The organism is Clostridium sp. CTA-6, from assembly GCF_054768115.1.
Window position 1 is genome coordinate 1 of sequence record NZ_BAAAAU010000017.1, and the last position, 44,520, is coordinate 44,520.

General features: G+C 27.4%; 46 protein-coding genes and 2 tRNA genes. 11 read left to right on the forward strand and 37 right to left on the reverse strand.

What is annotated here, in order from left to right:
* Window positions 1–67: 67 nt before the first annotated feature.
* The 4 genes from ACYUDJ_RS20365 to ACYUDJ_RS20380 all read right to left on the reverse strand — a co-directional run bounded on the left by ACYUDJ_RS20365 (window position 68) and on the right by ACYUDJ_RS20380 (window position 1,605).
* Window positions 68–143 (reverse strand) — tRNA-Val (locus ACYUDJ_RS20365).
* 17 nt (window positions 144–160) lie between these two features.
* A tRNA-Glu gene (locus tag ACYUDJ_RS20370) sits at window positions 161–235 on the reverse strand.
* Window positions 236–408: 173 nt separating this feature from the next.
* Window positions 409–1,218 carry a pyruvate, water dikinase regulatory protein gene (locus ACYUDJ_RS20375; protein ID WP_003488093.1) on the reverse strand — a complete coding sequence of 270 codons (810 nt, stop codon included), beginning with the start codon at window positions 1,216–1,218 and terminating at the stop codon, window positions 409–411.
* Window positions 1,219–1,230: 12 nt separating this feature from the next.
* Complete coding sequence (locus ACYUDJ_RS20380; RefSeq protein ID WP_003488092.1) at window positions 1,231–1,605, reverse strand: CoA-binding protein; 375 nt, start codon at window positions 1,603–1,605, stop codon at window positions 1,231–1,233.
* Between the two features lie 180 nt (window positions 1,606–1,785).
* Between ACYUDJ_RS20380 and ACYUDJ_RS20385 the strand changes: the two genes are divergently transcribed.
* Window positions 1,786–3,015, forward strand: a complete 1,230-nt coding sequence (locus ACYUDJ_RS20385) for a BaiN/RdsA family NAD(P)/FAD-dependent oxidoreductase (RefSeq protein ID WP_043032640.1) — start codon at window positions 1,786–1,788, stop codon at window positions 3,013–3,015.
* A 99-nt stretch (window positions 3,016–3,114) separates the two neighbouring features.
* On the opposite strand, the gene ACYUDJ_RS20390 is transcribed toward ACYUDJ_RS20385, so the two are convergent.
* From ACYUDJ_RS20390 to ACYUDJ_RS20485, 20 genes are all read right to left on the reverse strand, one after another.
* Window positions 3,115–3,864: an acyl-[acyl-carrier-protein] thioesterase gene (locus tag ACYUDJ_RS20390; RefSeq protein ID WP_003488090.1), complete on the reverse strand. Its 750-nt coding sequence runs from the start codon at window positions 3,862–3,864 to the stop codon at window positions 3,115–3,117.
* Window positions 3,865–3,967: 103 nt separating this feature from the next.
* Window positions 3,968–4,153 carry a DUF1858 domain-containing protein gene (locus ACYUDJ_RS20395; protein ID WP_003359346.1) on the reverse strand — a complete coding sequence of 62 codons (186 nt, stop codon included), beginning with the start codon at window positions 4,151–4,153 and terminating at the stop codon, window positions 3,968–3,970.
* Between the two features lie 124 nt (window positions 4,154–4,277).
* The gene (locus tag ACYUDJ_RS20400) at window positions 4,278–5,564 is read right to left on the reverse strand and encodes an adenylosuccinate synthase (RefSeq protein WP_003488089.1); all 1,287 of its coding nucleotides are present in this window, start codon (window positions 5,562–5,564) and stop codon (window positions 4,278–4,280) included.
* Window positions 5,565–5,796: 232 nt separating this feature from the next.
* On the reverse strand, window positions 5,797–7,182 hold the full coding sequence (locus tag ACYUDJ_RS20405; RefSeq protein ID WP_003488088.1) for an NAD(P)/FAD-dependent oxidoreductase: 1,386 nt from the start codon (window positions 7,180–7,182) through the stop codon (window positions 5,797–5,799).
* A 169-nt stretch (window positions 7,183–7,351) separates the two neighbouring features.
* Window positions 7,352–7,567: a DUF3006 domain-containing protein gene (locus ACYUDJ_RS20410; protein ID WP_003488087.1), complete on the reverse strand. Its 216-nt coding sequence runs from the start codon at window positions 7,565–7,567 to the stop codon at window positions 7,352–7,354.
* A 194-nt stretch (window positions 7,568–7,761) separates the two neighbouring features.
* Window positions 7,762–9,483: a phospho-sugar mutase gene (locus tag ACYUDJ_RS20415; RefSeq protein WP_003488086.1), complete on the reverse strand. Its 1,722-nt coding sequence runs from the start codon at window positions 9,481–9,483 to the stop codon at window positions 7,762–7,764.
* Window positions 9,484–9,774: 291 nt separating this feature from the next.
* Entirely contained in the window at window positions 9,775–11,109 is a 1,335-nt protein-coding gene (locus ACYUDJ_RS20420) for a replicative DNA helicase (RefSeq protein ID WP_003361806.1), read from the reverse strand.
* 30 nt (window positions 11,110–11,139) lie between these two features.
* The gene (gene lonC, locus ACYUDJ_RS20425) at window positions 11,140–13,059 is read right to left on the reverse strand and encodes a Lon family ATP-dependent protease (protein WP_003488085.1); all 1,920 of its coding nucleotides are present in this window, start codon (window positions 13,057–13,059) and stop codon (window positions 11,140–11,142) included.
* Between the two features lie 10 nt (window positions 13,060–13,069).
* Window positions 13,070–13,513, reverse strand: a complete 444-nt coding sequence (rplI, locus tag ACYUDJ_RS20430; RefSeq protein ID WP_003359455.1) for a 50S ribosomal protein L9 — start codon at window positions 13,511–13,513, stop codon at window positions 13,070–13,072.
* Window positions 13,513–15,498 carry a DHH family phosphoesterase gene (locus ACYUDJ_RS20435; protein WP_003488084.1) on the reverse strand — a complete coding sequence of 662 codons (1,986 nt, stop codon included), beginning with the start codon at window positions 15,496–15,498 and terminating at the stop codon, window positions 13,513–13,515. The genes rplI and ACYUDJ_RS20435 overlap by 1 nt, the downstream gene beginning before the upstream one ends.
* Entirely contained in the window at window positions 15,499–16,506 is a 1,008-nt protein-coding gene (locus ACYUDJ_RS20440) for a YybS family protein (RefSeq protein ID WP_042386006.1), read from the reverse strand.
* 11 nt (window positions 16,507–16,517) lie between these two features.
* Window positions 16,518–16,835 (reverse strand): MazG-like family protein, encoded by a 318-nt coding sequence (locus ACYUDJ_RS20445; protein ID WP_003488082.1) that lies wholly within the window; start codon window positions 16,833–16,835, stop codon window positions 16,518–16,520.
* A 148-nt stretch (window positions 16,836–16,983) separates the two neighbouring features.
* A complete protein-coding gene (rpsR, locus tag ACYUDJ_RS20450; RefSeq protein WP_003488080.1) occupies window positions 16,984–17,226 on the reverse strand; it encodes a 30S ribosomal protein S18 in 243 nt (80 codons plus the stop codon).
* Window positions 17,227–17,244: 18 nt separating this feature from the next.
* The gene (locus ACYUDJ_RS20455) at window positions 17,245–17,691 is read right to left on the reverse strand and encodes a single-stranded DNA-binding protein (protein ID WP_003359348.1); all 447 of its coding nucleotides are present in this window, start codon (window positions 17,689–17,691) and stop codon (window positions 17,245–17,247) included.
* 15 nt (window positions 17,692–17,706) lie between these two features.
* Window positions 17,707–17,991: a 30S ribosomal protein S6 gene (gene rpsF, locus ACYUDJ_RS20460; RefSeq protein ID WP_003488078.1), complete on the reverse strand. Its 285-nt coding sequence runs from the start codon at window positions 17,989–17,991 to the stop codon at window positions 17,707–17,709.
* 105 nt (window positions 17,992–18,096) lie between these two features.
* On the reverse strand, window positions 18,097–19,245 hold the full coding sequence (locus tag ACYUDJ_RS20465; RefSeq protein ID WP_003488076.1) for a double-cubane-cluster-containing anaerobic reductase: 1,149 nt from the start codon (window positions 19,243–19,245) through the stop codon (window positions 18,097–18,099).
* 36 nt (window positions 19,246–19,281) lie between these two features.
* Entirely contained in the window at window positions 19,282–20,430 is a 1,149-nt protein-coding gene (locus tag ACYUDJ_RS20470; protein ID WP_460290015.1) for a double-cubane-cluster-containing anaerobic reductase, read from the reverse strand.
* Between the two features lie 321 nt (window positions 20,431–20,751).
* Complete coding sequence (locus ACYUDJ_RS20475; RefSeq protein WP_003397342.1) at window positions 20,752–20,949, reverse strand: DUF951 domain-containing protein; 198 nt, start codon at window positions 20,947–20,949, stop codon at window positions 20,752–20,754.
* A 15-nt stretch (window positions 20,950–20,964) separates the two neighbouring features.
* Window positions 20,965–21,834: a mechanosensitive ion channel family protein gene (locus ACYUDJ_RS20480; protein ID WP_043032642.1), complete on the reverse strand. Its 870-nt coding sequence runs from the start codon at window positions 21,832–21,834 to the stop codon at window positions 20,965–20,967.
* A gap of 6 nt (window positions 21,835–21,840) precedes the next feature.
* Window positions 21,841–22,086 (reverse strand): DUF3343 domain-containing protein, encoded by a 246-nt coding sequence (locus ACYUDJ_RS20485; RefSeq protein ID WP_003495576.1) that lies wholly within the window; start codon window positions 22,084–22,086, stop codon window positions 21,841–21,843.
* Window positions 22,087–22,276: 190 nt separating this feature from the next.
* Between ACYUDJ_RS20485 and ACYUDJ_RS20490 the strand changes: the two genes are divergently transcribed.
* The 3 genes from ACYUDJ_RS20490 to yyaC are packed head-to-tail and all read left to right on the forward strand — an operon-like array spanning window position 22,277 to window position 25,139.
* Window positions 22,277–23,431, forward strand: a complete 1,155-nt coding sequence (locus tag ACYUDJ_RS20490; RefSeq protein WP_003488070.1) for an aminotransferase class V-fold PLP-dependent enzyme — start codon at window positions 22,277–22,279, stop codon at window positions 23,429–23,431.
* Window positions 23,432–23,444: 13 nt separating this feature from the next.
* On the forward strand, window positions 23,445–24,500 hold the full coding sequence (gene ytvI, locus ACYUDJ_RS20495) for a sporulation integral membrane protein YtvI (RefSeq protein WP_003488069.1): 1,056 nt from the start codon (window positions 23,445–23,447) through the stop codon (window positions 24,498–24,500).
* Window positions 24,501–24,557: 57 nt separating this feature from the next.
* On the forward strand, window positions 24,558–25,139 hold the full coding sequence (gene yyaC, locus ACYUDJ_RS20500; RefSeq protein ID WP_003488067.1) for a spore protease YyaC: 582 nt from the start codon (window positions 24,558–24,560) through the stop codon (window positions 25,137–25,139).
* Window position 25,140: 1 nt separating this feature from the next.
* On the opposite strand, the gene ACYUDJ_RS20505 is transcribed toward yyaC, so the two are convergent.
* From ACYUDJ_RS20505 to rpmH, 13 genes are all read right to left on the reverse strand, one after another.
* The gene (locus tag ACYUDJ_RS20505; protein WP_003488065.1) at window positions 25,141–25,386 is read right to left on the reverse strand and encodes a YkuS family protein; all 246 of its coding nucleotides are present in this window, start codon (window positions 25,384–25,386) and stop codon (window positions 25,141–25,143) included.
* 52 nt (window positions 25,387–25,438) lie between these two features.
* Entirely contained in the window at window positions 25,439–25,948 is a 510-nt protein-coding gene (locus ACYUDJ_RS20510) for a DUF4446 family protein (protein ID WP_003488064.1), read from the reverse strand.
* Window positions 25,949–25,985: 37 nt separating this feature from the next.
* Window positions 25,986–26,834 carry a ParB/RepB/Spo0J family partition protein gene (locus ACYUDJ_RS20515; protein WP_003488062.1) on the reverse strand — a complete coding sequence of 283 codons (849 nt, stop codon included), beginning with the start codon at window positions 26,832–26,834 and terminating at the stop codon, window positions 25,986–25,988.
* Between the two features lie 15 nt (window positions 26,835–26,849).
* A complete protein-coding gene (locus tag ACYUDJ_RS20520; protein WP_003488060.1) occupies window positions 26,850–27,614 on the reverse strand; it encodes a ParA family protein in 765 nt (254 codons plus the stop codon).
* 122 nt (window positions 27,615–27,736) lie between these two features.
* Window positions 27,737–28,516 carry a nucleoid occlusion protein gene (gene noc, locus ACYUDJ_RS20525; protein WP_003488058.1) on the reverse strand — a complete coding sequence of 260 codons (780 nt, stop codon included), beginning with the start codon at window positions 28,514–28,516 and terminating at the stop codon, window positions 27,737–27,739.
* Between the two features lie 99 nt (window positions 28,517–28,615).
* Window positions 28,616–29,335, reverse strand: coding sequence for a 16S rRNA (guanine(527)-N(7))-methyltransferase RsmG (gene rsmG, locus ACYUDJ_RS20530; RefSeq protein ID WP_003488057.1), 720 nt, complete (start codon window positions 29,333–29,335; stop codon window positions 28,616–28,618).
* Between the two features lie 23 nt (window positions 29,336–29,358).
* Window positions 29,359–31,236, reverse strand: a complete 1,878-nt coding sequence (mnmG, locus tag ACYUDJ_RS20535) for a tRNA uridine-5-carboxymethylaminomethyl(34) synthesis enzyme MnmG (RefSeq protein ID WP_045517086.1) — start codon at window positions 31,234–31,236, stop codon at window positions 29,359–29,361.
* A gap of 8 nt (window positions 31,237–31,244) precedes the next feature.
* On the reverse strand, window positions 31,245–32,630 hold the full coding sequence (gene mnmE, locus ACYUDJ_RS20540; protein WP_043032644.1) for a tRNA uridine-5-carboxymethylaminomethyl(34) synthesis GTPase MnmE: 1,386 nt from the start codon (window positions 32,628–32,630) through the stop codon (window positions 31,245–31,247).
* A gap of 47 nt (window positions 32,631–32,677) precedes the next feature.
* Complete coding sequence (gene jag / locus ACYUDJ_RS20545; RefSeq protein ID WP_042385997.1) at window positions 32,678–33,304, reverse strand: RNA-binding cell elongation regulator Jag/EloR; 627 nt, start codon at window positions 33,302–33,304, stop codon at window positions 32,678–32,680.
* A gap of 17 nt (window positions 33,305–33,321) precedes the next feature.
* On the reverse strand, window positions 33,322–33,975 hold the full coding sequence (locus ACYUDJ_RS20550; protein ID WP_003488047.1) for a membrane protein insertase YidC: 654 nt from the start codon (window positions 33,973–33,975) through the stop codon (window positions 33,322–33,324).
* Between the two features lie 25 nt (window positions 33,976–34,000).
* Window positions 34,001–34,210: a membrane protein insertion efficiency factor YidD gene (gene yidD / locus ACYUDJ_RS20555; RefSeq protein WP_042385993.1), complete on the reverse strand. Its 210-nt coding sequence runs from the start codon at window positions 34,208–34,210 to the stop codon at window positions 34,001–34,003.
* Window positions 34,207–34,542 (reverse strand): ribonuclease P protein component, encoded by a 336-nt coding sequence (gene rnpA / locus ACYUDJ_RS20560; protein WP_003488046.1) that lies wholly within the window; start codon window positions 34,540–34,542, stop codon window positions 34,207–34,209. The genes yidD and rnpA overlap by 4 nt, the downstream gene beginning before the upstream one ends.
* A gap of 54 nt (window positions 34,543–34,596) precedes the next feature.
* Window positions 34,597–34,731: a 50S ribosomal protein L34 gene (gene rpmH / locus ACYUDJ_RS20565; RefSeq protein WP_003359452.1), complete on the reverse strand. Its 135-nt coding sequence runs from the start codon at window positions 34,729–34,731 to the stop codon at window positions 34,597–34,599.
* A gap of 554 nt (window positions 34,732–35,285) precedes the next feature.
* Between rpmH and dnaA the strand changes: the two genes are divergently transcribed.
* The 7 genes from dnaA to gyrA all read left to right on the forward strand — a co-directional run bounded on the left by dnaA (window position 35,286) and on the right by gyrA (window position 44,161).
* Window positions 35,286–36,632 (forward strand): chromosomal replication initiator protein DnaA, encoded by a 1,347-nt coding sequence (gene dnaA / locus ACYUDJ_RS20570; RefSeq protein WP_003488043.1) that lies wholly within the window; start codon window positions 35,286–35,288, stop codon window positions 36,630–36,632.
* Window positions 36,633–36,888: 256 nt separating this feature from the next.
* Window positions 36,889–37,992 (forward strand): DNA polymerase III subunit beta, encoded by a 1,104-nt coding sequence (gene dnaN / locus ACYUDJ_RS20575; RefSeq protein WP_003488041.1) that lies wholly within the window; start codon window positions 36,889–36,891, stop codon window positions 37,990–37,992.
* An 18-nt stretch (window positions 37,993–38,010) separates the two neighbouring features.
* On the forward strand, window positions 38,011–38,217 hold the full coding sequence (gene yaaA, locus ACYUDJ_RS20580; RefSeq protein ID WP_003488039.1) for a S4 domain-containing protein YaaA: 207 nt from the start codon (window positions 38,011–38,013) through the stop codon (window positions 38,215–38,217).
* Between the two features lie 68 nt (window positions 38,218–38,285).
* On the forward strand, window positions 38,286–39,380 hold the full coding sequence (gene recF, locus ACYUDJ_RS20585) for a DNA replication/repair protein RecF (protein ID WP_003488036.1): 1,095 nt from the start codon (window positions 38,286–38,288) through the stop codon (window positions 39,378–39,380).
* A 20-nt stretch (window positions 39,381–39,400) separates the two neighbouring features.
* A complete protein-coding gene (remB, locus tag ACYUDJ_RS20590) occupies window positions 39,401–39,664 on the forward strand; it encodes an extracellular matrix regulator RemB (RefSeq protein ID WP_003359336.1) in 264 nt (87 codons plus the stop codon).
* A 17-nt stretch (window positions 39,665–39,681) separates the two neighbouring features.
* Window positions 39,682–41,595, forward strand: coding sequence for a DNA topoisomerase (ATP-hydrolyzing) subunit B (gyrB, locus tag ACYUDJ_RS20595; RefSeq protein WP_003488033.1), 1,914 nt, complete (start codon window positions 39,682–39,684; stop codon window positions 41,593–41,595).
* A gap of 25 nt (window positions 41,596–41,620) precedes the next feature.
* Complete coding sequence (gene gyrA, locus ACYUDJ_RS20600; protein ID WP_003488031.1) at window positions 41,621–44,161, forward strand: DNA gyrase subunit A; 2,541 nt, start codon at window positions 41,621–41,623, stop codon at window positions 44,159–44,161.
* Window positions 44,162–44,520 lie beyond the last annotated feature (359 nt).

The following is a 44,520-nucleotide window of genomic DNA, read 5'->3' on the forward strand; positions in this document are numbered from 1 at the left end:
CGAACCCTCGACCTCCGGCGTGACAGGCCGGCACTCTAACCAACTGAGCCACTGGGCCATATATTAATGGTGGGCACAACAGGGCTCGAACCTGTGACCCCCTGCTTGTAAGGCAGATGCTCTCCCAGCTGAGCTATGCGCCCATTAATATAATAATAAATGGTGACCCCTAGGGGAATCGAACCCCTGTTACCACCGTGAAAGGGTGGTGTCTTGACCGCTTGACCAAGGGGCCTAGGTTTCTTTTGTTGTTCCGCTCTCGCGACCTAACAAAGAATATGATACATGAAAATCTTAAAAGTGTCAACAGTTTTTTAATTTTTTTTTATAGTATTTTTATCTTTACTATAAAATATATAGAAAAAGCCCTATATATATTTTTTATATTTATCTTTTTATTATCATTTTCTATATTATCCTATCAGAAAAAACACTTTCCATTATAATTAATGCTGTATCTTCTATAGCTCTTTTGGTAACGTCTATAATTTTACATTTTAATTTTCTCATAATCTTGTCTGCAAATTCTAATTCATCTAAAACTCTTTCCGCATTAGCATATTTAAGCTCTGTAGGAATTTTCATCATATTATCTACTCTGTGTCTTCTTATTTCAATTAAATGCATAGGATCTATGGTAAGCCCTATTATTTTCTTTCTATCAATTTCAAATAACTCTTCTGGCACAGGCACCTCTGGCATTAATGGTATATTTAAAGCTTTTATACCCTTGTTAGCTAAATATATACTTAGTGGTGTTTTTGATGTTCTAGATAAGCCTATTAAAACAATATCTGCATGCTTTATACCTGAATGATCTTTACTGTCATCATATCTTATAGCAAACTCCATTGCTTCTATTTTTTTGTAGTATTTTTTATCCATATCCCAAACAGCACCAGGTTTATATTCTGGTGTTTTATTTAATATAGTTGACACTAAACTTATGCAAGGACCTAATACATTAGATATATGGATGCCAGATTCTACACATCTTTGGACTAAAAACTCCCTTATGTCTACTAAAACAATAGTGGATATAATCATAGCTTCATTTGGATTTTTTATTATACTTATAAGATTATTAACATCTTCAAAAGTCTTTACATAAGGCACTCTTTCTACTTTTACAGAACTACCAAATTGGTATGCTGTAGCATTAGCTACTTGTTCTGCAGTTTCACCAATAGAATCTGACACAGCATATATCTTAAACATAATCTCTCTCCTCTACACTAATTTTGATAACTCTACTAAAGCACAACCTTCTATAGCATTAATATTATTTTCTCTACAAAAATTTATTATTTCATTACTTTCTGCTCCTGGTTGGATTAGTATTTTATTTATTCCTAGTTTTGCTGCTTCTTTTACTATATCTAAACCTTTTATTGGATTAATACATAAATCTAATACATCTATATTATAAGGTATGTCTCTAATATTATTAAATACATCTCTTTGTTCCACACCAGGTTTTATTCCTACTACATTATATCCTTTCTCTTTTAATCTATTAAATATTTTATATGCATATTTATCCTCACTAAGTACACTACCTGCCACAGCCCAATTTTTATAGTTTAGAAAATCATAAGCTTTCAAATGTATACCTCCCTTTATTTATAATAAATATTATAATATTTATTATAAACATTAAAATTTTATAAATTCATATAAACTATTTTGTTATACTTATATATAATTATAACATTTTCACAATACTAATTATATTGATTAATTGAAAGTTTACTAAATTATCTAAAAATTAAGGAGAGATTTATTGTGTATCATGAAATAATAATTTTAGGTGGGGGTGCCTCTGGAATTGCAGCCTCCATAATATCAAAAGACATGGGATCAGATGTAGCCATATTAGAAAGTAATGATAGAATCGGAAAAAAAATTTTAACCACTGGTAATGGTAGATGTAATATAACTAATGAAAATATATATACTTGTAAATATTACAGTAATAATAATAATTTTTATAAATTTATTTTGTCACAATTTACTCTAGAGGATACAAAAAATTTTTTTAATAGCTTAGGACTTCCATTAATTACCCTTAATGAAGGTAAAATATATCCTATGTCTCTACAAGCTTCTTCTGTCTTAGACATACTAAGATTAGCTATAGAAGATAGACAAATCCCTATTTATTTTAATAATAAGGTTAAAAATATAAAAAAATCTAATAAAGGATTTGTAATCACTACTGAAAATGAAATTTTTCAATGCAAAAAATTAATACTAGCTTCTGGTGGAATGTCAGCTCCTAATACTGGTTCTGATGGCTCAGGATTTAAACTTGCAAAAAATTTAGGTCATAATATTATTGATCCAGTGCCTGGATTAGTTCAACTAAAATTAGATTTTCCTTATTTAAAAGCTTTATCTGGAATTAAATTTGATGGGAATGTAAAACTTGCACTAGATAATAAAACTTTAAGAGAGGAATTTGGAGAAATACTATTTACTGATTATGGCATATCCGGCCCTCCAATTCTACAATTAAGTAGTTTAGCCTCTAGACTTTTATATAATAATAAAAAAGTTTATTTGCAAATTGACCTTCTTCCTAATATGAGTAAAGAAGATCTAATAAACTTATTAGAAAATCATTGGGGAACTTTTTACTACAGAACTATTCATGACTCCTTTATTGGAATAATAAATAAAAAGTTAATACCTACTCTTTTAAAATATTGTGGTATAAAAAATATTCATATGCCTTGTCAGGATATAGCTTGGCAAGAAAAAGAAAAAATATTTCATACATTAAAAAATTGGACTTTTACAATAACAGGAACTAACTCCTTTAAAAATTCTCAAGTAACCTGTGGCGGTGTAGACACTTCTCAAATTTCAAATAAAAGTTTAGAATCTTTAAAGGTTAAGGATCTTTATTTTTGTGGAGAAATCTTAGATGTAAATGGGGACTGTGGAGGCTTTAACTTACAGTGGGCTTGGTCTTCTGGGTATATAGCTGGGAAAAATGCTTCTTCAAAATAAAAAAATAAATTGCTAGAAATACTTCTAATTAACTTTTCAATTAGCAAGCACTTTCTAGCAATTTATAAATATCTAATTTATTTTTTATTATAAAAATATTTATTTAACCCAGGTACTTTCTGCTGAGGTAACTCTTTTTCCCTCTTCATTTTCTACCTTATGTACGAAAACTATTTCATTGTTATCCTTATGTACAATTTCTGAATATACACTTATATTATTCCCATATTTCACCTCTTTTTCATAGGTTATAACAAACTTCTTTAAAGTATAATTTAGTACTATATCAAATGGTATAGTCTCTATGGCCCATGATATATATTTTACATTATTTACATGTAAATTTGTATCTATATCGCTATATCTTACCTTAAACTTATTGTTATAATGGAATTCCTCAGGGAATTTTATTTTATCTATTTTAAAAGGTTCTTCTTTAGTTTCACTTAATCCGTAAGCCTTTTGCATATCTTCAGTAACTTTTATAGGTCTTCTCTTATTTATATCTATCAAAAACCATATACTATCTCCTGTTATTATTACCTTCCCTGTTTTATCTATTATTTGAAATCTTCTATAGGCATAAAATTTTCTACAAGATAATGGTATAGTTCTAACTATTATTTTTTCTCCAAATTCAGGATATCTATCAATAGTTACATCCCATTTATATAATACCCACGCCTGATCATTATCTTTTAAATATTGTAATCCTACGCCTAACTTTTCAGATTGTTCTGTAGAAGCATCTTCAAAATAGTTCATTATAGTAGTAAATAATGCTCTTTTTCTAAAGTCTATCTCATGATAATTTATTTCAAAATTTTTATCTGTTATTACTGGCTGCATTTTATCCCCCCTATTGTGAAATATAGTTTAATAATAACAAATTTCTTAGTAAATATAAACTTAATTAAAAAAACTCCATGTTAAAACATAGAGTTTTTTTATTTTACTTATTTAATGCTTCTAATAATGCGTCTAATTCCATTCCATGAACCATTGCAGCTTCAGCTAAAGTTTCGCTTTGTGCAGATGGGCATCCTACACAACCCATTCCAAAACTCATTAATACTTCAGCAGCACCTTCATGGTTTCTTACTATTTCACCTATTGTCATATCTTTAGTTATTTTCATAACATAATACCTCTCTTTTCCTAAATTTTATTATTATTATATCAATAAATTAGTCTTCTTTAAAGATATTATATTTATTTTTTATATATATTATATTGTTTATTACTATACCATATAATATACATTAAATTTCTGATATCATCATAGTTTGATCTCTTTTTGGTCCTACTGAAACTATAGATACCTTTGTTTCTGTGAAATCTTCTATTTTCTTTAAATATTTTACAGCATTTTCAGGTAAATCTTCATAACATCTAGCATTAGCTATACTATCATCCCAACCTTCAAATTCTTCATATATTGGTTCACATTTTGCTAAATCTTCTAAACTAGCAGGAACATAATCTATGATTTCTCCATTTAGTATATATCCTGTACATACTTTTAATGTGTCTAATCCTGCTAATGTATCTATTTTTGTTACTGCAAAGCTTGTAAGACCAGATACTCTAGCTGAAGTTTTTAATATAACTAAATCTAGCCATCCACATCTTCTTGCTCTTCCTGTAGTAACTCCAAACTCGTGTCCCTTTTCTCTTATCCAGTCTCCAGTCTTATCTAAAAGCTCTGTAGGGAAAGGACCCTTTCCTACTCTTGTTGTATAAGCTTTTGCTATACCAACTGCATTAGTTATAGCTGTTGGTCCTACACCGGCTCCTATGCAAACTCCTCCAGCTATTGTGCTTGAAGATGTTACATAAGGATATGTTCCATAATCTATATCAAGTAATGTTCCTTGAGCTCCTTCAAATAGTACTTCCTTGCCCTCTTTTATTTTTTTGTTAACTATAACAGATATATCTTTTACAAAAGGTCTTAATTTTTCCGCATATCCTAAATATTCATTATAAATTTCATTATAGTCTAATGCTTCTCCACCAAATACTTCTGTTATTATTTTATTTTTTATTTCTAAAGTATGTTTTAAATTTTCTTCAAAAACTTCTTTATGTATAAGATCACATACTCTTATACCACTTCTCTCCATCTTATCTGTATAGGTTGGTCCTATACCTTTTCCTGTAGTTCCTATATCTTTATTTCCTCTAACTCTTTCTTTTATTCCATCTAATACTCTATGATATGGCATTATTACATGAGCTCTATCACTTATTATTAATCTATCTGGTGTTATGTCTACTCCTAAAGATTCTAAATAGCTTATTTCTTCAAATAAAGCCTTTGGATCTAGAACTACTCCATTTCCTATTACATTTAGCTTATCATTATAAAGTATACCTGAAGGTATTAAGTGTAATTTATATTCCTTTTCTCCTACAACTACTGTATGGCCTGCATTATTACCACCTTGAAATCTTACAACTACATCTGCATTTTCAGCTAAATAATCCGTCATTTTTCCTTTACCTTCATCGCCCCATTGAGCACCTAATACTATAAAAGCTGACATATTATTTTCCTCACTTTCATTTTAAGAAAATTATTATATTTAAATATAATTTATATGCTATGTATTTTTAGTTTTAAATAACATACTTCTACAATATATAATATTAACAAAACAATTATAAAATATCAATAAAAAAAGCGAATGCTATATATTAAAATTTAATTATCGTTCGCTTATTATTCTTAAAAATAAAATATTGCAGCCAAATTATAACTGCAATATCTTTATTCCTTTATATATTAACATTATGTTTTTTCATTAATATTCTTGCTGCATATACTCCACTGGCTGATGCTTGTGATAATGAATGAGTCACTCCTGAACTATCCCCTAAAATATATAATCCTTTTATTTGAGTTTCTAGATTAGAACTTAATTCTACATTAGAATTGTAGAATTTAACTTCTACTCCATATAAAAGAGTATCCTCATTTGCTGTACCTGGTGCTATATTATCTAAAGCATATATCATTTCTATAATACCATCTAACTGTCTTTTAGGGATTACTAAACTTAAATCTCCTGGTGTAGCTTTTAGTGTAGGTCTTGTGAAACTTTTTGCCATTCTCTTTTCATTAGTTCTTCTTCCTTTTATTAAGTCTCCAAATCTTTGTACCAATACTCCTCCACCTAACATATTGCTTAGCTTTGCTATAGATTCACCATATTCATTACTCTCTTTGAAAGGTTCAGTAAATCTGTTGGAAACTAATAAAGCAAAATTAGTATTTTCTGTATGAAGATCTGGATTTGCATAACTATGACCGTTAACTGTAACTATTCCGTTGGTATTTTCACTTACTACCTCCCCATAAGGATTCATACAGAAAGTTCTAACCAAATCCCCATATTTCTTTGTTCTATATACTATTTTACTTTCATAAACCTCATCCGTTATATGGGAAAATACTTGAGCTGGCAGTTCAACTCTAACCCCTATATCTACTCTATTGCTTTCTGTTTTTATACCAAGTTTTTTACATATGTTAGAAATCCATTTTGAACCTGACCTTCCTGTAGCTAAAATTAAATCTTCACTAGAAAATTCTCCATTTTTAGTATCTACAACAAATTGGCCTTCTATTTTATTTATATCCAAAACTTCACATTCAAATTTCATTTCTATCTTGTCTTTTAAATATTCATATATATTAGATAATATATTGATATTTCTATCTGTTCCTAAATGCCTTACCTTTGCATCTAAAAGATGTAAATCATTTTGAAGAGCTTTTCTCTTTAAATCTGAATTAGATGTTGAATATAGTTTTGCATCTTTTCCTCCCATTTCACATAAGACCTCATCAACATAATTCATTAAATCTAAAGCTTCTTTTCTACCAACATATTTATATAAATCTCCACCAAAATTATTAGTAATATTATATTTGCCATCAGATAATGTGCCTGCTCCGCCATATCCATTCATTATATTACACACATTACATTGTATACATGATTTTATATTCTTGCCATCTATAGGACATTTTCTTTTTTTTAAGTCATGACCCTTTTCAATCATTAGTATATTTAGTTTATTATTGTTTTTACACATTTCATAAGCAGCAAATATGCCACTAGCTCCAGCACCAACAATAATAACATCATATTTTTTCATAAATTATCCCCTCCAGCTATATAATGATAACAAAGGTTTAAAATATTTTCAATAGATTTTACGAATATTTTTATTATATTTATAGTTATTATTCGTATTTTTCTTTTATATCTTTAATTTATGAATATATTCTAAAAAATAGTTAGTATTTCATTGTTCTATTTTACTATTATTCTTTCCACATATCTTCAGTTAACTCATCTATTTCTTTTTTTAATCTTTCACTTTCTTTTTCATTTAAAGTTATAATATCTCCCTCTATATTTATAACATCTCCCTCTTTAGCTTTTTTAGGAATTATATTCTTATCTATATTTATTATTCTTTTATCCTCTAACTCTACTATAGCAAAATTTTCTTCAAATCTATCTATTATTCCCTTCATATTAAATCCACCCTTTAAATTAATATTTACTTATATTACATATTATCTAAAATAGCCTACCACAGACTTTGAAAACTTGTAGTAGGCTAAATGTTATTTCTATAAAATAATCTTTTCTTTATTTTTAATTAAAAATACATCTTATAATGTTAAAATATTTTCTATTATATAAAAGTTTATTAAACTAAAATAATCTATTTTACTGAATTAAGTTTATCTAAAACTTCCTTTTCTATAGCTTTTATTTTTTCTTCCGCAGCTTTAATGCTTTCGCCTTTTGTATATACATATAATTTTATTTTAGGCTCTGTTCCTGATGGTCTCACTGCGTACCAACTTCCATCATCTAAGAAGAACCTTAATACATTTGATCTAGGTATTCTACATGGTTTTCTATCATTTTTTATAATATCGTATTCTATTCTATCCTGATAATCTATATAAGTTAAAAGCTTTGCTCCTGCTATTTCTTTTGGGAAACTCTTCCTATATGACTCCATCATTCTGTCTATTCTTTTTTTACCTTCTATACCTTCTAATATTAATGATATTTGCTTTTCTCTATAATATCCATGCTTTTCATATATTTCATTAAGTACATCTATTAATGTTTTACCCTTGGTTTTATAATAAGCCGCCGCCTCACATAAAAGCATGCTTGAACTTACTCCATCTTTATCTCTAACAAATGTACCTGTAACATATCCTATACTTTCTTCATATCCAAATATGAATTCTTTACCTTCTTCTTTTAAATTTGGTATTTTACCACATATGTTTTTAAATCCAGTTAATGCTTCATAGGTTTCTACTCCATATTCTTCCCCAATAACTTTACCTAAATCCCCGGTAACTATGGACTTAACTATAGCAGCACCCTTAGGTAATTTACCCATTTCTTTCATATTTGATACTATATAATTTATAAGAATAGCTCCTGTTTGATTGCCATTAAAGGCTAAATACTCACCATTTTTATCTTTAACCTCTATAGCTAATCTATCACAATCAGGATCCGTTGCTATAAGCAATTCTGCACCTACTTCTTTTCCTAAGTTTTCTGCATATTTAAATGCTTTCGTATCCTCTGGATTTGGATATCCTACTGTTGTAAAGTCTGGATCAGGGTTTTCCTGCTCTGGAACTACTATAATATTAGTAAATCCTCTTTCCTTTAAAACACGTCTAACAGGAATATTCCCGGTTCCATTTAAAGGTGTATAAATAACTTTTATATCCTTATCTATATCTTCTCTTATACTTAAAGATTTAACCTTTTCTATATATTCAAAATCTATATCTTCTCCTAATATATTTAATAACCCACTTTTTAAAGCTTCTTCCTCACTTATAGTTTTTATATCACTAAATTTACCAATGGATTTTATTTTTTCAGTAATACCATTTGCTATTTGAGATAAAACCTGAGCCCCATCTTCCCAATATACTTTATAACCATTATAATCTTTTGGATTATGACTAGCAGTTATAACTATACCTGCCGCCGTATTTAATTTTCTAACTGCAAAAGATAATTCTGGGGTTGGTCTTAAATCTTCAAATAAATAACTCTTTATTCCATTTCCAGCTAAAACTAAGGCCGCAGTTTTAGCAAATTCTTTTGAATAATGTCTGCAATCAAAAGCTATAGCAACACCTCTATTTGTATACTCTTCACCTTTTTCTTTTATATAGTTCGCTAAGCCCTGAGTAACCTTAGATATATTGTATATATTCATTCTATTTGTACCTGCTCCAATTTTCCCTCTAAGACCTGCAGTTCCAAATTCTAATTCTTTATAAAATCTGTCCTCTATTTCTTTTTCATTATTTATTATTTCTTTTAATTCTTTTTTTGTATCTTCATCAATATAATCATTATCTAACCATTCTTTATATACTTTTTTGTAATCCATATATTATCTCTCCTCTTAGCTGAAAGCTTTTATTCCATTAGTTATTAATTTCAATATTTTTTATGTATTTCCTTCTTAAATAATATTATTTTATATACTATAGTTAAAAATACATTAATAAAACAATACTATAAATAAAAATCCTATTATAATTTAATATAAGTATAATTTTGATATAAATCAAGTCATAAAAAATATAAATAAAAAAACAACTGTGAAATTTTCACAATTGTTTTTTACCATCTTATATAAAATATCCTTTTTCTTACCTATACAAAAGTGTTATATATTTTATTCTTGATGTATTACATCTAAATTACCAAATTTACTGTATTGTCCAAGCCATGCCAATTTAACTGTACCTGTAGGACCATTTCTTTGCTTGGCTATAATGCATTCTGCCATGTTTTTATCTTCCGTTTCTTTATCGTAATATTCATCTCTATATAAAAACATAACTACGTCAGCATCCTGTTCTATAGATCCGGATTCTCTAAGATCTGAAAGCATTGGTCTGTGATCTGATCTAGCTTCCGGAGCACGGGATAATTGTGATAGGGCTATAACTGGACAATCCATTTCTTTTGCTAAGGCTTTTATAGATCTAGATATTTCTGAAACTTCTTGTTGTCTGCTTTCAGAGCCTTTTCCTCCGCTCATAAGCTGAAGATAATCTATTAAAACCATATCTATTCCATGTTCTATCTTTAATCTTCTACATTTAGAACGCATTTCCATTACAGACATACCTGCAGTATCATCTATAAATATCTTCGCTGCTGCTAAGGGTCCTGAAACCCTAGCTATGTTCTCCCAATCTTTATCCTCTAAGTTACCAGTTCTAAGTCTTAACATATCAATATTAGCTTGTGAACAAAGCAATTTATAAGAAAGTTGCTCTTTTGACATTTCCAGGGAAAATATTGCTACACTCTTTCCCTCTCTAAGAGCTGCATATTCTGCTATGTTTAAAGCAAATGTAGTTTTACCCATTGATGGTCTTGCTGCTATTAATATCATATCAGATTTTTGAAAACCTGATGTTTTAGCATCTAACTCTCTAAAACCAGAAGCAACTCCAGTAGTTTCTCCTTTATTTTTAAATAAGTTTTCAATTTGAATAAATCCTCTTTCCAAAACATTACTTAATGGCTCGAAATCAGTTGTAGTATTTTGGTTAGATATATGAAATATTTTTTTCTCTGCAGAATCTATTATTTCTTCTACATTATCTTGTCTGTTATAACAGTTCTCTATTATTTCAGTAGATGACTTTATAAGTCTTCTTAGTGTAGATTTATCCTTTATTATATCTATATAAGATTGAATATTAGCTGTAGAAACTATGGAGTTACAAAGCTCTGTTATATAAGTAACTCCACCTACTGCCTCTAGCTTATCTCGTGATTTAAGATTTTCTGTAAGAGTCAGCATATCTACTGCTATATCCTTTTGATAAAGTTCTATAATTCCACTAAATATAATTTTATGGGAATCTTTATAAAAATCTTCACTTTTTAAAACTTCCACAGCCTCTGCTATGGAAGTTTTATCTATAATCATTGCCCCTAATACATTTTGTTCTGCATCTATACTCTGTGGCATACTTTTTATGGGTGCATCCATATAAACATCTCTCCTTAAGTACTCCTTAATCTAAAATACTATATTTATAAGCTCTTCTATAGTATCTATACATATTATCTCTATATCTTTTATATCTGAAGGAGCATCTTTCATATTGTCCTTAGGTATTATTACCTTTTTTATACCTTTTCTTCTTGCACCATATATTTTCTCAAATATGCCTCCAACAGGTTTTACCTTCCCTTTAAGAGATATTTCTCCTGTTATGGCTATATCCTGTTTTATGGGCTTATTTAATAAAGCACTAATAATACATATTGTTATAGCTGCTCCTGCAGATGGTCCATCTATTTTTCCACCACCTATAGCATTAACATGTACATCATAATCCTTTATATCTTCTTTTGTTATTTTTCTTATGACAGAAGCGGCATTAAATACTGAATCCTTTGCCATACTTCCTGCTGTATCATTAAATCTAACAAAACCTTTGCCTTTGTCTTTAGCATTAAATACAGTAGCTTCTATTTCTATAGTAGAACCTATATATCCACTTACACCTAATCCATATACATGTCCTACTTCTAAATTTTCTTTATTTTCTATTCTATCGTATGGAATTAATCTACTTATAGATATAACTTGTTCTAAGTCATTCATAGTTATATTAAGTTTTGTTCCTTCTTTATATTCTTTATTTTTATATAAAGCATATCCATAGACATCTGACAATATATTAACTGCTTTTCTTCCTTCTATGGTATATCTACTTATAGTTTGAGCTACTCCATCCTCTAATATTATATTTAACTTATCTGCGGCATTTATTACTATTTTTTCAATATCTTTAGATGATAATGGCTCAAAAAATACTTCCGCACATCTAGATCTTAGTGCTGGATTTATTTCTGAAGGTTCCCTAGTAGTAGCCCCTATAAGAACAAAATCAGCTGGTGCTCCATTTTCAAATAAGTGTTTTATATACTTAGGAGTATTTTCATCATCTGGATCATAATAAGAAGATGAAAATTCTACTCTTTTATCCTCTAAAACCTTCAAAAGTTTATTTTGAAGCATGTCATCTAACTCACCTATTTCATCTATAAAAAGTACTCCTCCGTGAGCTTCTGTAACTAGGCCTAGCTTAGGCTCTGGTATACCAGTTTCTGCTAAATCCCTTTTAGAACCTTGATATATAGGATCATGTACTGATCCTAAAAGAGGATTAGTAATTTCTCTTGGGTCCCATCTTAAAGTAGTTCCATCTACCTCTACAAATTTAGATTCTTGATAAAAAGGTGTATATTTTAACTTTTTTACTTCTTCTAAAGCTAATCTGGCCGCAGATGTTTTTCCTACCCCTGGTGGTCCATATAGTATAATATGTTGTGGATACGGGGATGCTATTTTAGATAAAAGAGACTTTATAGGTCTTTCCTGTCCTATAATTTCTGAAAAAGAAGCTGGTCTTAATAAATGTTGTATATTATTAGTTAACTTTTTAGACTCAAGAACCTGAATATTAGCATATTTTTTCAAGGTTTTGGCATTTTCTGGTCCTTTTTGTTTCTTTAAAATATTAAGCTTTACTTCTTCTATATATTTATCTTGTTTTTCCATTAAAACTTGTTCTACTTCTTTTTCTATATTATTTTCAACATATCTTTTAGCTAAAACTTCTACAATTAATCTATTTGTTTCTGTTAGCACTTCTATAACATTCTTATCTGTAGGTACTGTTTGTATCCCTTTGCCATCACTTATTATTTTATTTAGTGCATATAGCTTTTCATATGGGTTGTTACTATTTATATATTTTTCTAACTTATACTTTACAACTCTAGCCCTTATATTAGAATCTTTTATTATTTTTTTTACTATTTCAAATAAAACCTCGGTCTGTAACTCAATAGACATATCATTTGAAATATCTTGTTCTATTTCATTTATTATATCATCTTGTAATTCATCTAATTTATGAGAATTCACAATTTTCCTCCTATTCCTCTAAAACAGAAACTTTAACTTTAGTTGAAACTTCTGGATAAATTTTTATTTCTGCCTCATAAACTCCTGTTTGTCTTATAGTTTCTGCTACTATCTTCTTTTTATCTATATCCATATTGTATTGTTCTTTTAATTTTTCTGAAATATCTTTTGATGTTATAGAACCAAATAATCGCCCATTTTCACCAATTTTAACTTTAAATTTAATTTCTTTTCCCATTAATGATTTTGCTAATTTTTGTGCTTCTTCTAGTTCCTTTAATTTTTGTCTTCTTTCTGCTTCTTTTTTATTATTTAAAATGTGTACATTATTTTCTGTTGCTTGTTCAGCTAATTTCTTTGGGATTAAATAATTTCTTGCATACCCATCAGATGCATTAACTAGATCCCCCTTTTTACCTAATGATTTAACGTCTTTTAATAATATAACTTTCATTATTTTTCACCTTCCCTTAAATATTTATCTATGGCTAATTCTAATTTTTCTACTGCCTCTTTTAAATTAATTTTTTCTAATTTAGCTCCAGCCATAGTCATATGTCCTCCACCACCTAACATTTCAAGTATTAATTGAACGTTAATATCTCCAAGGGATCTTCCACTTATATATATTTCATTATCTATTGTAACAAATACAAAGGAAGCTTGAATACCTGAAATATTTAGTAGTTCGTCCGCTGCCTGGGCAGCTAATACATTATCTTCTATATTTTCTGGACATATTGCTATAGCAATATGATTTTTTACATGGACTGACTTTATTATTTCTAATTTTTTGATATAAGTATCTAAATCACTAGCAAAAAACTTCTTAACATCAATAGTATCTGCTCCAAATTTTTTTAAAAAAGATGCGGCTTCAAAGGTTCTAATACCTGTTTTAAAGTAAAAATTTTTTGTATCCACATATATTCCTGCTAAAAGAGCTTCTGCTATGATTGGTGAAATATTAGGTTTTTCCACCATGTATTGAATCATTTCTGTTACTAATTCTGCTGTAGAAGATGCGTAAGGCTCTATATAACTTAATATAGATCTTTCTATATAATCCGTTGCTCTTCTATGATGATCTATTATAACTATTTTATTAAATTTATCAACTAAGCTAATATTTTGAACATAGCCTCTACTATGAGAATCTACTATTATTAATAAGCTCTCTTCATTCATAATATCTAAGGCTTCCTTACTATTTATAAATGTATTCTCATATCCCTTTTCTTTTTTTATCTTATCTAATAAAAATTCACTACTTTTATTATAATTTTCTAGAATTATATAACTTTTTTTGCCCAATTGATTTATTATACTGTGAAGTCCTATAGCTGAACCCAGACAATCTATATCTGCATTTATATGCCCCATTATAATTATATTACTACTTTCATTTATTAAATTAACTAATGCATGACCTATAACTCTTGCCCTAACCTTTGTTCGTTTTTCCACCTCTTTAGTTTTTCCACCATAAAATGAAAGCTTATCTTTATTTTTTACTACAGATTGGTCGCCCCCTCTACCTAATGCTAATTCTTTAGCCGCAAGAGCATAACTATAATTTTCTAAAGGAGTTTCTGCTCCCTTTCCTACTCCTATGCTTAAAGTAGGATTCATTTTATTTCCTGTATCTATATCCCTTATTATATCTAGTATATCAAATTTTTTCTCCATTTGTTTTTCTATATAAGAATTTTGAACGGATAATATATATTTATTTTGTTCATATTTTTTTATCATAGCTTTCATGTTTTCAGAAAAACTATTTATATGTCTTTCTATTTCTGCTATTATTAACGGTTTTTTATCTATATCTATACTTTTTAATACCTCATCTAAGTTATCCACTTCTAAAAGTATTATTCCTTCTTTATTTTTCTCCATATTTATCAATATATTAAACATATCTGTAACATCATAAAAATAAAGAAGTAATATTTTTTCTCTCATTTCCTCATCAAAAAATGTGTTAGTATATATATTATAATAATTATCTTTAAAATTAATATTTTTGAAGGAATTCTTTTTTCCCTCTAAAGCATATTTAAAATTAAAATTTTTTAATATACGATTTATGTTTTCTCCTAATATCCCATCTTTTTTTAACAATAGTGAGAAATTTTGATTATACCATAAAACCTCTCCCTTGTTAGATAAAACCATCATAGGAAAAGGTAAATTCATTAGAGAACTTTTAAATGCGCTATCCATTTTTGTAGAAAAATCCTCTATAAATTTTTTTAGCTCTTTCTTCTTAATTCTTGTGTTTTTAAAATTATAAAGTAATAAGAAAAAATATATAAGTGTTAATACTATACCTACTTGTGAATGTTTATATGAAAAGATAATAATTATTAATACGGCTATAATAAACATATATACTTTATTATTTGTAATAAAATTATCGTACCTATTATCGTTCATTTATAATTCCCCACTTTTATTATTCTCATATTTTCTAAAGGGATCTAATTTCCTAAAATCAAGTATTATATCCATTAACCCTAAATAAATATAAATAATATTTAGAGAACCCAAAACAGTAATAAAAAGAATAAAAATCAAAATTCCCTTGGAAATATTAAATTTATTTTTCATATAATATATGAAAACAGACACTCCATCAATTAAAAGCATTGTAAATAATAAATTGCTAGAAGTCATAAACAAATAATCTCCTACTTCTATTCCTTTTCTTTTTAATATAACTCCTATAAGCAATCCTATTGCTACTATAGTTACTATTCTTACATTAACATATATTTTAGATATATGTGGTAATGGTTTTACATTTTTATATCCTAACTTTATAAGTACTGTTCTTGTTATTGCATAGTTTAAAAAAGCTAACACGAAAGAAATTGTTATTAAAGCTCCAGGTATCATTTTTAATATTAAATCCGGTTGTAGTAAATTAAGTTTTTGTTCCATTTGTTGTAGTTGTTCTTTAGGGACTCCAGCTTGAGAATAAAAATCCTTAGCTGATTCCATAGTATCTTTTATCATACTTATATTCTTATTTATAAAATTCATTATTCCATCTTTATTTACAAATAAAATTTGTATTAATATAATCATAATATTTGATAATAAAAAGCCAGCTGCTAATATCATAATAGTCATAAAAATTGATTTTTGTTTTTTTATACAATAGCCTAGTAAAAATCCTATTGTGCCAAATGAAATAGTAATTATTACTGCTGTAATAGGATTGTTTATCATAGCTGTTATTACACCTGTTACAAGTATAGCCCAGAGAGTAATTTTATAATCTTGTCTTAAGTATAAAACGGCTATAGGTATAGGTAATAAAAAAGTAATAAAAATACTAAATATAGGGAAATACAAATTAAGCATTATAAGTACTATCATTAATGAGACTATAAGACCTGCTTCAACCAAAGAATTAGTTTTATTTTGTCTATTATACATATGTTCCTCCATTACTCTTTTTCTTTAAGATGATTATATAGTTTACTTAAATTTCTTCCATCCTTTTCTATGTCATCTTCTTCAATTATGCCCACTTTTAACTTTTTCTTCACATTTTCATCAACTGCTATAAAAGAATATCCTAATTTTTCCCCTAATAAATATAAAATTATAATAGCACCTGATATACAATCTAATATAGCTTCCTGTGCCACATTACTTCCTTTAGTTAAAAGTTTAAAAAGATCCCCTATTATACATAAAAGTTCTGCTTTTAAATCCTCTATTATTTTTACACTATACATTATATTAAAATCATCTTTTTTCATACCGCATCCATCCCCTTTTTTAACCTATACTACTATTTTAGTTGTATTTCACTTTTTATGCAATAATACCTTATATTACTTATAAAATCAATGATATACAAAAAAACTGACTACCAATTTCGTAGTCAGTTTTATGTAAACTTAAATATTATTCTGTAGTAAATGGTAATAAAGCAATGTTTCTTGCTCTTTTTATAGCTCTAGTTAATTCTCTTTGATGTTTAGCACAGTTTCCGGAAATTCTTCTTGGAAGAATTTTTCCTCTTTCTGTAACGAATTTTCTAAGCTTATTGATATCTTTGTAATCTATTGCTTCAGATTTTTCCATACAAAAAGTACAAACTTTTCTCTTGGCTCTTCTTTGTCTTCTTCCGCCTTCTCTTCCTGCCATAACTATCCCTCCTTCTCTTTAAAATGGGATGTCTCCATCATCCACTGGAATTATATCGTCGTCAAAACTGTTTCCATTTCCAAAGCCTTGGCCTGATTGGTAACTTGGTTCTGACCCATTATTATATGTTGAATCCGTTGTAGGCTTATTGCCCCACTCAAGAAATTTAACTTCTTCAGCTATGACTTCTGTTACATATCTTCTTGTACCATCTTTAGCTTCATAGCTTCTTGTTTGAATTCTACCACTAACACCCATAAGTTTTCCTTTACTCATATAATTAGCTGTAGATTCTGCTTGTTTTCCCCATACTACTATAGGGATGAAATCTGCTTCTCTCTGGCCATCTTTTGAAAATCTTCTATCTACAGCCAAAGTAAAGGTGGCAACTGCTGTCCCATTTCCTGGAGTAAATTTTAACTCAGGATCTTTGGTTAATCTACCTATTAAAACAACTTTATTCAAAAAAACACCACCCTATTATTCTTGAGTTATTATCATGTGTCTTATAACAGAATCTGTTATTCTGAACACTCTATCTAACTCTTTTGGTAATTCTGTATCAGCTGTGAAGTTCATTAAAGTATAGTAACCTTCGCTAACTTTTTTAACTTCGTAAGCTAATTTTCTTTTACCCCATAGGTCAACATTGTCTACTGTTCCACCTGCATTTTCGATTACACCTTTAAACTTTTCAACATTAGCTTTATAACCTTCTTCATCTAATGCTGGGTTTAGTATAAATACAGTTTCGTACTTTCTCATTATATTCACCTCCTCCCCACGGACTAACGGCTGTACTTTGTACAGCAGGGATCTTATCGTACATCAAATAATTTTATCATATAAACTATTATAAATCAATATTTTTTATAACATTTCTATAAATGCTGCTATTCTTGTTTTTAATTGCCCTATATCAGTTTGAGAATAATCTGTTTCTATACTCATATATGGTACATTTTTTTCATTATTTACAAATTCTTTTACAGATTGAGTTTCCACATTATAAGTATGACAAGCTTGTAATATTACATCTACAACTCCATCGACCTTATAATCATCTATTAATTCTGATAATAAATTTAATCTATTAGTATTAGGACTCATGCAGGAACAACCTATAGCTAAATATTTTTCTGTTATTGCATCTATAGGATCTTTTTCTTCATCTACTAATTTCTCTATTTCTTTAACACCACTACAATTTTCAAATACTACAACATTTCCACCATTTTCTTCAATTAATCTTATTATTTTCTCTGTTCCCTCCCCCATAGGACATCCTGTTATAAGTATCCTTTTTGCATCTTTACATACTTTTCTTTCACCTTTTTCATATTTATCTTTTGCATCCTTTATCATAGATTTTAAAGATTCTATTTCTTCTTCTTTATCCCATTTAAAACTAGCTCCATTTAAAACCTTCATTATTTCAAGTCCTGTTACTGGTGGTGGACACATTTTTCCTAATTCATAAAATTCTCTAAGAGCTTGTCTTTCTTTATTTCTAAGTTTTATCATTTCTCTTATATTTTCTTCAGTTATTTTTACATTAAACTCTTTTTCTAATCTTTCTTTTAATCTTACTATCTCATTTCTCCATAGATTATAAGCATCTTCTCCTGTGCTTATTTGAGGCAATTGCATAACATGAACTGGTCTTATATCATTTAAATATTCATACATTTTTTTCTTTCCATCACAAGTGGTTTCCCCAACTATTAAATCTGAAAAATAAGTATATGGACATTTTTCAGTTATAGCAAACCCATAAGAAGCCTTTATAAGAGGACATAAATTTCTTGGTAATACTTTTTCTGCATCTGGTATAGCTTCATCATTTTTACCACATAAAGCCACCACAGTTGCTCCTGATGCAGATATTATTTCCCATGGAGTATATGTACAAAATACACCTACAACTTTTTTTCCTTCATCCTTTAGATTTTTTACAGTTATAAATCCATTTCTTCTTGCTTCACTAAACTCATCAAATTTTGCCGGTAAATTATTCATTATAAATTCCCCCTAATTGATTTTTTATTTTTAACTTTATAATATTTCTATAAAAGCAGCTAATCTAGTTTTTAACTGTCCTATATCTTTTTGTGAGTAATCTGTTTCTATACTAATATAAGGTATGTTTTTTTCTTTAGTAACAAATTCTTTTATTGTAGTAGTTTCTATATTATAAGTATGGCATGCTTGTAATATAACATCTACTACTCCATCTATCTTATAATCATTTATAATTTCTGATATTAAATCTATTCTTTTCTTATTAGGACTCATACAAGAACAAGCTATATTTAAATATTTTTCAGTTAAAGCATCTATAGGTTCTTTACTTTCGTCCACTAAATAATTTAAATTTTTAGCTCCACCACAATTTTCATAGGCTACCACTACGCCTCCATTTTCTTCTATAGTATTTATTATTTTATCTGTAGCTTCTCCTAATGGGCATCCTGTTACTAATATCCTTTTTGAATCTTTAGTAACATTAGTTTTTCCCATTTCATATTGCTTTTTTACTTCCTCTACGATATTATCTATACTTCTTACTTGATCTTCTTTATCCCACGTAAATCCTGCTCCTCTTAATACTTTTAAAATTTCCATACCTGTTAAAGGTGGAGGATTTAACCTTCCTAATTCATAAAAATTTCTTAGAGATTGTCTTTCTTTATTTTTGATTTTTATCATTTCTCTTATTTTTTCTTCAGTTATTTCTACATTAAATTCTTTTTCTAAAAATTTTTTTAATTTTATAACTTCATTTCTCCATAGTTTAAATGCATCTTCTGTATTTTGTGTTTGTGGTAACTGCATTATATGTACTCTCTTCATTTTACTTAATAACTTATACATTTTTTTCTTTCCATCACAAGTAGTTTCCCCTATAACCACATCAGAAAAATACATATAAGGACATTTTTCAGTTAATGCAAAACCATAAGAAGACTTTATAAGTGGGCATAAATTTCTTGGTAAATGTTTTTCTGCATCTTCTATAGGTTCTTCACTAGTTCCACAAAGACCTACAGGTATAGCGCCTGATGCCGCTATTATTTCCCAAGGAGTATATGCACAAAATTCACCTGCGATTTTATATCCACTATCTTTTATTTCTTTTATTTTTACAAACCCTTTTCTCCTCGCTTCACCAAATTTATCTATATTTTTAGGCAACTGATTCATAATATCACTGCTCCTAATTTTAATTTTATAAAAGCTCCAAGGAAAATTATTCTTGGAGCTTTTATATTTACATTTTTATTAAAGACTTACTCCATCATAATATAATTATAAATAGAATATCTAAAACCAAAATAATAATATTTCCTAATTAATTTATTCTTAGCACCATTTTTATGATAACATATATATTTTTCTACAGTTATTTATAATATTTATAGACAAAAAAATATATATAAATAAAAATTATAGATTCCTATTTATACATAAAAAAAACTATTGATATTACTCTATCAATAGCTAATTAAAAAAACTAATATTAAATTAATCTTTTTGTTTATGTTCTAATACATTTTTTAATCTTTTTTCGAAGGTGCTTCTTGGTATCATTATTATTCTACTGCAGCCTAAACATTTTATTTTTATATCTGCACCCATTCTTATTATTTCCCACCTATTACTACCGCAAGGATGAGATTTCTTCATTTCTACTATGTCTCCTAAATCAAAGGTCTTAGTCATAATTAATCTCTCCTTCTATTTTATAATTTGAAATTTATTATAAGGTATTTCTATATTTTCGTTTTTTAATTCTATTAATATTCTTTTTCTCAATTCAATTTCTGCAGTCCATTGATTCATTGGAGTTGTTCTTCCATATACAACTATACTTATTCCATTGTTGTCCAATGAAGTTATTCCATATACTGCTGGTTGTTCTACTACTATGTCTTTTCTTTCTTTTGCATACTCTAAACATACCTTATTAATTGTATTTATTGCTTCCTCTATATCTACTTCATAAGCTACATTAATTTCTATCTTAAATCTTATATTATTTTTAGCATGATTAGTTACTTTATTTATTAAACCATTAGGTATTATATGAAGATCTCCATTAAAATCTTTTAATTTAGTTACTCTAAGTTCTATGGTATCAACTATCCCAGATTTATCTTCTACAGTTATATAATCGCCTACTGAAAATTGATCTTCAAATAATATAAAAAATCCACTTATTACATCCTTTATAAGATCTTTAGCTCCTAAACCTATAGCTGCACCACCAAGTCCTGCAAATATAGAACCTATTCTTCCAAATAAAATTTCTATTATAGCGAAGATACCTACAAAATAAACTGTATATCTTAATATACTATTTAATATAGTTCCTACAGTTGTAGCTTTTTTATCATCTAATGAAAATTTCAAATTGCTTTGTTTTTTTACAAATCTATTTATTATTTTATTACCTATCTTTATAGATAAGTACATTGTTACACATATAATTGCTATTTTAATAACTACTGATATAAAATAATATATAGAATCTGCCTCTATAGGTAAGTTTCCTATTTTTATTCCGCCTTTTGATAAATCAAAATCAAAGTTAAATGATGATTTCATAAAATATTACATGACTAACTGGTAGTCTTTACCCTCCTTTAAATATACATTTTTAATATTTATTTCTTTGCTTTCTATTACTTTTTTTACATTTTCATAATCTTGTTCATCGATTCTTATGCTTATACCACAACTTTTAGTTATATATGTTGGTGTAGGAATTATAATAAGTTTTATTCCTTTTTCTTTTAAAACACTTTCCCCATCCATTGCTGTATGAGTATTTTCAAATGTTATTACATAATTTTTCATAAATTTATCACCTATCCATTTATTCTTATTCATTTTACAATATAATTATAAAACTTTATTGCAACATATACAATTATATAACTTTAGTTTATAATTATATATAAATATTTTCATAATTAATGTAATTTTAAATATTATTAACAAATATTTAATATTTATTTGGATATATTATTCAATAGGAGGTTTTTAAATGAAAATTTATTTAGATAATGCCGCTACTACTTATCCAAAACCAGAGAAAGTTTATTCTTCTATATTAAACTATATGAAAAATGTTGGTGCCAGTCCTGGTAGGGGTGGATATGAAAATGCTCTTACAGGAGATAGAATGGTTTACAAATGTAGACAGTCTTTAATAAATCTATTTAATTTTAATAAAATAGAAAATGTAGTATTTACATCTAATATTACAGCATCATTAAATATATTAATAAAATCTATTGTAGAGGATGGCTGGCATGTAATAACTTCTGCAATGGATCATAACTCTGTAATTAGACCTTTAGTTTCATTAGAAAAATCAAATAAAATTAAACTAGATATATTGAATTGTTCAGAAGAAGGCTTAATAAATATTGAAGATTTTAAAAATGCAATAAAAGATAACACAAAATTAGTTGTACTATCTCATGCATCAAACATTGTTGGAACAATACAACCTTTAGAAACTATAGGTAAGATATGTAAAGAAAAAGGAATTTATTTTATCATAGATTCTGCTCAAACTGCTGGTGTTCTACCTCTAGATTTTCAAAATTTAAACTGTAACGCATTAGCTTTTACGGGACACAAAGCTTTACTTGGGCCTCAAGGCATAGGCGGCTTCATAATTGATGATAAATTAAATAATATTGCTACTAACTTTATAGAAGGTGGTACAGGTAGTTTATCTGAAAGTACATTGCAACCAGATTTTCTTCCTGATAAATTTGAAAGTGGTACTATGAATACTCCTGGAATTGCTGGACTTTTAGCTGGTATTGAATACATAAATGAAGAGGGGTTAAATACTATAAAAGAAAGAGAAGAATATCTCTCTAGAGAATTTATAAATGGCTTATTAAATATAAACTCTATTAAAGTTTATGGTCCTTTAGATGCCTCCTTAAGAACTGCAACAATATCTATTAATTCATCAAAAATTGATAATTCTGAACTAGGATTTTTATTAGATAGCGAGTTTGGCATAATGGTAAGAACAGGTCTTCATTGTGCACCTTTAGCACATAAAACTATAGGCTCATTCCCTCAAGGTACACTAAGATTCAGCTTTGGTGCATTTAATGATATTAAAGATATTAATTACGCTCTATACGCTTTAAATAGTATACTTAGTAGGATGTGATTTGTAAAATAAAATGAATAAATTTGTAGAAAAATTAGATAACCTAATATTATTTTTTATAATATATACTATTTCTTTTTTAATATTTTTTAAAACCTTGCCCTATACTCTACCTTTTGTTTTAGCTTTTTTATTTGCATTAGCCTTAAAAAAACCTGCTAATTATTTAATAAAAAAACTAAAAATAAAAAACTCGTTAGCTTCTTTTATAGTTACATTAATATTTTTTTCTATAATAATAACTTTATTATTCTGGGGAATAAATTCATTAGTTCATGAAGTTATAGACTTTGGTAAAAATACTCAAACTTATTTATATTCTCATGAGGACCAAATAAGTAATTATGTTGATAATATATATAGGTATTATTTGAATTTACCACCATCTATAATTGATTCAATAGAAAAAACTATTGGGAATTCATTTTCAAAAATTTCTAACATAATTGTATTTATTACAAGTAGAATAGTTTCTTCTTTTATTGGATTATTAACTTCAATCCCTTATATATTAATGCTGATATTATTTACTTTATTATCAACTTATTTTTTTACTAAAGATATTACTAAACATGATAATAAAATTTCTAAAATTATATTTAATGAACATTCATCTAAGTTTCCTCAGATATATCTAGAAAGTAAAAAAATGCTAAGTGGCTATATTTTATCCTACTTAACACTGATTGGAATAACATTTTTTGAAACTTTAATAGTTTTCTTTATTTTTAATATTAAATATTCAATTATGTTTAGTATTATAGCAGCTATAGCAGATTTTCTACCAATACTAGGTATAGGAAGCATTTATGTGCCATTAGCTCTAATACACATCCTAGTTTATAAAAATTATGTTGTTGGAATTGGCTTATTAATATCCTATGTGGCTGTATCCATAATAAGACAAATTCTAGAACCAAAACTTTTATCTTCTTCATTAGGTTTACATCCTGTTTCTGTTTTAGCCGCAATATTTATAGGTTTAAAAGCAAATGGCATATCTGGTATGTTCTTTTGTTTATTCTTCGTAATATTTTATAATATATTGCGAAAAGTTGAATTATTATAATAACAAAATGTATAAAACCTCCTTTAGTGGATATAATCCCTAACAGGAGGTTTTTTTATGATAAGTAAAACTATTATAGACACTTCTATACCCGATGATATTTCTACTTTAAGAGATATTTTATGTACTGAATTATACTACGCATTTAAAGCAAATAGAGAAATAGTTATAGTATGCATTGGAACTGATAGGTCTACTGGGGACTCTTTAGGCCCTCTAGTTGGAGAAAAACTTAAATTTTTAATTAGAGGTAGAGTTAGTTTATTTGGTAATTTAGAAAATCCAGTACATGCTAAAAATTTAAAGGAAACTATTTCTATTATAAATTCTAAGTACAAAAATCCGTACATAATAGCTATAGATGCCTGTTTAGGAAGTATACAAAATATAGGTAAAATAATAGTAGATAGTAAACCCCTTTATCCTGGATCAGCAGTTAATAAAGACCTGCCTGCTATTGGAGATCTAAGTATTAACGGAGTGGTAAATATTTCTGGAGCTATGGAATTTATGGTATTACAAAACACTAGACTATACACTGTTATGAATTTAGCTAATTACATTTCAAAAGGTATATATCATTCTATTATAAAAACTTTAGGGAGCAAAAAAAATAGCTTTAATATAGAAAATATTTAATTTAAATTATACAATCATTTATTCTAATGTTTAATATATTTTCTATTTCCTCTATAGTTTTACCAGCACTATCTATAATTAATATATCTGTATTTCTTTTATTATTATTTAAATATTTATCTATTAACATATCCCCTTTTAAATCACATATAATTACATCATAGTTATTATTATTATAAGTACTATAGCCTCTCTCTTCTAGGTCATTCTTTAAATTTTGTAATGTATCTGACACAAAAATATTCATTATAAAAACCTCCCTCTATGAAATATTATTTTTCATAAAGGGAGGTTTTATTCTAATTTTCAGTAACATTATTTATACAATTTTCTAATACTTGTTTTTCTTCATCTGATAAGTCATATCTTGATATACCTTTATCTATAGGTTTAGCATAAGTAGTACTTTCATTTCGTCCAAATATACTTGTTAGTATAACTCCACTATTATCATTATCTAAAAATGCTATTGAATAACTTAAATCACTTCCTACATCATCAAAGGCTCTATATCTAACTATAGCCACCTTTTGTATACATGCTTTAACTCTCTTATCTATAGTACTATATATTTCTTTTACATATTCAGTTTCTTCTTTTGCTTTATCTACCTTATCTAAATAATCATTTATTAATTCTTCAACATTTCTATTATTACTACCCCTCATAAATTTTTTATATTTTTCCTTTAGTTTTTTTAAAGAAATCATAGTAATTATAAGAATTATAAATAATAAAATCATTATTGCTGTTAATCCCATAATTATAAAAGCAGAATTTACATTTATAAATTCTATTACATTTGTCATAACTTATCTCCTCCGTCAATGTTTCACGTGAAACATTTTATAATTTTAGTATATCTAATATTCTTTGTAAATCATCCTCCGAATAATATTCTATTTCTATTTTGCCTTTGTTTTTATTATTTTGCAAATTAACTTTTGTATCAAATAAGCTTTCTAATTTACTCTTTATATCTTTATAATAAGGTGAAATCTCATTATCTTTTATATTATTGTTATTCTTTTTTTCTTTATATATATTCTTTATTATTCGTTCTGTTTCCCTAACACTTAAATTTTCATCAATTATTGTTTGTGATAATTTATATTGTAATTCATTCTCCTTCAAAGCTAATAATGCTCTTCCATGCCCTTCTGTTATAACGCCATCAATTAAATATTGTTGAACTCTTTTATCTAATGCTAATAATCTCATACAATTAGCAATAGCTGCTCTAGATTTACCTATTCTTATACTTAAAATATCTTGAGTTATTTTAAATTCCTGAATTAAATTTTTATAAGCTTGGGCTTCTTCTATACAATTTAAATCTTGTCTTTGTATATTTTCTATTAAAGATATTTCTAGTACACTTCTATCATCTAAATCCATAACCACAGCAGGTATTTTTTTTATACCCACTAACTTAGCAGCTCTCCATCTTCTTTCTCCTGCTACTATAGTGTATAAGTTACCTTCTTTTTTTAAAACTAAAGGTTGAATAATGCCGTGCTCTTTTATGGATTGTGCTAAATATCCTATTTTTTCTTCATCAAAGTTTTTTCTCGGTTGTTCATTATTAGGCTTTATTAAATTTATAGATATAGTATTTATACTATCTTTATTTTCTTGGGATTTTTCAGGAATTAATGCACCTAATCCCTTTCCTAATGCTGATTTTTTATTCAACCTTATATCCTCCTTTTATTGTTTTTCTATAAATTCCTTACTTAAATTATTGTATGCTTCTGCCCCCTTACATTTTGAATCATATAATATTATAGGCAACCCAAAACTAGGAGCTTCTGCCAATCTTACATTTCTAGGAATTGTGGTCTTATATACTTTATCATTAAAATATTTTTTTACTTCCTCTGCAACTTCATTGCATAATCTAGTCCTGATATCATACATAGACAGTATTACACCTTCAACTTCTAAATTAGAATTAAGGGATTTTTGTACTAACTCAATAGTATTAACTAATTGCCCTACTCCTTCTAATGAATAGAATTCGCATTGTATAGGAATTAAAACACTATCAGACGCTGCAAGTGCATTAATTGTTAACAAACCTAACGAAGGTGGACAATCAATAAATACATAGTCAAAATCATTCTCTATTTCTTTTAATTTTTCCAAAAGAATTCTTTCTCTATCCAATTTATTTATCAATTCTATTTCAGCACCAGCTAAAGACATAGTTGATGGTAAAATATAAAAATTGCTTATAAGTTCACTTTGTTTTATGACTTCCCTTATTGATATTTCATCAGATGTTAAAACATCATACACTGAGAGTTCTAAGCTATTTTTATCTAATCCCATTCCGCTAGTGGTATTTCCTTGAGGATCTATGTCTATGTTTAATATTTTATATCCATTCATGGCTAGACATGAACATAAATTTATACTGGTTGTAGTCTTTCCTACACCACCCTTTTGATTAAAAATAGATATTACTTTCAATTCCTCACCACCTAATTAATATTCTACATTTAATTATATAATTTAAAGTAAAATAATGAAAGTCTTTTACATATACTTTATTAAAATTTAATAAAAAGTAGATGTTTCACGTGAAACATCTACTATTTCTTAGGTATGGTTATTGTTATTTGTATTTTATCCTCCAAATCCTTAGATCTATAGTTTGCCTTAACACCATATTTATCAAAAACTTGCTTTACTGTATTAACATAAACTACTGGAGAAAAAATTCCTTTTATTCTTTTTTTACCATCAGAAGCTAAATCTTTATTACTTTCTTGACATAATTCTTTTTCTATTAGTTCTTCTGTTTTTTTAACATTTAATTTTTTTTCTATAACAATGGATAATATTTTTAGTTGTTTATCTTTATCCATAATTTTTAACAGAGCTCTACCATGCCTTTCTGTTAAATTATTTTCTAATATTTTTTCTCTAACTTCCTTAGATAATTTTAATAATCTCATTTTATTTGCTATAGTAGATTGCTTTTTCCCAATTATTTCTGATAATTTATCTTGAGTATAAAAATGTTCTTGTATTAAATTATGATAAGCTTCTGCTTCTTCAAAACAATTTAAATCTTCTCTTTGCAAATTTTCTAACAAGGCTATTGCTGCAGAGTCCTTATCTGTAACATCTATAATAACCGCTGGGACTTCATTTAACCCCAACTTTTTAGCTGCTCTTAATCTTCTCTCTCCAGCAACCAATTCATATTCACCATCTTTTATCTTTCTCACAGATAAAGGCTGAATTATACCATACACTTTTATTGACTGTGCTAGTTCTTCTATACTTTCCTCATTAAAATATTTTCTAGGTTGATATAAATTGGGAATAATTTTATCAGTGGAAATATAATTAATATTTTTTTGCATACTACCATCCCTCTTATTCTCTTCCTATTATTTACATTTCTTCTTTAAATGTAATTTTCCTCTTTTTTTTATTATTTTTTTAGTTGCAAATTATTACATTTATTTTAGAGGATTTTTTTTAATAATACTAGGCTTTCTAGGATACTTTTTTGCAGTTTCTTTTACTTTTTTTATAATTACTAAATTATGTTTTAGATCTGTATCTTCAATATCTATTTTTATTATATCCTCTATCTTTCCACCTAAAATTTCTATGGATTTTGTAGCTGATGTTATTTCTTCTTCTACAGAAGGACCCTTCATGGCTACAAAATATCCACCTTTTCTTACAAAAGGAATACAAAATTCACTTAAAACTGCTAAATTTGCTACTGCTCGGGAAACTGCTATATCATATCTTTGTCTATGTTGAATTTCCTGTGCATAATCTTCTGCTCTTCCATGTAAACATTGTATATTTTTTAATTGTAGCTCTCCTATTACAATATTTAAAAAATTTATTCTCTTTTGTAGAGAGTCCAATAAAGTTATTTCTATATCTTCTTTTAATATTTTTATGGGGATGCCTGGAAATCCTGCCCCTGTACCTATATCTATTAAACTTTTAGCCTCTGCCATTGGGGAAGCTTTAAATATTTTTATACAATCTATAAAATGTTTTTTTATTATTTCCTCATCCTTAACAATAGCTGTTAAATTTATTTTTTTATTCCATTCCTGTATTAAATTTTTATAACTTATAAACTGATTATATTTTTTATCATTAAAGTCTAAATTAACATCATTGCATGCTGATTGTAGTATGTTGAAAAATTCCATTTAAAAACCTCCAAAAGGATTTTTTAGTTTTCTCTGTTTTTTCTTTCCATATATATAAGTAATACTGATATATCTGCTGGGGATACACCTGAAATTCTAGAAGCCTGACCTATATTTATAGGTTTTATTTTTTCTAATTTTTGAATAGCCTCTAATCTCAACCCTTTTACATCTGGATAATTTATACTTTTAGGTATTAATCTATCTTCATACTTCTTAAATTGCTCAACTTGTTCTAACTGTTTGTTTATATATCCCTCATATTTTGCAATTATATTTATTTCTTCTTTTTCATCATCACTTAAATCTGGTCTTTTATCATCTAAAGGTTCAACTTTAAAATAGTCTAATTCTGGTCTTTTTATTAATTCATATAAACTAATAGGTTTTTTTAGTTCAGTAGACCCTTTCTCTAATAAAAACTCATTTATTTCTCTTTTTCCTGTTATTTGTACATTTTTTAATCTTTCTACTTCACTTTCTACATTCTTTTTCCTATTTAGGAATTTATCATATCTATCCTCTTTTACAAGTCCAATTTTATAGCCTAACTCTGTTAATCTTAAATCCGCATTATCCTGCCTTAAGAGTAATCTATATTCTGCTCTTGATGTCATCATTCTATAAGGCTCATTTGTACCCTTTGTTACTAAATCATCTATAAGTACACCTATATAAGCATCTGATCTTTTTAAAATTAATGGATCTTCTCCTTTTATTTTTAATACAGAATTAATTCCAGCTACAAGTCCCTGTGCTGCAGCTTCTTCATAACCTGAACTTCCATTAAATTGACCTGCCCCATATAATCCATTTATATTTTTGAATTCTAAGGTTAAATCTAGTTGTTGAGGATCAATACAATCATATTCTATAGCATAAGCAGTTCTTAGTATTTCCGCATTTTCTAAACCTGGTACACTTCTATACATTTTTATTTGAACATCTTCTGGTAATGAACTAGACATACCACCAACATATAATTCTTCTGTATTTTCACCTTCTGGCTCTATAAATATTTGATGTTTATCTTTATCTGGAAATCTAACAATCTTATCTTCAATAGATGGGCAGTATCTTGGTCCTACCCCTTCTATTGATCCATTATATAATGGAGATCTATGTATATTTTCATGTATTATTTTATGAGTTTGTTCAGAGGTATAAGTTAAATAACAAGAAATCTGATCTTTATCTAGTTTATCATGTATAAATGAAAAAGGAACTATTTTTTCATCTCCTGGTTGTTCTATCATTTTAGAAAAATCTACTGATCTTTTATTTATTCTTGCAGGAGTTCCTGTTTTAAATCTTCTAAGATTTATTCCTAAATCTAATAAACTTTGAGATAAATCGTTAGCAGGATATAAACCACTTGGTCCACTACTATATATTATATCTCCTATTATTATTTTACCCTTTAAATAAGTTCCAGTACATAATATTATAGCTTTTGTAGTAAAATATGCTCCATTTTTAGTTAAAATACCTTTAACTTTATTATCCTCTACATCTATTTGTATAACTTCTAGTTGCCTTAAAATAACATTTTTTTCTTTTTCTAGCAAATGTTTCATTCTTTCACTATATCTTTTTTTATCTGCTTGGGCTCTTAAAGAATGCACTGCTGGTCCCTTAGAAGTGTTAAGCATTCTAGATTGTATAAATGTATGGTCTATATTTATTCCCATTTCACCACCTAAAGCATCTATTTCTCTTACTAAATGTCCTTTTGCTGTTCCACCTATATTAGGATTGCAAGCCATAAGAGCAATACTATCTAAGTTCATAGTACATATTAATGTTTTACATCCCATTCTTGCAGAAGCTAATGCTGCTTCGCATCCCGCATGACCTGCGCCAATAACTACTACATCAAAATCTCCAGCTAAATATTTCATATAACTCCCTACTTTCCTAAACAAAATTCAGAAAATATTTTATCTATAATGTTCTCATCTAACGTATCACCAGTAATTTCTCCAAGATATTTCCATGCATTTCTAATATCTATAGATGCTAAATCTATTGATATTTCATCTGATAAAGTTTCTATAGCTTGAATACAAGATTCTTTAGATCTTATTAAGGCTTCCTGATGCCTAGCATTTGTAACTATAATTTCATCAGATTTTATTTCTCCACTAAAGAAAAGATCTTTTATACATTCTTTTAATTCATTCAATCCCGAATTGTTTTTAACTGATGTTCTTATTATATATTTAGAATCTAATCCTTTTATAAAATGATTTTCTTCATTTAAATCTTTATTTAAATCTGATTTATTTAATAAAACTATATACTTTTTATTTTTTATAAAATCCATTATTTCTATGTCTTCTTCATCTATTTTTCTGCTTAAATCTAACATAAATATAACTAAATCAGCTTCAGCTATCTTTTCCTTTGATTTTTCTACACCAATTTTTTCTACTACATCTTCTGTTTCTCTTATTCCTGCTGTATCTACTATTTTTATAGGTATTCCATCAATATTTATATATTCTTCTATAACATCTCTTGTAGTACCTGGTATTTCTGTAACTATAGCTTTATTTTCATTAATTAATGCATTTAACAAAGAAGATTTTCCTACATTAGGTTTTCCAACTATTACAGTATTTAACCCTTCTCTTAATATTTTACCTTCTTCTGATGCACTTATCAAATTATCTATTTTATTTATTATTTCTTTTAAATCTACTTTAATTTTTTGACCTGTTATTTCCTCTAAATCATCTTCAGGATAATCTACAGTAGCTTCTATATGTGCTATAATTTTAATCATTTTATTTCTAATAGAATTAATTTCCTTTGAAAGAGTTCCTTCAGCCTGCTTTAATGCAGATTTCATAGAAAGATCTGTTTTAGATCTTATTATATCTATAACAGCCTCTGCTTGACTTAAATCTATTCTTCCATTTAAAAAAGCCCTTTTAGTAAATTCTCCTGGCTCTGCAAGCCTTGCTCCAGATTTAATTAATTCTTTTAATATTTTTTTTGTTGGTATTACACCACCATGACAATTAATTTCTAAAGTATCTTCAGCAGTGAAACTTCTAGGTCCTTTCATATAGCTTACCAAGACTTCATCTATTATTTCTTTACTTTCTTTTTCAATTATAAAACCATATCTCATAGAATAAGGTTTTATATCATCTAATAATCTATCATTTTTACCTCTAAATATACTACTTACTATATCTAATGATTTATCTCCTGATATTCTTATAATAGATATACCACCTTCTCCTAGTGGTGTTGCTACAGCGGCTATAGTATCAAATTCTTTCATAAAATCACCTCTTTTTACAAATTACAAATAATATAAAAAGAAAGCCTTTAGGCTTTCCTTAAATTTATTACAACTTTTCTAAAAGGCTCTTCACCTTCACTATAGGTTTCAACATAGTTATTATTTTGGAGTTCTGAATGTATTATTCTTCTTTCATAAGGATTCATAGGTTCTAACTTAACTGGTCTGCCAGTTTCTCTTACTTTATGGCCTAATCTTCTTGCTAGTTTTTTTAATGTTTCTTCCCTTTTATCTCTATAGTTTTCTGTATCTAGTATAACTCTTTTATAATCGCAACTTTGATCTTTATTAATTACAAGACTAACTAGATATTGTAGAGAATCTAAAGTTTCGCCTCTATACCCTATGATTATACCCATGTCTGATCCTGATAAATCTATTTTTATTACATCTTTCTTTTCCTTTATATTTATATTAGCTTCTACATTCATACTTTTTAATATAGATTCTAAAAAATCTCTAACTTCTTTTTCATAATCTTTTTTTAACTTCATTTCTATTCTTGCAGGTCTTGTACCTATAAAATTAAGAAATCCCTTGCTTCCTTCATCAATAACTTTTATTTCTACCTTATCTTTTGAAGTATTTAACTCCTTTAATCCATGATTAATGGCTTCTTCTATGGTTTTCCCAGTCATTTCAATAACTTTCATGCCCCAAGTCACACCCCCTAGGCTTCAGCTTTACCTCTTAGCTCCATTTTTTTCATTATAACTGTTTGTATTATTTGAATTAAGTTATTTATAACCCAGTATAATACTAGGGCTGATTTTAACTTCCAACTTATTACTATCATAAAAATAGACATACCTATATTCATTGACTTCATCTGTCCAGCCTGTGAACTATCTCCAGATGCCATTAATGTTCCAGAAAAATATGTAGTTGCACCTGAAAGCACTGCTAAAACTACATCTGGCTTAGCTAAATCTTTTACCCATAAAAAACTTACACCATTTATACCAGTTAAAGTATTAAAAACATAATACAATGCTATAAATATTGGCCATTGTATTAATAAAGGTAAGCATCCTCCTAAAGGATTTACTCCTTTTTCTTTATAAAGTTCCATAGTTTTTTGATTTAATCTTTGAGGATCATTTTTATATTTTGCTTGTAATTTCTTTATTTCTGGTTGTAGTTCATTCATTCTAAGTGAAGATTTTGTTTGCTTTATGTTTAAAGGAAGTATTAATAGTCTTATTATTAATGTAACTAAAATTATAGCTATACCATAAGAAAAGTTAGGATTGCTAATTACATTTGATACAGCTGCATGTATAAATGCAAAAAACTGTACAAAAGCATTATTTAAATATTTCAAATTTTTAAACCTCCTGATTTTGCATTTATTTTAGCGGATCATAACCACCTTTATTAAAAGGATGGCATCTTATTATTCTCTTTATTGAAATTAATGTGCCTTTTAATGCACCATATTTTTCTATAGCTTCCATTGAATATTGAGAACAAGTAGGATAAAACCTACAACTAGGCCTCTTTAAAGGAGATACATATTTCCTATATATCTTAATAATACATATTAATAAATTTTTCAATTATATATGCCTGCCTTTTTTAATAAATTTATTAATGCATTTTCTATATCCTTATAATCCTTATCATTAGAACTATTTCTAGCTATAAAAACTAAATCATAACCTTTTTTCATGTTTTCATCTAAATTCAATCTATAGCTTTCTTTTATTAATCTTTTTACTCTATTTCTAATTACACTTTTCCCAACTTTTTTACTGACAGATACACCTAATCTATTTATATTACACCTATTTTTACATATGTATAATACTAAAAGCCTATTAGAATAAGACTTGCCTCTTCTATATACATGTCTAAATTCTTTATTCTTTCTTATTTTATTTTCTTTCATAGATTATATTCTCCTTTTTTCTGCATCTGCAGAAAAAGGCCACTAATGCGGCCCTTATGCTGTCAATCTTTTTCTTCCTTTTTGTCTTCTTTTTCTAAGAATATTTCTTCCTGATGAAGTCTTCATTCTTTTTCTAAAACCATGTTCTTTTTTTCTTTGTCTCTTTTTTGGTTGATATGTCATAAACATTTTCACAGCACCTCCTTTTGAGATCTTATAAATAATTAACATCCTTTTTTATATTAAAGATGTTATCCTTATTTGCATACATTATACTCCTAATTTAAAGTTTCACTATTAAATTATATATTTGTAGTCTTATAATGTCAAGAAAAGTAAAGCAATATACTTAGTTTTTATTTTTTTGTGGATAACTTCTTGAATACCTATATAGGTTTTGATATTATTATTAAAGGACTGTTGATAACTTTTAATACATATAACTTATCCACAGCTGTTGATAACTTTGTGCATAACTTGTTCACTTTGTTTTATTTTTTTATACTAATATCTATTAGTATTAGTATTTATACGGATTATGGCTTATTCATTAGTGTTAATTTTTTTTTATTTTCTTATGTTAATAATTAATTTTACTATTTTTATATAACCATAATTATAAACATGTGAATATTTTTTTCAACAATTGTCAAGTTAATATAAATAATGTATATAAAGTTGTTTATATTTTGTTTACTATATGTGAACATTCTAAGTTTCTATCAAGACTGGAGGATTAAATTATGAATACCCACCTTACAGAAACCTGGGAAAAGGCAATAAATATTATAAAAGGTGAACTTACAGAAGTAAGTTTTAATACATGGATTAAAAGTATTAACCCTATTTCTCTTGAAAATAATTCATTGAAACTAGCTGTACCAAATGATTTTACAAAAGGAATTCTTGAAAGTAGGTACAAAGATCTTATAGTTAATGCGCTAAAATTACTTACCTCAAAAAAATATAATATAGATTTTATTGTAACTACTGAAGAAAAAATAGAAGAAAATCAAAAAAATCATAATAACGAAAAATCTAATATAGTTGTAAATGATGAAATGTCTACTATGTTAAATCCTAAATATACTTTTGATTCGTTTGTAATAGGAAATAGTAATAGATTCGCTCATGCAGCATCTTTAGCAGTAGCAGAATCACCTGCTAAAGCATATAATCCTTTATTTATATATGGTGGAGTTGGTCTTGGTAAAACTCACTTAATGCATGCTATCGGTCATTATATATTGAATAACAATCCTAAATCTCAAGTAGTTTATGTATCTTCTGAGAAATTTACAAATGAATTAATTAATTCTATAAAAGATGATAAAAATGTAGAATTTAGAAATAAATATAGAAATATAGATATTTTATTAGTTGATGATATTCAATTTATTGCTGGAAAAGAAAGAACTCAAGAGGAATTTTTCCATACTTTTAATGCCCTGTATGAAGCTAACAAACAAATAATTATATCAAGTGACCGTCCCCCAAAAGAAATACCTACTTTAGAAGATAGATTAAGATCTAGATTTGAATGGGGACTTATAGCTGATATTCAAGCACCTGATTTTGAAACCAGGATGGCCATTTTAAAGAAAAAAGCTGATGTAGAAAAATTAAATATTCCTAATGAAGTAATGGTATATATAGCTACAAAAATTAAATCAAATATTCGTGAATTAGAAGGAGCTTTAATAAGAATAGTAGCCTTTTCATCACTTACTAATAAAGAAATAAGTGTAGATTTAGCTTCTGAAGCACTGAAAGATATAATCTCAAGTAAGCAAACAAGGCAAGTCACTATAGATATTATTCAAGAAGTTGTAGCAAACTATTATAATCTAAAAATAGAAGATCTAAAATCAGCTAGAAGAACAAGAAATATTGCTTTTCCGCGTCAAATAGCCATGTACCTTTCTAGAAAACTAACGGACATGTCATTACCTAAAATTGGTGAAGAATTTGGCGGACGTGATCATACTACAGTTATTCATGCCTATGAAAAGATATCTAATAACTTAAAAAAAGACGAAAGTCTTCAAAATGCAATAAAGGAATTAAATAAACGAATTAATCAAAAATAATATACAAATGTTTATAATAATATCTTATTTATTTGTTGATAATGTACTAAATATAAATTAAACATATTTCCTGTGGATAAGCACTTAATTTTAATGTTAACTTATCCACAATTATTTTGTTATGAAAAATGTTGATATTTTAAGCTTTGTAAGACTTATTAACATATCAACAAGCCCTACTACTACTACTACTATTTTATTATATTATCTATTTCTATTCTAACAATAGGAATTGTTAATAAAGGAGGCTAATTTTATGAAAATAACTTGTCAAAAAAACATTTTACTAGAAGGTATATCTATAGTTCAAAAAGCAGTAACTGGAAAATCAACTTTACCTATATTATCTGGAATACTTATTAGAGCTAATAAAAATGAATTGGTCTTAACTGGTTCTGATATGGATCTTAGTATTGAAACAAAAGTAAAAGCTAATATTTTAGAAGAGGGAACTATAGTTTTAGATGCTAGACTTTTTGGTGAAATAATAAGAAAATTACCTAATGATCTAATAGAAATAAATACATTAGAAGATAATTCTATAGAAATAATATGTCAAAATTCTAGATTTAATCTAATATATATGAATCCAGATGAATTCCCTAATCCACCTATTATCAATGAAAATATGATATTTTCCATAGGTGAAAGTAAATTAAAAAATATGATTAAAGGAACTATATTTGCTACAGCTCAAGATGAAACAAGACCTATTCTTACAGGTGTTTTATTTCAAATAAAAGACAAAATGCTAAATTTAGTAGCTTTAGATGGTTATAGGTTAGCTTTAAGAAGCGAAGTTGTTGATAATGATAATACGATAAATGCTGTTATTCCAGGGAAAACATTAAATGAAGTTTCAAAAATTTTAGAAGAAGATAATGAAAATGTTAATATTACATTTACTCCTAATCATATTTTATTTAGTATAGGAGAAACAAAAATAATTTCAAGATTATTAGAAGGAGAATTTATTAGCTATAAGTCTATAATACCTGAAGAATTTAACTTAAAAATAATAGCTAAAAGATCAGAGCTTTTAAATTCTATAGAAAGAGCCTCTCTTATGGCTAAAGAAGGAAACACTAATTTAGTTAAATTTGATTTCTCAGATGATAAAATTGTAATAACATCAAATTCTCAATTAGGAATGGTTCGAGAAGAATTAAAAGTTGTATTGCAAGGAGAAGATTTGCAAATTGCATTTAATTCAAAATATCTTTTAGATGTGTTGAAAACTATGGAAGATAATGAGGTTGTATTAGAATTTTCAAGTAGTGTAAGTCCTTGTATTATAAAAAATACAGAAATAAACAATTGTACTTATCTAGTTTTACCAGTAAGGTTAAACAATAATTAATTAAAAGAGGTATTAAAGATGGTTGAAATAAAAATTAATTCAGAAATAATAAAATTAGATTCTTTCTTAAAATGGTCAGGGGCAACAACTTTAGGTTCAGAGGCTAAATTTTTTATACAAAACGGAGAAGTTAAAGTTAATGGAGAAATAGAAAAAAGAAGAGGTAGAAAACTTAAAATAGGCGACTTAATAGAGTTTAATAATGAAACATATAAAATTATTTAAAATTTTATATAAATTTTAAATAATTGTTAGTAAAAAATATTATGGTATAATTAATTTAGGTGTTTAGAATGTATATAAAAAATGTGCACTTAATAAATTTTAGAAATTATGATGATATGTATTTAGAATTAAGTCCAAATACAAATATTTTTGTAGGTAATAATGCTCAAGGGAAAACTAATATACTAGAAAGTATATATTATTCAAGTATAGGAAAGTCTCATAGAACAAATAAAGATAAAGATCTTATAAAATGGGATAAAAATAATACATACTTAAGGACATATGTATCCAGGGAAAGATTAGATAAAACTATAGATATAAATATATTTAAAAATGGTAAAAAAGCTATAACTGTAAATAAAATAAAAATAAAAAAAATATCTGAACTAATGGGGAACTTAAATGTTGTTATGTTTTCGCCAGAAGACTTAAGAATAATTAAGGATTCCCCTGGGAACAGAAGGAAATTTCTAGATATAGAATTATGTAAAATAAATAATGTTTATTATCATGATTTAGTCCAATATAATAAAATTTTATCTGAAAGAAATACAGCTTTAAAAAATTGGAATAACAAAATTAATGATATAATTGATATTTATGATGAGCAACTTTCTAAATATGGAGCTTTTATAATTAAAGAGAGAAATAAGTATTTGGATAAATTAAATATTATTGGCAAAAATATACATAAGAAGATAACCAATGATTTAGAAGACATAAACTTTAGATATTTAACTAATATAAAAGATTTTGATAATGCAGAAAAAGAATTATTAATAGCTCTTAAGAAAAATCGAAAGAAAGATCTTGAGAGAAATTCAACTTCTATTGGTCCTCATAGAGATGATTTTGAAGTAAGTATAAACAATATAGATACCAGAATTTTTGGATCACAAGGACAGCAAAGAACAGCTGTATTAACTTTAAAGTTTGCATCATTGGAAATAATAAAAAACATAATAGGGGAATATCCTGTGCTTTTATTAGATGATGTACTATCTGAATTAGATTCAAACAGACAGCGATTTGTATTGAATTCTATTGATAAAATACAAACAATAATAACTTGTACTGGCATAGAAGAGATAGACAAATATTTAGATAAGAAACAATCTCAATTATATTTGGTTAACAATGGTAAAATAAAAAGAGTTTAAAGCTGAAAGGAGATTAATTTATGTTTCTTCACTTAGGAGAAAATGTAGTAGTACCAATAAAAGATGTTATAGGAATATTCGACATGGAAACTTCTATGTATAGTTCAGATACTATACAATTTTTAAGATTAGCTGAAGAGGATGGATTTGTTGAAAGAATAACTAAAGAAAAACCAAAATCTTTTGTTATAGCTGAAGTAGATAAAAAGAGTAAAATATATTTGTCTCCTATATCTTCAGCTACACTAACTAAAAGAACAAAAGTTTTGTATAATGAGCTATAAAAGTTAGGAGGATAAGCATGTCACAAGAAAATAAACAAGTTTATGATGAAAGCCAAATTCAAGTGTTAGAAGGTTTAGAAGCTGTTAGAAAAAGACCAGGAATGTATATTGGAAGCACTAGTTTAAGGGGACTTCATCATTTGGTTTATGAAATAGTTGATAATAGTATAGATGAAGCACTTGCTGGCTTTTGTACACATATAGAAGTTTTTATACATAAAGATAATTCTATAACTGTTGTAGATGATGGACGTGGAATGCCAGTTGGTATGCATTCAAAGGTAAAAAAACCTGCTGTTGAAGTAATAATGACTATATTACATGCAGGTGGAAAATTTGGTGGTGGAGGATATAAGGTTTCTGGTGGTCTTCATGGTGTTGGAGCTTCTGTTGTTAATGCTCTATCAGAACATTGTAATGTAGAAGTAAGAAGAGATGGACATATATGGCTTCAAAAATATGAAAGAGGCATACCAAAAACAGGATTAGATATAGTAGGAGATACGGAAGATCATGGTACAAAAATATACTTTAAGCCAGATGTTGAAATATTTGATGAACTAGAATTTGAATATGACACCTTAGCTCAAAGACTTAGGGAGTTAGCTTTCTTAAATAAGGGTATAAAAATTTCATTAACAGATGAAAGATATGATAAACAAGAAATGTTCCACTATGAGGGTGGATTGAGATCTTTTGTACTTTATTTAAACAGAAATAAGGAAAAATTACATCAACAACCTATATATGTTGATAAAAATAAAGATGGATGTATAGTTGAGATTGCTATGCAATATAACGATGGTTATGCAGAAAACATTTTTTCCTTTGCTAACAATATAGACACAATAGAAGGTGGAACTCATTTAGCTGGATTTAAATCAGCTTTAACAAGAGCTATAAATGACTATGCTAGAAAATTTAATTACTTAAAGGATACAGATAAAAATTTATCAGGAGACGATGTTAGGGAAGGTCTAACAGCAGTTATTTCAGTAAAATTAACAGATCCTCAATTTGAAGGACAGACAAAGACAAAGTTAGGAAATAGTGAAGTAAGAGGAATTGTAGATACAATAGTAGGAGAAAGCATAGGCTCATTCTTAGAGGAAAACCCTAATGTAGGTAAAATAATAATTGAAAAAGGCTTGTCAGCCTCAAGAGCTAGAGAAGCTGCAAAAAGGGCTAGGGAACTTACTAGAAGAAAATCTGTTTTAGAAAGTACTTCTCTTCCTGGAAAATTAGCAGATTGTTCTTCAAAGGATCCATCATTATGTGAAATTTATTTAGTCGAAGGAGACTCCGCAGGAGGATCTGCTAAACAAGGAAGAAATAGAGAGTTTCAAGCTATATTACCTTTAAAGGGTAAAATAATGAATGTAGAAAAGCAAAGATTGGATAAGATATTAGCTTCAGATGAAATACGTGCTATGATAACCGCATTTGGAGCGGGTATAGGAAAAGAATTTAATCTTGAGAAAATAAGATATAATAGAATAATTATAATGACAGATGCTGACGTAGATGGAGCCCATATAAGAACTTTACTTTTAACATTCTTTTATAGATACATGAAAGAATTAGTAGAGGAAGGTCATGTTTATATAGCTCAACCACCACTTTATAGAATATATAAGGCTAAAAAGGAACTTTATGTTTATTCAGATAAAGAATTGGATGAGGCATTATTAGAATTAGGTGGAAAAGATACTAATACTAATATTCAAAGATATAAAGGTCTTGGAGAAATGGATCCAGAACAACTTTGGGAAACTACTATGAACCCAGAACATAGAACTTTATTACAGGTAACAATAGAGGACGCTATGGCAGCAGATGAAATATTTACTATACTTATGGGAACAAAAGTAGAACCAAGAAGGGACTTTATAGAAAATAATGCTGATAAAGTAGTTAACTTGGATATATAAGATAAGATTGTAAAGAGGTGTAATCATGCTAAACGAAGGAAAGATTTTGCCTGTAGATGTAAGTAAAGAAATGAAGAAATGTTATATAGACTATGCCATGAGTGTAATAGCTGGCCGTGCATTACCAGATGTAAGGGATGGGTTAAAGCCAGTACATAGAAGAATAATATATTCAATGCAGGGATTAGGATTAGCTCCAGAAAAAGGTTATAGAAAATGTGCGAGAATTGTAGGGGATGTACTAGGTAAGTATCATCCTCATGGTGATACAGCAGTTTATGAAGCTTTGGTAAGAATGGCTCAAGATTTCTCAATAAGGTATACATTAGTAGATGGACATGGAAATTTTGGTTCTGTAGATGGCGATGGAGCAGCGGCAATGAGATATACAGAAGCTAAGATGAGCAAAATATCCATGGAACTTATAAAAGATATAAATAAAAATACAGTTGATTTTATTCCTAACTTTGATGGTGAAGAAGAAGAACCATCTGTATTACCATCAAGATTTCCTAATCTTTTAGTTAATGGTTCTGCAGGTATAGCAGTAGGTATGGCTACTAATATTCCACCTCATAATTTAACAGAGGTTATAGATGGAATAATAATGCTAATAGAAAATGAAGATGTAAATATACTTGATTTAATGACTAAAATAAAGGGACCAGATTTCCCTACTTCTGGATTAATCGTCGGTACAAGAGGAATAAGGGAAGCCTATGAAACGGGTAGAGGAAAAGTTATAATTAGAGCTAAAGCTGAGATTGAAGAAGAAAAAGGTAAAAATAGAATAATAGTTACAGAAATACCATACCAAGTTAATAAGTCTAAGCTTATAGAAAATATGGCTAACCTTGTAAAGGATAAAAAAATAAATGGGATCTCAGATATAAGAGATGAATCAGACAGACAAGGTATGAGAATTGTTATAGAACTAAAAAGAGATGCAAATCCTAATATAGTTTTAAACCAATTATATAAGCATACAAAACTTCAAGATACCTTTGGAATAATTATGTTAGCGTTAGTTAATAACCAACCCCAAGTTTTAAACTTAAAAGAAATATTAGTTAATTATGTGGAATTCCAAAAGGAAGTAATAAGAAGAAGAACTAGATTTGACTTAGATAAAGCATTAGCAAGGGCTCATATATTAGAAGGCTTAAGAATAGCCTTAGATCATATTGATGAAGTTATAAAGCTTATAAGAGCATCTAAAAATACAGCTGAAGCTAAAGAGGGATTAATGAATAATTTTAATCTTTCAGAAAAACAAGCTCAAGCTATATTGGATATGAAGTTACAAAGGCTTACAGGTTTAGAAAGAGAAAAAATAGAAGAAGAATATAAAGAACTTATGGAAAAGATAAGTTATTTTAGAGAAATATTAGATAAAGAAGAATTAGTACTAAGTATAATAAAAGAAGAATTAATAGAGATAAAAAATAAATATGGTGATGAAAGAAAAACAGAAATAGTAAAAGGTGAGCATGATATAGATATAGAGGACTTAATTGAAGATAAAAAGGTAATAATAACTTTAACTCATGGTGGATACATAAAAAGATTAGATATGGATACATACTCTTCACAAAAAAGAGGAGGAAAGGGTATTCAAGCTACATCTACAAAACAGGATGATTTTATAGAAAATATGTTTGTAACATCTACTCATAGTACTATATTATTCTTTACAAATAGGGGTAAGGTATATAAACTTAAAGCTTATGAAATACCAGAAGCAGGAAGAACAGCTAAAGGTACAAATATAATAAATCTTATACCTATAGAAAATAATGAAAAAATACAAACAGTAATAGGATTAAAAGATATAGATGATATGAAACATTTTGTAATGTGTACTAGAAATGGAATAATTAAAAAGACAGAAATAAAGAAATATTCTTCTATAAGAAAAGGTGGATTAAATGCCATAAATTTAAGAGAAGATGATGAACTAATAGATGTAAAAATGACTAAAGGAAATAATGAAATAATAATAGTCACACAAAATGGGTACTGCATAAGATTTAATGAAGAAGATGTAAGGCCTATGGGAAGAGTTGCAACAGGAGTTAAGGGTATAACATTAAGAGAGGATGATAAAGCTGTATCTATGGAGGTAGTGTTAGAAGATGAAGCACTACTATCAATAAGTGAAAATGGATTTGGAAAAAGAACAGATATAGAAGAATATCCTATTCATAGAAGAGGTGGAAAAGGTGTTATAACTTATAAAATAACAGATAAAACAGGACCTATAGTTGGAGCAAGGTTTGTAAAAGAAGATGATGAACTTATGCTTGTAAATAGTGGTGATGTTGCAATAAGAATAAATGTTTCAGAAATATCTAAAACTAGTAGAAATGCTATGGGTGTAAAACTAATGAGAACTAGTGAAGAAGAAAAAATAGTAGCTATAGCTAAAATAAAGAGTGAAGACATAATAGAAGAAGAAATTTTAAATGAAGAAAATCTAAATGAAGAAAATCTAAATGAAGAAAATCTAAATGAAGAAAATCTAAATGAAGAAAATCTAAATGAAGAAAATCTAAATGAAGAATAAATAATAAGAAAAATCAGCATAAATGCTGATTTTTCTTATTATAAATTTTAATTATAAAAAACAACTTTTCCAGACGTATCAATATAAGAAATATTAAAAAAAAAGATAAAAACAGAAGCAATATTATTATATTTTAATTAAATGAGATTTTATAGTATAAATATAATATTAAATTTTGATACAATAAATCTCGTCCTTAAGACAAGGGCTTGAAAGTAACAAAAACTTTCAAAAACAAATTTGAAAAAAGTTCTTGACAAAGAACAACAAATTTGATAAGATATAAAAGTCGCTGAGGCGATGTGGTCTTTGAAAATTAAACAGAGAATTAACAAGAAACATTCTTGTAACAGCCAGTA

Coding starts and splice junctions, on each gene's coding strand:
- ACYUDJ_RS20375 (WP_003488093.1), bottom strand. CDS start 1,218: ATGTTTAAGATATATGCTGTGTCAGATTCTATTGGTGAAACTGCAGAA.
- ACYUDJ_RS20390 (WP_003488090.1), bottom strand. CDS start 3,864: ATGCAGCCAGTAATAACAGATAAAAATTTTGAAATAAATTATCATGAG.
- ACYUDJ_RS20395 (WP_003359346.1), bottom strand. CDS start 4,153: ATGAAAATAACTAAAGATATGACAATAGGTGAAATAGTAAGAAACCAT.
- ACYUDJ_RS20400 (WP_003488089.1), bottom strand. CDS start 5,564: ATGTCAGCTTTTATAGTATTAGGTGCTCAATGGGGCGATGAAGGTAAA.
- ACYUDJ_RS20405 (WP_003488088.1), bottom strand. CDS start 7,182: ATGAAAAAATATGATGTTATTATTGTTGGTGCTGGAGCTAGTGGCATA.
- ACYUDJ_RS20410 (WP_003488087.1), bottom strand. CDS start 7,567: ATGAAGGGAATAATAGATAGATTTGAAGAAAATTTTGCTATAGTAGAG.
- ACYUDJ_RS20415 (WP_003488086.1), bottom strand. CDS start 9,483: ATGGATTACAAAAAAGTATATAAAGAATGGTTAGATAATGATTATATT.
- ACYUDJ_RS20420 (WP_003361806.1), bottom strand. CDS start 11,109: ATGGATGCACCCATAAAAAGTATGCCACAGAGTATAGATGCAGAACAA.
- rplI (WP_003359455.1), bottom strand. CDS start 13,513: ATGAAAGTTATATTATTAAAAGACGTTAAATCATTAGGTAAAAAGGGG.
- ACYUDJ_RS20435 (WP_003488084.1), bottom strand. CDS start 15,498: ATGAACGATAATAGGTACGATAATTTTATTACAAATAATAAAGTATAT.
- ACYUDJ_RS20440 (WP_042386006.1), bottom strand. CDS start 16,506: ATGTATAATAGACAAAATAAAACTAATTCTTTGGTTGAAGCAGGTCTT.
- ACYUDJ_RS20445 (WP_003488082.1), bottom strand. CDS start 16,835: ATGAAAAAAGATGATTTTAATATAATGTATAGTGTAAAAATAATAGAG.
- rpsR (WP_003488080.1), bottom strand. CDS start 17,226: ATGGCAGGAAGAGAAGGCGGAAGAAGACAAAGAAGAGCCAAGAGAAAA.
- rpsF (WP_003488078.1), bottom strand. CDS start 17,991: ATGAGAAAGTACGAAACTGTATTTATACTAAACCCAGCATTAGATGAA.
- ACYUDJ_RS20465 (WP_003488076.1), bottom strand. CDS start 19,245: ATGAATAATTTACCGGCAAAATTTGATGAGTTTAGTGAAGCAAGAAGA.
- ACYUDJ_RS20470 (WP_460290015.1), bottom strand. CDS start 20,430: ATGAATCAGTTGCCTAAAAATATAGATAAATTTGGTGAAGCGAGGAGA.
- ACYUDJ_RS20475 (WP_003397342.1), bottom strand. CDS start 20,949: ATGACTAAGACCTTTGATTTAGGAGACATAGTAGAAATGAAGAAATCT.
- ACYUDJ_RS20480 (WP_043032642.1), bottom strand. CDS start 21,834: ATGAAATCATCATTTAACTTTGATTTTGATTTATCAAAAGGCGGAATA.
- ACYUDJ_RS20485 (WP_003495576.1), bottom strand. CDS start 22,086: ATGAAAAATTATGTAATAACATTTGAAAATACTCATACAGCAATGGAT.
- ACYUDJ_RS20490 (WP_003488070.1), top strand. CDS start 22,277: ATGAAAATTTATTTAGATAATGCCGCTACTACTTATCCAAAACCAGAG.
- ytvI (WP_003488069.1), top strand. CDS start 23,445: ATGAATAAATTTGTAGAAAAATTAGATAACCTAATATTATTTTTTATA.
- yyaC (WP_003488067.1), top strand. CDS start 24,558: ATGATAAGTAAAACTATTATAGACACTTCTATACCCGATGATATTTCT.
- ACYUDJ_RS20505 (WP_003488065.1), bottom strand. CDS start 25,386: ATGAATATTTTTGTGTCAGATACATTACAAAATTTAAAGAATGACCTA.
- ACYUDJ_RS20510 (WP_003488064.1), bottom strand. CDS start 25,948: ATGACAAATGTAATAGAATTTATAAATGTAAATTCTGCTTTTATAATT.
- noc (WP_003488058.1), bottom strand. CDS start 28,516: ATGCAAAAAAATATTAATTATATTTCCACTGATAAAATTATTCCCAAT.
- rsmG (WP_003488057.1), bottom strand. CDS start 29,335: ATGGAATTTTTCAACATACTACAATCAGCATGCAATGATGTTAATTTA.
- mnmG (WP_045517086.1), bottom strand. CDS start 31,236: ATGAAATATTTAGCTGGAGATTTTGATGTAGTAGTTATTGGCGCAGGT.
- mnmE (WP_043032644.1), bottom strand. CDS start 32,630: ATGAAAGAATTTGATACTATAGCCGCTGTAGCAACACCACTAGGAGAA.
- jag (WP_042385997.1), bottom strand. CDS start 33,304: ATGAAAGTTATTGAAATGACTGGGAAAACCATAGAAGAAGCCATTAAT.
- rnpA (WP_003488046.1), bottom strand. CDS start 34,542: ATGAAAGAAAATAAAATAAGAAAGAATAAAGAATTTAGACATGTATAT.
- rpmH (WP_003359452.1), bottom strand. CDS start 34,731: ATGTTTATGACATATCAACCAAAAAAGAGACAAAGAAAAAAAGAACAT.
- dnaA (WP_003488043.1), top strand. CDS start 35,286: ATGAATACCCACCTTACAGAAACCTGGGAAAAGGCAATAAATATTATA.
- dnaN (WP_003488041.1), top strand. CDS start 36,889: ATGAAAATAACTTGTCAAAAAAACATTTTACTAGAAGGTATATCTATA.
- yaaA (WP_003488039.1), top strand. CDS start 38,011: ATGGTTGAAATAAAAATTAATTCAGAAATAATAAAATTAGATTCTTTC.
- recF (WP_003488036.1), top strand. CDS start 38,286: ATGTATATAAAAAATGTGCACTTAATAAATTTTAGAAATTATGATGAT.
- remB (WP_003359336.1), top strand. CDS start 39,401: ATGTTTCTTCACTTAGGAGAAAATGTAGTAGTACCAATAAAAGATGTT.
- gyrB (WP_003488033.1), top strand. CDS start 39,682: ATGTCACAAGAAAATAAACAAGTTTATGATGAAAGCCAAATTCAAGTG.
- gyrA (WP_003488031.1), top strand. CDS start 41,621: ATGCTAAACGAAGGAAAGATTTTGCCTGTAGATGTAAGTAAAGAAATG.